47 protein-coding genes, 7 pseudogenes and 1 CRISPR repeat array (1 of these 55 running past the window's edge) are annotated in these 57,671 nt (G+C 68.6%); of the genes and pseudogenes, 29 read left to right on the forward strand and 25 right to left on the reverse strand.

The window, feature by feature from the left end; all coding sequences use genetic code 11:
• Positions 1-1,468: 1,468 nt before the first annotated feature.
• Entirely contained in the window at positions 1,469-2,698 is a 1,230-nt protein-coding gene (locus tag ACSNOH_RS04770) for an epoxide hydrolase family protein (protein WP_436719912.1), read from the forward strand.
• 504 nt (positions 2,699-3,202) lie between these two features.
• Here ACSNOH_RS04770 and ACSNOH_RS04775 read toward each other — a convergent pair.
• Positions 3,203-3,796 carry a DUF4291 domain-containing protein gene (locus ACSNOH_RS04775; protein ID WP_436719913.1) on the reverse strand — a complete coding sequence of 198 codons (594 nt, stop codon included), beginning with the start codon at positions 3,794-3,796 and terminating at the stop codon, positions 3,203-3,205.
• 376 nt (positions 3,797-4,172) lie between these two features.
• Positions 4,173-4,637: a hypothetical protein gene (locus ACSNOH_RS04780; protein WP_436719914.1), complete on the reverse strand. Its 465-nt coding sequence runs from the start codon at positions 4,635-4,637 to the stop codon at positions 4,173-4,175.
• A 323-nt stretch (positions 4,638-4,960) separates the two neighbouring features.
• Here ACSNOH_RS04780 and ACSNOH_RS04785 point away from each other — a divergent pair, with 323 nt between their 5' ends.
• Positions 4,961-5,371: an Imm10 family immunity protein gene (locus ACSNOH_RS04785; protein ID WP_436719915.1), complete on the forward strand. Its 411-nt coding sequence runs from the start codon at positions 4,961-4,963 to the stop codon at positions 5,369-5,371.
• A gap of 147 nt (positions 5,372-5,518) precedes the next feature.
• Here ACSNOH_RS04785 and ACSNOH_RS04790 read toward each other — a convergent pair.
• Positions 5,519-5,698, reverse strand: a pseudogene (locus ACSNOH_RS04790) (IS630 family transposase); the annotation flags it as partial.
• A 143-nt stretch (positions 5,699-5,841) separates the two neighbouring features.
• On the opposite strand from ACSNOH_RS04790, the gene ACSNOH_RS04795 reads away from it, so the two are divergent.
• On the forward strand, positions 5,842-6,123 hold the full coding sequence (locus ACSNOH_RS04795) for a hypothetical protein (RefSeq protein WP_436719916.1): 282 nt from the start codon (positions 5,842-5,844) through the stop codon (positions 6,121-6,123).
• Between the two features lie 208 nt (positions 6,124-6,331).
• Here the strand turns inward: ACSNOH_RS04795 and ACSNOH_RS04800 are convergent, their stop codons facing one another.
• Positions 6,332-6,739 (reverse strand): hypothetical protein, encoded by a 408-nt coding sequence (locus ACSNOH_RS04800; protein ID WP_436719917.1) that lies wholly within the window; start codon positions 6,737-6,739, stop codon positions 6,332-6,334.
• Positions 6,740-8,430: 1,691 nt separating this feature from the next.
• Between ACSNOH_RS04800 and ACSNOH_RS04805 the strand changes: the two genes are divergently transcribed.
• The 3 genes from ACSNOH_RS04805 (at position 8,431) to ACSNOH_RS04815 (ending at position 10,705) form a co-directional block, all read left to right on the forward strand.
• A complete protein-coding gene (locus tag ACSNOH_RS04805; RefSeq protein ID WP_436719918.1) occupies positions 8,431-8,709 on the forward strand; it encodes a hypothetical protein in 279 nt (92 codons plus the stop codon).
• A 545-nt stretch (positions 8,710-9,254) separates the two neighbouring features.
• Positions 9,255-9,776 (forward strand): hypothetical protein, encoded by a 522-nt coding sequence (locus ACSNOH_RS04810; RefSeq protein ID WP_436719919.1) that lies wholly within the window; start codon positions 9,255-9,257, stop codon positions 9,774-9,776.
• A 124-nt stretch (positions 9,777-9,900) separates the two neighbouring features.
• Positions 9,901-10,705 (forward strand): IS5 family transposase gene (locus tag ACSNOH_RS04815; RefSeq protein WP_436719920.1). Its coding sequence is split into 2 segments (ribosomal slippage): positions 9,901-10,623 and positions 10,625-10,705, totalling 804 coding nucleotides; the frame shifts between segments, so codons are not numbered across the junction.
• 8 nt (positions 10,706-10,713) lie between these two features.
• Here ACSNOH_RS04815 and ACSNOH_RS04820 read toward each other — a convergent pair.
• A complete protein-coding gene (locus ACSNOH_RS04820; RefSeq protein WP_436719921.1) occupies positions 10,714-11,175 on the reverse strand; it encodes a hypothetical protein in 462 nt (153 codons plus the stop codon).
• Between the two features lie 565 nt (positions 11,176-11,740).
• Here ACSNOH_RS04820 and ACSNOH_RS04825 point away from each other — a divergent pair.
• From ACSNOH_RS04825 to ACSNOH_RS04845, 5 genes and pseudogenes are all read left to right on the forward strand, one after another.
• Complete coding sequence (locus tag ACSNOH_RS04825) at positions 11,741-12,487, forward strand: class I SAM-dependent methyltransferase (protein ID WP_436719922.1); 747 nt, start codon at positions 11,741-11,743, stop codon at positions 12,485-12,487.
• Positions 12,484-13,059, forward strand: a complete 576-nt coding sequence (locus tag ACSNOH_RS04830) for an AAA family ATPase (protein WP_436719923.1) — start codon at positions 12,484-12,486, stop codon at positions 13,057-13,059. The genes ACSNOH_RS04825 and ACSNOH_RS04830 overlap by 4 nt, the downstream gene beginning before the upstream one ends.
• A gap of 59 nt (positions 13,060-13,118) precedes the next feature.
• Positions 13,119-13,666 (forward strand): annotated as a pseudogene (locus tag ACSNOH_RS04835) (peptide deformylase).
• Positions 13,667-13,684: 18 nt separating this feature from the next.
• Positions 13,685-13,966 carry a DUF6087 family protein gene (locus tag ACSNOH_RS04840; protein ID WP_436719924.1) on the forward strand — a complete coding sequence of 94 codons (282 nt, stop codon included), beginning with the start codon at positions 13,685-13,687 and terminating at the stop codon, positions 13,964-13,966.
• Positions 13,967-14,053: 87 nt separating this feature from the next.
• Positions 14,054-14,371: a hypothetical protein gene (locus ACSNOH_RS04845; protein WP_436719968.1), complete on the forward strand. Its 318-nt coding sequence runs from the start codon at positions 14,054-14,056 to the stop codon at positions 14,369-14,371.
• A gap of 1,548 nt (positions 14,372-15,919) precedes the next feature.
• On the opposite strand, the gene ACSNOH_RS04850 is transcribed toward ACSNOH_RS04845, so the two are convergent.
• Positions 15,920-17,152, reverse strand: a complete 1,233-nt coding sequence (locus tag ACSNOH_RS04850) for a glycosyltransferase (RefSeq protein ID WP_436719925.1) — start codon at positions 17,150-17,152, stop codon at positions 15,920-15,922.
• A gap of 155 nt (positions 17,153-17,307) precedes the next feature.
• Here ACSNOH_RS04850 and ACSNOH_RS04855 point away from each other — a divergent pair, with 155 nt between their 5' ends.
• Positions 17,308-18,201 (forward strand): alpha/beta fold hydrolase, encoded by an 894-nt coding sequence (locus tag ACSNOH_RS04855; protein WP_436719926.1) that lies wholly within the window; start codon positions 17,308-17,310, stop codon positions 18,199-18,201.
• A gap of 1,474 nt (positions 18,202-19,675) precedes the next feature.
• Here the strand turns inward: ACSNOH_RS04855 and ACSNOH_RS04860 are convergent.
• The 3 genes and pseudogenes from ACSNOH_RS04860 to ACSNOH_RS04870 all read right to left on the reverse strand — a co-directional run bounded on the left by ACSNOH_RS04860 (position 19,676) and on the right by ACSNOH_RS04870 (position 22,953).
• Positions 19,676-21,076 carry an MFS transporter gene (locus tag ACSNOH_RS04860; protein WP_436719927.1) on the reverse strand — a complete coding sequence of 467 codons (1,401 nt, stop codon included), beginning with the start codon at positions 21,074-21,076 and terminating at the stop codon, positions 19,676-19,678.
• Between the two features lie 912 nt (positions 21,077-21,988).
• Complete coding sequence (locus ACSNOH_RS04865) at positions 21,989-22,183, reverse strand: hypothetical protein (protein WP_436719928.1); 195 nt, start codon at positions 22,181-22,183, stop codon at positions 21,989-21,991.
• A 402-nt stretch (positions 22,184-22,585) separates the two neighbouring features.
• Positions 22,586-22,953 (reverse strand): annotated as a pseudogene (locus tag ACSNOH_RS04870) (VOC family protein).
• Positions 22,954-23,256: 303 nt separating this feature from the next.
• On the opposite strand from ACSNOH_RS04870, the gene ACSNOH_RS04875 reads away from it, so the two are divergent.
• Complete coding sequence (locus ACSNOH_RS04875; protein WP_436719929.1) at positions 23,257-23,559, forward strand: hypothetical protein; 303 nt, start codon at positions 23,257-23,259, stop codon at positions 23,557-23,559.
• A gap of 1,251 nt (positions 23,560-24,810) precedes the next feature.
• Here the strand turns inward: ACSNOH_RS04875 and ACSNOH_RS04880 are convergent.
• Positions 24,811-25,245 (reverse strand): NUDIX domain-containing protein, encoded by a 435-nt coding sequence (locus ACSNOH_RS04880; protein ID WP_436719930.1) that lies wholly within the window; start codon positions 25,243-25,245, stop codon positions 24,811-24,813.
• 113 nt (positions 25,246-25,358) lie between these two features.
• Positions 25,359-25,685, reverse strand: coding sequence for a MazG-like family protein (locus ACSNOH_RS04885; RefSeq protein WP_436719931.1), 327 nt, complete (start codon positions 25,683-25,685; stop codon positions 25,359-25,361).
• 228 nt (positions 25,686-25,913) lie between these two features.
• Here ACSNOH_RS04885 and ACSNOH_RS04890 point away from each other — a divergent pair, with 228 nt between their 5' ends.
• Positions 25,914-26,132, forward strand: a complete 219-nt coding sequence (locus ACSNOH_RS04890) for a hypothetical protein (RefSeq protein ID WP_436719932.1) — start codon at positions 25,914-25,916, stop codon at positions 26,130-26,132.
• A 229-nt stretch (positions 26,133-26,361) separates the two neighbouring features.
• Here the strand turns inward: ACSNOH_RS04890 and ACSNOH_RS04895 are convergent, their stop codons facing one another.
• Positions 26,362-27,051, reverse strand: a complete 690-nt coding sequence (locus ACSNOH_RS04895) for a transposase (protein ID WP_436719933.1) — start codon at positions 27,049-27,051, stop codon at positions 26,362-26,364.
• Here ACSNOH_RS04895 and ACSNOH_RS04900 point away from each other — a divergent pair.
• The 4 genes from ACSNOH_RS04900 (at position 26,974) to ACSNOH_RS04915 (ending at position 30,285) form a co-directional block, all read left to right on the forward strand.
• The gene (locus ACSNOH_RS04900; RefSeq protein WP_436719934.1) at positions 26,974-27,693 is read left to right on the forward strand and encodes a YqjF family protein; all 720 of its coding nucleotides are present in this window, start codon (positions 26,974-26,976) and stop codon (positions 27,691-27,693) included. The genes ACSNOH_RS04895 and ACSNOH_RS04900 overlap by 78 nt on opposite strands.
• Before the next feature lie 899 nt (positions 27,694-28,592).
• Positions 28,593-28,985, forward strand: a complete 393-nt coding sequence (locus ACSNOH_RS04905; protein ID WP_436719935.1) for an RNHCP domain-containing protein — start codon at positions 28,593-28,595, stop codon at positions 28,983-28,985.
• Positions 28,986-29,005: 20 nt separating this feature from the next.
• Positions 29,006-29,446, forward strand: coding sequence for an RNHCP domain-containing protein (locus ACSNOH_RS04910; RefSeq protein ID WP_436719936.1), 441 nt, complete (start codon positions 29,006-29,008; stop codon positions 29,444-29,446).
• A 497-nt stretch (positions 29,447-29,943) separates the two neighbouring features.
• A complete protein-coding gene (locus ACSNOH_RS04915) occupies positions 29,944-30,285 on the forward strand; it encodes a hypothetical protein (protein ID WP_436719937.1) in 342 nt (113 codons plus the stop codon).
• A 52-nt stretch (positions 30,286-30,337) separates the two neighbouring features.
• On the opposite strand, the gene ACSNOH_RS04920 is transcribed toward ACSNOH_RS04915, so the two are convergent.
• A complete protein-coding gene (locus ACSNOH_RS04920; protein ID WP_436719938.1) occupies positions 30,338-30,850 on the reverse strand; it encodes a DUF2199 domain-containing protein in 513 nt (170 codons plus the stop codon).
• A gap of 259 nt (positions 30,851-31,109) precedes the next feature.
• On the opposite strand from ACSNOH_RS04920, the pseudogene ACSNOH_RS04925 reads away from it, so the two are divergent.
• From ACSNOH_RS04925 to ACSNOH_RS04945, 5 genes and pseudogenes are all read left to right on the forward strand, one after another.
• Positions 31,110-31,728, forward strand: a pseudogene (locus ACSNOH_RS04925) (transposase); the annotation flags it as partial.
• A 1-nt stretch (position 31,729) separates the two neighbouring features.
• The gene (locus ACSNOH_RS04930; protein WP_436719939.1) at positions 31,730-32,134 is read left to right on the forward strand and encodes a TerD family protein; all 405 of its coding nucleotides are present in this window, start codon (positions 31,730-31,732) and stop codon (positions 32,132-32,134) included.
• Positions 32,135-32,287: 153 nt separating this feature from the next.
• Positions 32,288-33,466: a serine hydrolase domain-containing protein gene (locus ACSNOH_RS04935; RefSeq protein WP_436719940.1), complete on the forward strand. Its 1,179-nt coding sequence runs from the start codon at positions 32,288-32,290 to the stop codon at positions 33,464-33,466.
• A 960-nt stretch (positions 33,467-34,426) separates the two neighbouring features.
• Positions 34,427-34,801, forward strand: coding sequence for a hypothetical protein (locus ACSNOH_RS04940; protein ID WP_436719941.1), 375 nt, complete (start codon positions 34,427-34,429; stop codon positions 34,799-34,801).
• A gap of 111 nt (positions 34,802-34,912) precedes the next feature.
• Positions 34,913-35,230: a UDP binding domain-containing protein gene (locus ACSNOH_RS04945; RefSeq protein WP_436719942.1), complete on the forward strand. Its 318-nt coding sequence runs from the start codon at positions 34,913-34,915 to the stop codon at positions 35,228-35,230.
• A 307-nt stretch (positions 35,231-35,537) separates the two neighbouring features.
• Here ACSNOH_RS04945 and ACSNOH_RS04950 read toward each other — a convergent pair.
• Positions 35,538-36,174 (reverse strand): annotated as a pseudogene (locus ACSNOH_RS04950) (site-specific integrase); the annotation flags it as partial.
• A gap of 30 nt (positions 36,175-36,204) precedes the next feature.
• Between ACSNOH_RS04950 and ACSNOH_RS04955 the strand changes: the two are divergent.
• Positions 36,205-36,603 (forward strand): annotated as a pseudogene (locus ACSNOH_RS04955) (transposase); the annotation flags it as partial.
• Here the strand turns inward: ACSNOH_RS04955 and ACSNOH_RS04960 are convergent.
• From ACSNOH_RS04960 to ACSNOH_RS04975, 4 genes are all read right to left on the reverse strand, one after another.
• The gene (locus ACSNOH_RS04960; protein ID WP_436719943.1) at positions 36,593-36,949 is read right to left on the reverse strand and encodes a hypothetical protein; all 357 of its coding nucleotides are present in this window, start codon (positions 36,947-36,949) and stop codon (positions 36,593-36,595) included. The pseudogene ACSNOH_RS04955 and the gene ACSNOH_RS04960 sit on opposite strands and share 11 nt — an antisense overlap.
• 1,914 nt (positions 36,950-38,863) lie before the next feature.
• On the reverse strand, positions 38,864-39,331 hold the full coding sequence (locus tag ACSNOH_RS04965; RefSeq protein WP_436719944.1) for a hypothetical protein: 468 nt from the start codon (positions 39,329-39,331) through the stop codon (positions 38,864-38,866).
• 636 nt (positions 39,332-39,967) lie between these two features.
• On the reverse strand, positions 39,968-40,282 hold the full coding sequence (locus ACSNOH_RS04970) for a hypothetical protein (protein WP_436719945.1): 315 nt from the start codon (positions 40,280-40,282) through the stop codon (positions 39,968-39,970).
• A 271-nt stretch (positions 40,283-40,553) separates the two neighbouring features.
• On the reverse strand, positions 40,554-43,838 hold the full coding sequence (locus tag ACSNOH_RS04975; protein ID WP_436719946.1) for an AfsR/SARP family transcriptional regulator: 3,285 nt from the start codon (positions 43,836-43,838) through the stop codon (positions 40,554-40,556).
• Positions 43,839-44,053: 215 nt separating this feature from the next.
• On the opposite strand from ACSNOH_RS04975, the gene ACSNOH_RS04980 reads away from it, so the two are divergent.
• The 5 genes and pseudogenes from ACSNOH_RS04980 to ACSNOH_RS05000 form a co-directional block, all read left to right on the forward strand.
• The gene (locus ACSNOH_RS04980) at positions 44,054-44,380 is read left to right on the forward strand and encodes a hypothetical protein (RefSeq protein WP_436719947.1); all 327 of its coding nucleotides are present in this window, start codon (positions 44,054-44,056) and stop codon (positions 44,378-44,380) included.
• A gap of 807 nt (positions 44,381-45,187) precedes the next feature.
• Positions 45,188-45,316: a hypothetical protein gene (locus ACSNOH_RS04985; protein ID WP_436719948.1), complete on the forward strand. Its 129-nt coding sequence runs from the start codon at positions 45,188-45,190 to the stop codon at positions 45,314-45,316.
• Between the two features lie 100 nt (positions 45,317-45,416).
• Positions 45,417-48,560 carry a lantibiotic dehydratase gene (locus ACSNOH_RS04990; RefSeq protein WP_436719949.1) on the forward strand — a complete coding sequence of 1,048 codons (3,144 nt, stop codon included), beginning with the start codon at positions 45,417-45,419 and terminating at the stop codon, positions 48,558-48,560.
• Positions 48,557-49,945: a lanthionine synthetase C family protein gene (locus tag ACSNOH_RS04995; RefSeq protein WP_436719950.1), complete on the forward strand. Its 1,389-nt coding sequence runs from the start codon at positions 48,557-48,559 to the stop codon at positions 49,943-49,945. The genes ACSNOH_RS04990 and ACSNOH_RS04995 overlap by 4 nt, the downstream gene beginning before the upstream one ends.
• A 421-nt stretch (positions 49,946-50,366) precedes the next feature.
• Positions 50,367-50,746 (forward strand): annotated as a pseudogene (locus ACSNOH_RS05000) (IS5 family transposase); the annotation flags it as partial.
• Positions 50,747-51,141: direct repeats of the CRISPR family, unit length 29 nt; unit sequence GGGACCATCCCCGCGGGCGCGGGGAGCAC.
• 381 nt (positions 51,142-51,522) lie between these two features.
• On the opposite strand, the gene cas2e reads toward ACSNOH_RS05000, so the two are convergent.
• The 7 genes in view from cas2e to casA are tightly spaced (at most 6 nt apart) and all read right to left on the reverse strand, a layout consistent with a single transcriptional unit that may run on beyond the window.
• The gene (gene cas2e, locus ACSNOH_RS05005) at positions 51,523-51,870 is read right to left on the reverse strand and encodes a type I-E CRISPR-associated endoribonuclease Cas2e (protein ID WP_436719951.1); all 348 of its coding nucleotides are present in this window, start codon (positions 51,868-51,870) and stop codon (positions 51,523-51,525) included.
• Positions 51,867-52,823 (reverse strand): type I-E CRISPR-associated endonuclease Cas1e, encoded by a 957-nt coding sequence (gene cas1e / locus ACSNOH_RS05010; protein WP_436719952.1) that lies wholly within the window; start codon positions 52,821-52,823, stop codon positions 51,867-51,869. The genes cas2e and cas1e overlap by 4 nt, the downstream gene beginning before the upstream one ends.
• Before the next feature lie 6 nt (positions 52,824-52,829).
• A complete protein-coding gene (cas6e, locus tag ACSNOH_RS05015) occupies positions 52,830-53,534 on the reverse strand; it encodes a type I-E CRISPR-associated protein Cas6/Cse3/CasE (protein ID WP_436719953.1) in 705 nt (234 codons plus the stop codon).
• Entirely contained in the window at positions 53,525-54,310 is a 786-nt protein-coding gene (gene cas5e, locus ACSNOH_RS05020) for a type I-E CRISPR-associated protein Cas5/CasD (RefSeq protein WP_436719954.1), read from the reverse strand. Before cas5e ends, cas6e begins: the two co-directional genes overlap by 10 nt.
• A complete protein-coding gene (cas7e, locus tag ACSNOH_RS05025) occupies positions 54,310-55,515 on the reverse strand; it encodes a type I-E CRISPR-associated protein Cas7/Cse4/CasC (protein ID WP_436719955.1) in 1,206 nt (401 codons plus the stop codon). Before cas7e ends, cas5e begins: the two co-directional genes overlap by 1 nt.
• The gene (gene casB, locus ACSNOH_RS05030; protein ID WP_436719956.1) at positions 55,512-56,210 is read right to left on the reverse strand and encodes a type I-E CRISPR-associated protein Cse2/CasB; all 699 of its coding nucleotides are present in this window, start codon (positions 56,208-56,210) and stop codon (positions 55,512-55,514) included. Before casB ends, cas7e begins: the two co-directional genes overlap by 4 nt.
• On the reverse strand, positions 56,207-57,671 hold the 3' portion of the coding sequence (gene casA, locus ACSNOH_RS05035; RefSeq protein ID WP_436719957.1) for a type I-E CRISPR-associated protein Cse1/CasA. The gene runs 2,978 nt beyond the window's last position; the window shows 1,465 of its 4,443 coding nt (coding positions 2,979-4,443); its start codon lies off the right edge, out of view — the gene reads right to left on this strand; the stop codon is at positions 56,207-56,209. The genes casB and casA overlap by 4 nt, the downstream gene beginning before the upstream one ends.

Consider the following 57,671-nt stretch of genomic DNA (forward strand, 5'->3'; position numbering starts at 1 on the left):
GGGGCAGCTCGCGCGAGCTGCCCCGGCTCAGGGCTTGCCCAGCCGCCGGCTCCCACAAGGGGCTAGCAGGCGAGCCCGGCGCCGTCACAGGGAAAGCACCGGTCGCCGGCGCGTTGTGCACCACGGCCAGCACCGTGCGGGCCCAGGCAGCCCGCACCTGCACGTCGGTGCCGCCGCCGGGTGGGAACCGTATTCGGCGGCCGCACCCCACGGCGGGGGCGGTCGCACGGGAGTGCGTGCCGCAGGGGCCGGCAGCTGGATCGTCGTGCCCCGCCCTCGGGTTACTGCCCTCACGGTCACGGGTGCCGCGCAGGAGAGACACCGGGGCCGTGGTCATCTGCGTAGCCCCGCGTCACCCACACGGAACCCGCTGGGGCCCTCGCCGCACCCACCGGGCCGACACCCCTCGCGCAGCAGCGTGGTACCCGTCCCGGACGAGGCGCAGCACAGGCCCGGGACTGGCCTCCCCCCTGGGGCATGCCCGTACCCCGGGTACTCGGGTACTCCCAAGGGGAAGACCACCCGGCAACAACCCCACCCCCAGCGATGGCCTGTGACCACCCAGCCGCCGGAAGGACGAGGACCTGTTCGACTCTGCATCCGTGACGCTGAGCCGGGACAGGCGCGTCCTACGGGGGCCGCGCCGCCCGTCCCGTCCCCGCTCGCCGAGAGCCGGCCGGGGCAAAGCGTTCCCTCCTCCCGCGGCAGGGAAGAGGGAACCGGCTCCACCGAGGCAGCGGCCTCTCCGGGGGCCCATGACGTGCACCCGGCAGCGGCTCACGCGTATGCACGAGATGAGGGCCATCCCGCTCGCCTCGGAGGCCTGTGCAGGCGGCGTATGAAACGGTGGAGACACGGGCGCGCCAGGGACCGTTCGATGGGGCGTGTGACCGGATCGGTGATTACGCCGTTCTGCCCGGTGCGGGTCGGGGTGACCCTACGGACGCAGAATAGGGACGCCCGCGCCGCACCACACAGGACGAGGCGGCAATGATGGCATTCACCCCGCTCCCCCGCCGTACCCGCCGTAGGAGTTCGCATCGGAAGCTTCCTCGCTCTCTTCCGGCAGACCCAGGTCACCACAGTCGTTCGCAGGTCCGAGCACCCTCAGCGCAACCGTATTGCCGCTGCCCGGGCCGGCAGCGTCCACGCCCCTTGCGACACCGTGCCCGGCAAGGCTGGCGCACCTGTTGTCCGAGGTCTCGTTCCCGAAGCCGATGACGCTGGTCGCATGTGCGGTGCCTGCGCTGCCGAAGGCTGCTGCTGTGAGCAGGGCGGCGGCAGCTACGTGGTGTCGAGTCGTGCAGGGGGCAACGACGCCGTAGAACCCCTAGTGAAAGGATCTTCGGGCGGGTGCCTCCGGTCCGGTGAACCAGTCTGCGGCGTCGCCTCTAGGACGGAATCTGACCTTTTTGCCCTATAGCGTCGTCTTTGTTGGCTTCACTGCTGATTTTGGAAGGATGGCGCCATGACGGCTGACGAACTCACACGGTTCACGATTGAGGTCCCGCAGGCCGAGCTGGACGACCTGCAGACCCGGCTGCGAGCCACCCGGTTCGCCCCCGACCTGAACAACGAGGACGAGAAGTACGGTCTGTCCACGGCGTACCTGCGCCGGCTGGTGGAACTCTGGGCTGACGGCTTCGACTGGCGGGCTGCAGAGAAGCGGCTGAACACCGCATACACCCACCATCGCCTCGACATCGGCGGGACACCGGTCCACTTCGTGCGCGAGCTGGGCAAGGGCCCGGAACCGACGCCGCTGATCCTCACCCACGGCTGGCCCTGGACCTTCCTCGACTGGACCAGGGTGCTGGGGCCGCTCGCCGACCCGGCCGCGCACGGCGGCGACCCGACCGACGCCTTCGAAGTGATCATCCCGTCCCTGCCGGGCTTCGGCTTCTCCACCCCGCTCACCAACGGGCGCGAGAACTACGTCGACATGGCCGACCGCTTCCACACCCTCATGACCGAAACCCTCGGGCACGAGCGGTACGCGGTCTGCGGCTCCGACTACGGCGCCCTGGTCGCCGCCCAGCTCGCCCACCGCTACCCCCAGTCGGTCATCGGCCTCCACCTGGGCATGCCCGCGCCGCTCCCCGCGTTCCAGGGCTACCGCTACTGGGACATCACCGCCGGCCAGGACATCCCCCAGGACGCGAGCCCCCAGCTGGCCGCCGACCTGGAAGGCTTCCGGGACACCCTCGCCTCTCACCTGGCCGTGCACTGCCTGGACGGCCAGACCCTCACCCACGGTCTGAACGACTCACCCGCCGGGATGCTGGCCTGGATCCTCAAGCGGTGGAAGTCCTGGAGCGACCAGAACGCCGTCTTCGAGGACGTCTACCCCGACGAGCACATCCTGACCACGGCCACGATCTACTGGGTCACCCAGTCCATCGGCTCCTCGATCCGGGCCTACAAAAACGCCCACCTCTACCCGGAGCCGAAGAACCGCTGGACCACCCCTGCCATCACCGTCCCGACCAGCTTCACCTTCCACCTGGGCGACCACTCCTCCCCAGGCATCGACACCCCCGAGCAGTACGACGCAGCCATCCGCCACGGCATGGCCCCCCACGTCTACGGCGACCTGCGCGACGTCAACGTCCACCAGCACGGCGGCCACTTCGGGCCCTTCGAAAACCCCGACGCCTGGACCCACGACATCCGCCAGACCTTCCGCCCACTGCGCTGACTCCCCCAGCCGAGCCGACCGCAGCCTCTGCCGGCAGATCAGCACACATCTCAAGGCCAGGAACACTGCATGAATGCCGTCACGGATCTGCCAGCGGATCCGCAGCCAGCGAAACCCGTACAGAGGGGCGAAGACCCCTTCCACTACCCAGCATTGGGCGCCGGGGCCGGAGCCGTACTCGGCGCCCCGGCCGGCGATCAGCAGCTTCCCCCCAGGACCCCGCACGCCGCAACAGTACGCACCGGCCGTAGCCGTGGCCGGCGAACAGGATGTCCGGCCGGCCGGCGCCGGGAACCCCCGCACTGGCCCCGCACCGACGACACGGCTCGCAGCACAGGAACCAGCTGACTGACGCCGCTACGGTCGCCGCCGGTCAACGTGACGGCGACCGGGACACCAGTCGCACCAGTCACCCGGTGATGCCTGCTGCCCGCCCTGCCCCGCTCGACAGAGCTTCGACCCGTCCTGGCCCCCCTTTGAGCGCATCTCAATTGGCGGCTCCGCTCACAGGTGCAAGTGGTCCAAGCCCCCTTCGGGCACTGGGTAGGAACGCTCTGCGGGTAGGAGGCCTCGTGCTGCAGTCAGGTCCCCGCCCCGTACGTGGTCGTGAATCGTGTGCGCAAGTGTGGTGATATCGGTGATGGAGACCGTCCACTCGTCCGCGTAGCGGTGTGCGGCTTCTCCTGTGAGACCGAGCTGCAGCGATCGGTGAGGAAGCGGCCGCAGGTGGAGGTCACGTTCCGGGTCCCACTGGACCCGGGCCGGAGACCGCTTCAACTGGCGTTTCCAGGTCGTGCGGTCAGGCTGCAGCCCGTGCTCATAGTGAGCCAGGCAGGCATGTTCCAGTGCCCACTCAAAGCCTTCTCGGGTGATCTCGATGGCGAGGACAGTTTCTTGGCCGTCCTTGGAGCCCCATCCGCAGCGGTACATCATCCAGAGGAAGGACGGCTTGATCCATGTCATCCGGTCCCGACGCCAGGCCGCCGGGAAGCGACCGTCCCGCGCCGCGGGAAGGCCGATCTCCGGCCCGTAGGCCTGGTAGACGGTAACCGTGGAAGCCGTGTACAAGGCGCGGATCTGATGCTTGGGTTCTGCCATGGTGCCCAGCGTGGAGGCACCGTTTGATGCGCGCCATCGAATTAGCGGCGCACTTGACTGTAGAGCCTGCGGTAGCAGATGAAGGTGCCGGCGATGCTGCTGAAGGCCAGAAGGTGTTCCACGTTGCAGAGCGCACGCACGAGGCGGGGCACCGTTTCCGGTGCCGCACGCAGCGCCACCCAGCAGTGCGGACAGGTACCCGTCCACTGCCCAGGAGCGCCAAGACCCTCGCTCCTGGGCTGGGCAGAGCAGGGGCGTAGCTGCGAACGCCCGGGGCCACCGTACGGGCGTATCCGGGGTCAGTTGGAGGGTGACCTCGCCATGGCCTACTCGTTGTGGAGCACCTTGGCGATGGTGAGCTGGGTTCGTCTCGAACTCACGGTGAGGTATCCACATCTGCGGGCGTCATCGCCTCGTGAAGACGGGCCTCAACCGGGCCCAGGTGCTGGTCACAGGCCAGGACGATTTCGTCCGCGAGGTTGAGGACACGGATGCTCCCTCTCGCGAACAGCAGGACGATGCCGACAGCGAAGTCGAGGTTGTCGTGCCGGTAGCAGATCTCCCGGGTGGAGAGGATCTGCCGGCCGACGAACCGGGTCATGGGGAAAGCGGGGAGGTCGTCCTCGACCGTGGTGTAGCCGCATGCGCCCATGTCGTAGGGGCCATGAGGCTGGTCGACCTCCATGGACAATCCATCGCCCGGCGTGTGGAACCGGACAGGACCGAGGCCGTCCACATGCAGCCACATGTGCAGCAGAGAGGGCCCGGTCTCCTCGTAGTGGTGCCAGGATGTCGTCACCTTCCGCAGGCGTCTGCCCACCAGGTCCTCAGCATTGATCACCCACTGATGCTGCCACAGCGCTCAACGACCCGGCACTGGTTTCCAGGAGGCGCCGGGCCGAGTCCGCGCAGCATCCCCCGGGTGAGACCATCCATACGTCGTCCAGTTGCTCACCAATCCGAGGGCGAGCGCGGAGTCCGCAATGTGCGGGACCATCCCCGCGAGCGCGGGGAGCACAACATGCGCAAGGTGGCCGATTACCTCGCGCAGGGGCCATCCACGCGTTTCCCACGTGGCGTCGCGGTCGCCACCTGGGGTGACGGTGGAACATCGCGCTCGCACCGGCCTCAAGGCACAGCTGGGCACACTGATAGAACCCCGTCATGACATACCGGTTTACCGCCCGCGCCGCCAGGACCGAGATCGACCCTGACGGCTACTTTACAGAAGCCGCTCTTGCCGAGGGTGAGGATGGAAGCGGTTTCATCCTGATGTTCATGGCGGGAGAAGAGGAGCCCGATGACCAGGAGGTCGCCCTCGGGATGGACACACACTGCCTGGTCACGGCCGGGCAGGGCACCGCATACGGCTGTGTGCGGGAAGCTGTCCTGACAGGCAACGTTCTCCGCATCTCACTCGACCCTGAAACGCTGGAAGACCTGCGGCTGACCGACCGCGAGATCGAGGCCGTCATCGAAGCGCCGGCCGAAGACATCAGGCAGTTCCGCGAAGTTCTCGCTCAGGTGCTCGGATACGGGCGTGCGGACGCAGTGCCCACCCGTGTAGGCATCTGACCGGCCAGCCGGGCGTCTACACCAGCGCTACCGAGCGGCCCAACAGGGTGAAAACTGCCTGAAGCCGCAGCGCCATCTGTGCGGAAAATACGTAACCCCCGGCAGCCCGCTATGCGGACCGGTCGACCGTGTCACCGAGATGATCTCCGGCTGCGAGCGGTCCAGGGCCTGAACGTGGGACTTCTCGGCCACGCAGAAAACCAGGGCCCGCTCTGGCGGGCCTAGGAAGAGGCCGACGACGTCATGGACCTTGTCGACGAAGTACGGGTCCGTGGACAGCGTGAAGGTCTCCGAGCGGTGCGGCTGAAGGCCGAATGCCCGCCAGATCGGCAGAGACGGTCGACAGCGCCAGGTCAAGGGGGGGCAGGCCCCGATGCCGTCCGGCACACACCCGCACCGCAGGAGCGTTGCCCGCGCGGGGCGGTGCCAGGGAGGAGCGGGGCCTGGGCCTCACCAGAAGGGACCAGTGCATGGGCGACCAGGCCGTCGACGAGGAGCGCTGGGACCAGCCCGGTGACTGGCGCATACGCGAATACCTGCTGCACCGCCTCCGGGTGCCCGAGAGCCACGAGAGCACCGACCGGCTCCTGCTGCGGCACCGCGACGAGCAGATCGGCGCGTGCGAGCGCCAGCTCACCGAGCAGCCCGAGGCCCCATCACCGACGAAGAAGACCCGACCTGACGCGGCCGTGCGAGACCGGCCGGCCGCGCACCGCACCGCACCGCACCGCAGCGTAGGGGCAGAAGGGTGAGCGACGCCGTAGGCGACCTTGACGGGTCGGCGCGGTCCGAACACTCCACGACCGGGCGGCCTCAGCCCGTCTGTTCAAGACCGACCAAGTGGGGAACGCGAGCGACCCTGGGGATTCACGCAATCGTTACGGGGGTAGAGGCAGCCAGCTCCAGGGCGGTTTTGCGGCCGTGAATCCCACCGCCCGCGGACGGGAGCAGTGAAGGGGTCTACGCGACGCAGCCGGGAAGCTGAGCGCGTCCCGACTCTGCCACTTTCTGCCCATTGACATACATCTCGGTGTAGATGCCGCGGACGTGAGCAAATCCGTTGTAGCAAGCTCCCGCCGCACTCAGAAAGCCCTGAGAGAAGAACTGTTTGTTGTACGCGATGCGCTCATCGGGACGCAGGGACAGATCGACCCAGATCATGATCTCCACGGTGGCGTTGCCGCACCCCCCTCCCCTTCGCTGGACATCGGCCTTGGCTCTGGCCTGGCCGTCACTGGTGGGCAGGTGAGCGATGTTCTCGCAGGGCAAAGCAGATGCTGCCGCCTGTCCCACGGCGGGTCCCGCGGTCAATCCCGCCACCATGGCCAGTGCTGCGCCCAGCACGGCAACGGAAGTCCACCGTCTCATCGTTTCCTCCTCGCATGCGGGTGCCCCGGCCCCTCTCATGAGGAACACCACCGAAAGCCCCGCCCCGAGGCCTCACCGTGCCAGGGCCCTGCCGCGGCGACCAGGGCGCAGCGAGGGGCGCCCAACGCATACGGCGCACAAGGCTGGTGGACAAGGCGCCAGTGGTGGCCGTCGTGAAGATGGCACGGGGTTTCGTCAGGTATGCCAGTGCCGCTCGTCATCAATCACCCGTACGACACAAGAACAAATACGACACAAATGGCCTAGGCCAAGAATGAACTACGGTCGAGCGTGAGGAGCACGCTGTGCTCTCTCCCGGATCTCGCCGACCTGAAGGATGATGGCCCACACAAAGCTCCTCGTATCGCCCGCGCGTGGGCCGGACCAGCAGCAGCCCGAGCGAGAGCATCCCTCGTGAGGCTCCGGTTGAGGGCCGTCAACGCGGTGAACACTTCCGTGAGCGCAGCCAGGTGCTCAGGTACATCGCCGTCATCCAGGGCCGCCTGGACTGCCTCGAAGCGGCGCCCGCGGAGCAGCGCAGTGCCTTGGGAGTCCGGGAAGCGGATCGGCCAGTGACCCGCCATCTTGGGCGCGGACCGTGCAGCCGGGCGCTGGTCGCGCGTACTGCGGGCGGCCAGCACGTCTCGGCCTGCAGACGCCCCTCTGGCGACAGGAGGCAGAACACCCGAGCCGGCCGGGACGAATGCGTCCCCTCTTCCTCCCGAAGCACGATCCAGCCCTGCGCAGTAAGCCGGGACAGGATCTGCGACACCGTGCTCTTCTCCGGATCGGCCAGCTCGCCGATCTCCGCTCCCCACAGCGGATCGTCCTCTGGCGCTGCCAGCAGCACGCGTAGCACTTCAATCGCCGGTCAAGAATGAACAATGAACTACGCCTCGAAAGCGTCCCCGGATCCTGGCTGGCCCCCCTCCCGCAGCAGCGCCACCGGCAGCTCAGCCAGACAGCAGCTCTCTGGCCCACTCCCTCGAACAATGAAACGCCCTCGCTGCGGCCACGCCGACGTGGCCGCAGCGGGGTAAGACCGCGCAGGGTTCCAGCTCGGCAGTTCTTAGCCTTCGAGCAAGGCCTGCCCAGGAGTGCTTCGGTAGCCGCGCCAGCATGGCCAGCTTGTCAGGGGTGGGCATGGCGAGGGCGAACAGCCTCCCAGCTTCCCGCCAGCAGCCCCCAGGCAATCGAAAGCACGGCATGAGGGCTAGTTTGCTTTCGATTCCTAGACGCCACGTCGCAGCGAAGCCTTCGAATTTTCCAGCACCCTTGCTGTTGGTCCCGTGCCCCAGCCGGTACGGCCCGGCCCGACCCGCCCGAGGAACCCGGGCCGGACCCGGCCCCCGCCGTCTTCCCTGGCAGGCCGTGGTGGTGGCGGGCCCGACCCCCGGCGGGCCGGGCCCGCCGTGCTCACCGTCCCTTCGGCAACCCGGCCAGCGGCCGACGGTCCTCGCCGCGGCAGACAGCCCACCACACCGGCTGACCTGCCTCGTACCGGGTCAGCAGAGGCTGGGTCATGGCCGTCACAGATAGCCGGTAGTTGACGGGTAGCGGACGCGGTCGTGGAAGTGGCTTCGTTCGCTTGAAACGGTTCCGGGCCACTTTCCGCGGAGACTCACGGAAAGCGCTGTCAGCGGTGCGTGGTGGGATGACCGGACTGTGCCATTGACCGTTGGGAGCCCATCGTGACGTCCTCCTACCCCTCCTTGACTCATGCGTTGGCCGAGGCTTTGGTCGATGTCCTGTGGTTCATCGACGGCAGCGAAGACGAACAGATGGATCCGGACGACGCGGTCAAGGTCCTGGAGAGCGTTGCCCACATGATCAGCACGCTGCCGAATGATCAGCGGCAGGAACTGACCGAGCTGGTAGGGGAGATGGCAGCCGCCGAGACGAACCCGGCTCGCCGCGAGTTCCTGGAAGAATTCCCGGAAGAATTCGGGCTCATCGAGGATGCATCATGAGCAACCTCGTCAAGAGGAGAGCACAACACGCTTGCCCAGGGAGTTCGAGACCTGCGCGACCGGACACCCAGCGCTTGAGCATCGCGATCCGGCTGACCTGGCCTTCGACGACTCCAGAACTCCACAGCCCGCGAGAAACCGGCAGTCACGGCTCCAAGGCCGCCTCCCAGAGCCGTACAAATCACTGGAAGCCGGGCCAGTACCGGCCTAGGACAAGAGCCCGACACGGCACACCAGACAACAGTGACCTCACAGGCTCACAAACCAGCCTTACAGACCACCACCGCCAGGAGCTTCCCCCCGCCACCGGCTTATTTGCATCCCCACGAGCACGTTAGCGCTACGTCCGCCTCGAGCAGGCCGGCGCACCATGGGGCCATCCCCGCCCCGCGGGGAGCAAAGCCCCTGGCCGCACCGGCGATATCGGACGGTGAGGCTCGTCCCCGCGCGCAGGAAGCAGCGGAGAATGCTCCTTACCCTCCGACGGGATGGGCGGGTCCACCCCCGTCACCCGCCGATGATTCACCGGATCCTAAGCTGGCGTGATGGGCAACGTCTTCAGCAGCGGCAGCATGAGTGACGACCTGTACCTGTCCAATGGTGGGACTGCCGCTTTCCTCGACGTCCTGTGGCTGGCCATCTCCGACCTCGCCTGCCGACCATGGGACTTCCGGTTCGCCGCGCTCCTGGCCCTGCAGGACCAGACCGTCATGGGACGAGGAGTCGTCGGGTTCGACCTGGAAGACGTCGACTGGGGCGACACCTGGGCCGAGCGGGCGCGGGCCAAAGACTTCGTGCTGCGAGTGATCGACCGCGCGCTGGAACGGCACCGCTGGGACGAGCTGACCTACGAGCCGCCCTATGTACCCGGCTACCTCCACAGGTACCGGGCCATGATCAAGACCTTCACCCCGCCACCACACCCCACCCACGCGGACGCCTTCCCAGGCCCGGACATGGGCATCACAGCCTCCTGCACCCGCCACCGCGTCCTGGACTCCCTGCCCTACTGGGCCGGCTGCCTCTTCTGCACTGGAGGAACAATGCGGTCAACACCACAGAAATAATGCACTCACCCACCAGCCGGGCAGACAACAAGCCGACAGGCCCGACAAACGCAAGGCGCTAACGGGGCATTAGACCGTGTCCTATGTGGTGAGGCGGACGTTGTTTGTGTATGGGGTGGGGTGAGTGGATTGGATTGTTCCGGATGGGTTGTGGGAGATCGCGGAGCCGTTGATCCCGCCGGATTGGGCGCGGCCACAGGGTGGCGGGACAGCGAACACACCTGATCAGACGCTGTTTACCGCGATCGTGTATGTGCTGGTGAGTGGATGTGCCTGGCGGGCTCTGCCGCCGTGTTTCGGAGTAGCGAAGTCCACTGCGCACTGCAGGTTCTTGATGTGGTCCCGTGCAGGTGTGTGGGGCCGGTTGCACGAGGCGGTCCTGCACCGTCGCGGCGATGCCGGCCTGGTCGACATGACACGGGCTGTCTTGGATTCCGCTCACGTCAGGGCCAAAAAGGGTGGCGAACTCACAGGTCCGTCGCCCGTGGACCGGGGTAAACCGGGTTCCAGGATGCACATCCTGTCCGATGCAAACGGACTGCCCCTCCTCGTCGAGCTCTCCGCCGCCAACACCCACGACAGCCAGGCCCTGAAGCCGATAGCGGAGGGCCACCACACGAGACACGACCCTCACCGCGGTCGGCACTTCAAGCCCCGACGACTGCATGCGGACAAGGCCTATGACCAGCCTGGTCTGCGGAAATGGCTGCGGGGCAAGCACATCGGCGTCCGCATCACCCGCAAGGGCGTCGAGTCGAGTGAGCGACTGGGCCGCCGCAGGTGGGTGATCGAACGCACGATGTCCTGGCTGACCGGCTACCGCCGATTCACCATCCGCTATGTACGCCCCCCCCCGCAACTACCTGGCCTTTCTCGGACTCGCCGCCGCAATCTGCTGCTACAAGCGACTCGTCCGCCTCATCACATAGGACACGGTCTAAGTAGCCAAGCCGTTCCGGTTCTCCCCCTCTCTACTGCCCATGTCAAGGACGGGTGCAGAGTCATCAGGAAAGAAGACCTCGGAGATCCGTACGAGGTCAGCGTCGCTCAGCTCAGGCGGTGTCCAACCGCGGCGACGGGCGTTGTCAACGAACCGGGCGTCCACAGGTACGTGGTAGTGCTCGACGTAGTGCGCCAGGTCCGTGTACCAGAACCACTCACCGTCAGTGAGAAGGTGCAGCCCGCTGATCAGCTCCTTTCCAGGACTGAGGACGTCGTGGACCCGCGAAGTGGTCGCGGCCAGCACTGACCCCGCACGCAAGTAGCGAACGAGATCCGCTTCATGATCTTCGCCCTTGCTTCGCACGGACCCTCGCAGGGGTGGCCCATTGGTGCGACCGTGCTCAAGCTCCTGGAACTCCCCGACGAATCGGTCCGCGTGTACGTCTTCGCTGCTCACAGCTGCACCCTATGCGTCGATCACCCACTTGAGGCAGACCCAGGCAGCGGGGTGGGCGCCTGGGGAACGGCAACGGCCTCATCGAAGTTGACCCGGTTCAGGAGGCAGTGCTGGGCCGCAGTCCTTCGAAGATCAGCAGGTACGTACGACGGAGCCGCCACCAGGTGATGATGCGCTACCACCCGCATACTGCTGAATCTCGGCGAGACCACCTCCGTCTACCACCAGCTCCCGCGCCCCAGCGCCGTCTCCACGGCCTACCTGACCAGCCCCACCCCCTTCACCCGGGCCCGCACCCGCCTGTACGAGAAGTGGCCGGCCACCGATCCTCTCGTCACCCGCTACCGGGAATGGTTCCGGCACTTCGACGCCCGCCTCGACTCCCACATCGAGCACGGACACCCGATCCCGCCCCACGTCTACGAGCACGCCGTCCGCAGCCTCCACCCGCACTTCACCACCTCCGCCCAGCCGGCGGCGGTGCTGCTCGACACCCTCCTGCCCGTCGCGAGGCAGAAAGGGGCCCGGCCGCACACGTCCAGCGGCCACTTCCTGGGGACAGCCCGTGCACAGCGGTGACGCCCCGGCGCCCTACGACGGCTTCGCCGACACCTTCGCCGCCGAAGCGGACGTCAGCGCCTACAACACCCTCTACGACCGGCCCACCGTCCTCGCCCTCCTCGGTGACGTCCGCGGCCTGCGCGTCCTGGACGCCGGCTGCGGGCCCGGCCTGTACCTGGAGCAGCTGGCGGCGCGTGGTGCCGCAGTCATCGGGTTCGACCAGAGTGCGGACATGGTCCGCCACACCCGGCAGCGTCTCGGCCCCGGGATCGAGGTACGCCGGCACGACCTCGACGACCCGCTCGACTGGCTGGCCAACCACGCCGTCGACCTCGTCCTTGCCACCCTGGTCATCCACTACGTCCGCGACCGTGTCGCCGCCCTCCGCGAGCTTCACCGAGTCCTGGTCCCGCAAGGCCGGCTCATCCTCTCCACCAGCCACCCGACCGCCGACTGGCGCACTCACGGCGGCAGTTACTTCGATGCCGACCACGTCGAAGAGACCTGGTCGGAAGGGATGATCCACCGCTACTGGCGCCAGCCGCTCCAGAGGTGGGTCGAAGAGTTCACCGCCGCCGGCTTCGCCATCGAACAGCTGGTGGAGCATCGGCCAGACCCGCAGATGGCCCACGAGCACGCCGCCCAATACGCCAAACTGTGCCGCGAGCCCGGCTTCATCGCCTTCCGGCTCGCCAAGACCGCCACGCACGCCCCCCGACCACTGACCGAGGAACGCGAGAGAGCGCCATGACATCACCGACCCTGGCCGTCGTCAGCGGCGGGCCCGGCACCGGCAAGACCACCCTCGCCCACGAGCTCGCCCGGGAACTCGGATGCCCCGCGATCATCCGCGACGAGATCAAGCAGGGCATGGTCCTCTCCACTCCCGGATACGAAGGCGGAGGCGACGACCCGCTCAACTACCCGACCCTGGACGCGTTCTTCGGCGTGCTGAACGTGCTGCTCAAGGCAGGGGTGACGGTCGTCGCCGAGGCCGCCTTCCAGGACCGGCTGTGGCGGCCGAACCTGGAACCGCTCGCCAGCCTCGCGCAGATCCGCGTCATCCGGTGCACGACCCCGGCCACCATCGCCCACGACCGCATCGTCCAACGCGCGCAGGAGAGCATGCACCGGACCGCGCACGCCGACCGCGACCTCCTCGACGCCGTCGCCGCAGGCGAACACTCCCTGGAGTCCTTCGTCCCGATCTCCCTCGACGTCCCCACCCTCACCGTGGACACCTCCCACGACTACACCCCTCAACTGGGGGACATCGCCTCCTTCATCCGAGCGACCACCGCACCGGCCGGGCAGTCCGGATGACACGGCACCCGTCCCGTGAACAGAAGGCACGCGGCGGCAGGTTGCAACCCAGCGAGCAGATGCGCGACCTCGGCATCGTCCAGTACGGCGCCCCTATCCTGGCCGAGCCCGCCCGCCCCTTTCTGCTCCCTGACGAGCGGAAGACCCCGGACACCATCGTTGGCCAACTTCTGGACGCCATGGAACGTATCCGTCGCGCGCATGACTTCTCCGGCAAGGGCCTGGGGCTGGCCGCCCCGCAGATCGGCATCGGCCGGGCCGCAGCCGTCGTCCAGCCGCCCGCGGCCGACCCGATCGTGCTGCTCAACCCCCGCATCACCGCTGCTTCCGAGGAGATGGACGAGAAGTTCGAAGGATGCCTGTCGTTCTTCGACGTGCGCATACCGGTTCCCGGCCCCTACGGATCACCGTGGAGACGGTGACGCCGGACGGCAGCCCCGCGACCGCGTTCTACGAACGTGGCGAGGCCCGGCTCATCGCCCATGAGATCGACCACCTAGACGGTCTTGTGCTGCTCAACCGCATACGGCCCGGCGTGAAGCCGGTGCCCGTCGAGGAGTACCGCGCGATGGCCGAGGCCACCGGTCGCGCCTGGTCATACGAGTAGAAGGAGCAGGGCACGACCATGGGCAGGCACGCCCGTCCCGGACCGCCGGACCAGCCGTCCCGCGCGGTCCCGAGCATCGACCCCGACGACCCACTCGCCCCGTACCTGCGGCGCAGGCGCGCACCGATGGACGTCTACCGCCGGCACCGGCCCGTCAACGGCGGTGCCACCCACGTGCGACCCGAGGAACCCCGTGTCCTGGAGTCCTGGGACGGCTTCGCATACGTACCCGAGGGCACCGCGCCGGACCTCGCGGCCGCCCAAGCCTGGGCCGCCGGCGGACCGGCGCCGAGCAGGTAGACGACATCGGCTTGATCGGCCCATGGCACACGGTGGGATCTCAGCGAAAACGGCCCCACCACGGACATGAATCCGGATCATGGAGGCGTGGAGGACTGGCACGACTGCAACGATCCGGCCGAACTGCGCATCCGGCTTGATGTGGCGCTCAAGGAGAACGCCGAACTGCACGCGAAGCTCGCCGAGTTCCAAGCCGAGAACGAGCGCCTGCGCACCCAGCTGGGCATGCTCACCGCCGAGGTCCCGCAGGTGCTGCCCCAGGTCCCCGAGCCCTGGCGCCGACCGTCGTGGAGGGCGAAGGCGGGCTGCCGTACGCGGACGCGGCCTCCGGGACAGAGGCGAAGATCGCGCTGTTCAGGGCGTTGTTCGTCGGCCGCGAGGACGTCTACGCCATCCGCTGGGTGAGCGCGAAGTCGGGCCGGACGGGCTGGAGCCCCGCCGAGGACAACCCCTTCGCCAAGAACAAGATCGACGCCGAGCGGGTATTCTGGCCGCTGACTGACCGGGCCGTCTACAACCATCTCTCCCATCCCGAGCCCGGTACCCGGGAGACCCATCTGGGGCTGCACCCGCTGCTCGCGGACGACACCTGCCGGCCCCTGGCGGTCGGCTTCGATGGCAAGGACGGCAGCGACTGGCGCGGGCATGCCGCCGCCTACGCCGCCGCCTGCCACGACTCCGGCGTCCCTGCCCTGGTGGAGATCTCCCGCTCAGGGGCCGGCGCGCACGTGTGGACCTTCTTCACCGCCCCTCGTCGCCGCGGCCACAACCCGTTCCTTGGGCACGGCGCTGCTGCGGCGGGCGATCGACGCCCGCGGACAGATGACGCTGTCCAGCTACGACCACCCCTCCCCGCCCAGGACCTGCTACCGACGAACGCCAAGGGCAACACCCACTTCGACAACCTGATCGCGCTCCCGCTCCAGGGCGTCTCCCGGCTGAAGGGCACCACGGTCTTCGTCGACCCGCAGACCTGGGAGCCGCACCCGGACCAGTTCGCACGCCTGTCCCAGGCCGGGCGGCTCTCCCCAGCCGATGTCGAGGCGCTCACCGACAAGCTCGGCGAAATCAAAGCAGGCGCGGGGCCGACCAGGCCATCCAGGGCGCAGGCACCAGACGCTATATCGAGCGCGCAACACCTCGAGCGCGAGCACCGCGTCGGACGGGACATGGGAGCCCCACCCTCGATCACGAGGCACCACGCCAACCCAGGCAGAGGACCGGAAAGAAACCGCAGGACCAGGACCGGCCGAAGCGGCCAGGGCCGCACACACAGACCATGCCAGGAGCAACCACCGGCGTCCAGATCCCGCCCCTCGCAGGGGTCATCCCCGCGAGCGCGCGGAGCAGATGGTCGTCGTCGTGCTGCCCGTCGAGCGCAGGGGGTTCATCCCGCGGGCGCGGGGAGCAAGCGCTCCCGATCTTCACCGGTACCAGCGCGCCGGGTCCATCCCCGCAGGCACGGGGAGCACAGGCGCCGTGGAGCGTCCGTTCTGTGGCGGAGGGGACCATCCCCGCGTACGCGGGGAGCACAAGGTCCGTTGCGCAATGCTGTTCTCGTTGGGGGGACCATCCCCGCGTACGCGGGGAGCACACTCGACGACCAGGGCTTTCAGCAGAACCCAGACCGGTTTTTACCCACTTGCAAAGACTCAGACAAACCTCACCAATCACTCCCCAAAACGACCCGCCCGCAACTTCAACGCCCCGCTCACGCCAAATCATTGATCACGCCAGCATCCGGTGCAAGACACCGAGAGCAACAACCGCCGTACACACCACACTGCCCAGCAAAGATCCATCCCCGCATACGCGGGAAGAGCCAGGCGCCTTGCCGCCGTACCGGGTGCCGCAGGGACCATCTCCCGCAGAAATCAGGGAGCAGCCGGGTGGAGGAGTGGCGAAGTCCGTGCTCAGCCGGCGCCCCGACGATGGCATGGCCCGGAAACCCCTTCAGCATGCCGAAACGGTCTCGAGTTCGCTGAGTACTGCTGCCACTCCATCCTGGCTCTCGACGATCCTTGAGAACGTGGTGCAGCGGTCACGGTATTGCTTGTCGCGCAGCGTCGCGCGCAGAGCGTCAGTGAGTTCGTCTGCTGCCAGCCGACGGGCGTCGATGTACGTCGGAGACAGTCCCAGGACGGTCAGGCGGCGGGCCCAGAAGGGCTGGTCGTATGCGAGGGGTACGGGCACGGCGGGCGTCCCGGCCCTCAGGCCGGCGCCCACGGTGCCGGGGCCGGCGTGATGGACGAGGGCGGCCATGCGGGGGAACAGCCAGTCGTGGGGGCACTCGCCGATGGTGAGGATGTCCTCGCCGGAGACGTCGAGCCCCTGCCAGCCGGCCTGCACCACCGCGCGCATACCGAGCCCGCGGACGGCCTTCTTGATCGTGTTGCCGAGTTGCCCGGCGTTCCCGGGCGAAACACTCCCGAACCCGAAGTACACGGGGGCGGGTCCCGAGGCGAGGAAGCCGGTGAGCCGCTCGTCCGGGCGCCAAGTGCCCTCCGGAGCCGGCCACCAGTACCCCGCGCAGCTGTGGCCGTCCGGCAGGACGCGCTGGCGTGGCAGCAGAGCAGCGCTGTATCCGTGCAGAACGCGCTGACCGGGCAGGATGCTGCCGAGGGTGGGGGGCTTCCTCCCCCGCATCCCCAGTTCCCGCCCGAGCCAGGAAAGCGCGGGCCTGTACATGGGGTCCATCGCCGCCCACGCCAGCCGCTCGGCGGCCCGGTAACCGCGGGCGGGAGCCGCCCGGCCGGCACTCAGCCGGGGCAGGGCCATCCCGTGGGACGCCGTGTAGATCCCGATGCAGGGCAGCCCCGTACCTTTGGCGATCACCGCGCACAGCGGATGGAGCAACGGGTGGGCGAGGATCACGTCCACTCCGTCCGCAACGGCTTCGAGGACTCCCCGGGCAACCACCTGGGCCATGTCCTGGGCGTTGCGCAGTCTGCGCCTGAGCCGGGCGGGGCTCTGCCACCGGTCGAACCGCTCGGCAGCCAGCGCGGACTTCTCCTGCTGGGCCAGGGGAAGGACGTGGACGGGCATGCCATGAACGCGGAACCGTAACGCGTGGCGCTCCGAGGTGACGGCCGCCACCTCATGGCCCGCGGCACTCAGCCCCGAGCCCAGCCCGGCATACGGGAGCACGTCCCCGGTCGAGCCCCAGGTCACCAGCAGAATCCGCATGGGGCCGAGTATGAGCACACGAACCCGGGCCGTGGCGCTACGGAACGTCTTCCGCCACCCGCGGGGGCTGGTCCCGGCACAGGTGTTGACGCCCGTAAGAAGGAAGCGGGCAGGAAACCGCCGCGTGAGCGCTGAGGTACCAGTACACAGGCGGGATGACTCGTAACATCACCATTCAAGTGACGGACGAAGAGCTGGAGTACCGCGGATTCCGCTTCCTGGCTCGCGTGGCCACCATGGGATCCTCCGCAACCGAAGCCGTGGTCATTCTCGGCGGTTCCTCGCAGGACCGGTTCTCCTGGCTGCGCTACGAGCGGTGGCTCCTGCCGCACACCACCGTGCTGAGCCTCGAATTGCCCGGCTACGGGGACGCCGACCCCCTCCCCGTCGAGTACGGCACGGACTTCCTCGCCGACGCCGTCCGTCACGCTACCGAGGCCCTGGCTCTCGGGCGGGTGAACGTGTTCGGGGCCTGCTTCGGTGCCTCCATCGCCCTCCGATTCGCCCAACGGCACCCGGACCGCATCGCACGTCTGATGCTCGGAGGCACCGCAGTCGAGATCTCCCCCGAGTACGCCGCAGCAGCGAGGCGTTGGCGCCGCATGGTCGACGAGGGACGGTTCGAGGACATGGCCCGGGACATGGTCGAGCAGTTCATGGCCCCACCCGGCCACGGAGTCGTACGTCGGCGGGCCGCTGTGGCACGCCTGATGCAGCAGAGGTTCGCGAACCTCAGCGAACGCGAACTCGCGATGGACATCACCCACCATGAACGGCTCCTGGCTCACCCCTGGAGCCTGCCCGAGCCGGCTGTCACCGCCCCCGTGCTCGTTTTCACCGGCGAACACGACACCATCACCCCACCACTGGTGGGCCGGCGCGTCGCCGCAGGCCTCGGTGCCCGGTTCACCACCATCAAAGAGGCCGACCACCTGGTCCAGATCGAACGCGACGCCGACCTGGCCGACCTGATGGCCCGCTTCTTTACCGACCAGCCGCTGAACGACGCCACCTACCTGAATCCCGTCGAAGGGTTTGACAGCCCCTGACCTTGGATCTGTCGGCGATCTTAGAGTTTCCCGGTGCGGCAGTGTGATCAACGGGCATGCCCGGGCTGTTCCGAAAGCGCCTGTGATCATCGAGGTGCTCGTTGTCGCTCCGTCCCCCCGTTCCGGTGATCAAGTCCCGCCTGGTGACCGTACGGATCGCGCGCGAGCAACCCGGGCGGTACGACGGCGATGTGGGTAAGAGACCGGCTGGACGGGCCGTGGTGCGACGAGGACTTCGCCGACTGCTACCCCACGCCGGGTGCCCCGGCCTCTCGCCCGCCCAGCCGGCCGCCGTCTGCGTACTGCAGTTCCTAGTCCGGCCTGCCCCGGCCTGCCGGACCTCCAGGCCGCTGAAGTGGTGCGTTGTCGCATCGTCTTCACGTACTCCATGGCCCTGAAGCTGGACGATCCCGGTTTCCACCACAGCCTGCCGGCCGACTTCCGCGAGCCTCTCGCCCAGAGCGATCGCGCCGACCGTCTCCTCGACCTCACTCAAATCCGCCTCGTCACCGCATCGGGCCACGGCCAGCACCTGACCCAGGTACCCGCGCACATCCCCGCCCAGCTCGTCGGCGACACTCTCCCCCTCAGCCTGCTAATCCGCCATCCAGCAACACCGGCCTCAATAGCTGAAACGCCGCCAGCGACCGCCCTGAATCCAAAAACTGGCGAGCTGACAGGATCGTGCATATCTCAGAGAAGACCCCACCGACGCCGGCAGAACAGCCTGAACACCCTCACGCACAGCCAGGCCCGGCAGCTCCGCCCAGGAACGCCCAACCTCCTCAACTGCCCCACGGCAGACATTCGACTGACGACGCCCGCCTGTGGCGCTTCGACCTCGGCGGCGGCACTCGGTGCGATCGTTGCCGCCCAAGAGCCAGATGGGCGAAGCGAAGTTCCCCAGGGCCCCGCGCATCAGGCCACGCGAGAAGCAGCCACCGGCGGCCAGGGACCCGCCCCTTGGGTTCATTCATCCCCGCGAACGCGAAGAACAGCCTGCGCAGCCGCGGGCCCGGACAGGGGACCGAGAGGCCATCCCCACGAGTGCGGGAAGCATGGGAAGTGGCTCATGAACGGCGAGGCCATCAAGGAACCATCCCGGGGGTGCGGGGAGCACACGGGCACCTCCGCGATGGCCAAACCCTCCTTTGGACCATCCCCGCAGGCGCGGGGAGCGCACTCGACAACCAGGGCTTTCAGCGGAGCCCAGACCGGTTTTTACCCACTTGCGAAGACCCAGACAAACCCCACTCAGAGGACTCTCCAGGGCGACTCCCCCACAACTTCAGCGGCCTACCCACACCAGAATATTGATCGCACCCGCATGCAGAGCCTGGGCACCAAGCCCTCACCCTGACACACAGAAAAGGCAAAACACGACACGCACTCGACTTTATCGGCTGTCGTGGCTGTGTGAGGTGTACAGGAAAGGGCGGCGGCACTGGAAGGTGCCGCCGCTTTGGGAACCGGCTTAGCCGGCCCGGTTCTTCGTGTGCTTGGGCAGGAAGAACATCAGGGCCCACATCAGGGCGAGGAGGCTGCCGGCCCACCACAGCACGGTGGTGAACGCGTCGCGGTTGAGGCCGGCGTCGGGCGAGCCGCCGGTGGTGGCGAAGAACACCAGGGCGGTCAGCGCGGTGCCGAGGGCGATGCCCAGGTGGATGGCGGTGTTGAACAGACCGGAGGCTGCTCCGGCGTCCTCGTGCGGGATGCGGGCCAGCGACAGGTCGGCGAGCGGGCCGCTGACCATGCCGAGGCCGAAGCCGATCAGTACCACCGGAGCGGTCATCGCCAGCAGGGTCAGGTCTGCCCGGCCTCCGGCGGCCTGGAGTCCGTAGGCGGTCATCGAAGCGAACGCGATGAGGGCTCCGGCCTGGGGAAGGCGGCGGGCGAAGCGCCCGCCGCTCTTCGCCGCGAGCGTCGCACCGCCCAGCTCTCCGAGGGAGAGCAGCACGAAGGCCAGGGCCGCGTGGAAGGGGCTCATGCCCAGTCCGCGCTGAAGGTAGAGGGTCCAGGTCATGAAAAACAGCCCGCACAGCAGGCCGTGCATCAGCTGCGCGGCCATGCCGCCGGAGAACTGCCTGCCCCGGAAGAGAGACAGGGGCACCAGGGGTGCCTTGTCCTGCTTGCGCTGCTGGTGGCACAGGAGGACACCCAGCGCAAGGAGACCGGTGGTGAGCATGGCGAAGCACCACAGCGGCCAGTGATGGAGGTGTCCCTCGGTGAGCGGGAAGACGATCAGAACGATGGCCAGTGCGGACAGCAGCATGCCGGTCAAATCGAGGCGGTCGGCCTTCTGGGCGGTCGACTCAGGGATGAACCGGCGTCCCAGGAGGAGCACGGCGAGGCCGACGGGCACGTTCACCAGGAAGATCGGCCGCCAGGACAGCCCGAACAGGTCGGCCTCGGTGAGCAGGCCGCCCATCACCGGGCCCAGGACGTTGGCCAGGGAGAGGACCGCCCCGTAGAGAGCGAACGCCTTGCTGCGGTTCTGTCCCTCGAAGGTGACGTGGAGGGTGGCCAGGACCTGCGGGATCATCAGAGCCACCGCGACGCCCTGGAGCATGCGGGCACCGATCAGCACGCCCGGCCCGGTGGCCAGACCGCACAGCAGCGAGGCCGTGGTGAACACGATGGTGCCGATGAGGAGGATCTTTCGCCGACCGTAGAGATCGCCGAGGCGCCCGCCGGTGATCAGCCCGACAGCGACGGGCAGTGAATAGCCGGTGGTCAGCCACTGCACCGCGGCCGGTCCGGCGCCGGTCGACTCCTGGATCGCGGGCAGGGCGGTCAGGACGACCGACTGGTCGAGCATGTCCATCAGCTCGGCACCCAGCAGCACCAAGAGGGCGATCCAGGCAGCCAGGCCCATCTTCGACGGTCCAGGTGTTGGGCGGGTTGGGGGCTGGGTGGTGTGGTGCGGCTCGTTCTCGAGCGCGGGGGAAGGCACTGCGGGGCTCCTGATCCAAGGAGTCGGGGAGCCCTACCGACAGCCGCACCTGGGTCCGCACACACGAAATCCCGGGGCAGCCGACAGAGCTGCACCCGGAAAATGACAGGGAAACGCGGGGGTGGGTGACGCAACTCAGGCCAGCGCGACGTCCGCCCCCGGACACGTTCGAATCCTCAGAACGTGGGGAACTGCGGACGGCTACTTGGCCTGGGAGATAAGTCGTCACCTCGAAACACAGCGCCGGGCCCCGGAATGGGCACAGACGGAACTCAAACAGGGTAAAGGGCCCTGCGGCGTCCGTGCAACGCGATAACCCGTCCCCTACCCACCGCGGCCTGCCGGGGCCCGCAACGTAACCTTTCAGCTCGCAAGGCCTCCCGAAAGTACTCACCCGCGCAGTGTCCCGCCCCACCGCGCGCCCACCTGTGCCGACAGCCCATGGCCACATCCGAACGTCCTGAAGCAAGGCTGCTCGGCATCAGGCCGCCCAACCCTGACAGGACGGACGGCGGTCGGGCAACCACACCGAGCACAGCACACGTAACCACGCATATCGAGACACGACCCGGCGCCCAGCCGGCTCCCACGCGACGATGCAGCTGTGGCGTCGCTTCAAGCCGACGGCGACAGCCGGTGCCGACGGCGACGTTCCTGTGAGGCTGGCTATTCGGCTTCGGGGCGGTCGCAGAGACCACCAACACCATCCTCCCGGCCACGCCCGCCGGCCGATCGCCGGTCCGACTCGCCCCACCGAGCTGCAGCTGGTCACAGAAGCAGCCGATACCACCGCGGGCCTGCTGCCTGCCTCCTGGTCGTGAGCCGCGGCCGGTGTCAGTCGGCTGAGGGCCGGGCGCCTTCGCCGAAGCGCGGGACGTCCTCGGGGGTGACGTCAGTACGGACCCGCCCGAGCCGGAGTGGGTGCCGGTGGGTGCCGCTGTCGATGCTGGTGCCCGCCTGCACCTCGACGACCGGCTCGGGCACCACCAGGACGGGACCGAGGACTTCCCGGCTCCCCCATGTCGACAAGAACCGCATCCCGCTCACGGGTGGCCGGGGCCGGCGGGGCGTAGGTGTCCGGCCAGTTGCCGGACGGCTTACGGCTTGACTGGGGCCGTCCGGCCCACCGGGCGCAGGCGGCCGGTGTCGTCGTTGCGGCCCAGCAGCAGCTGCGGGCGGCGGCAGGTGCCGGTGATGCCGCCGACGATCACCTCGGTGGTGTGCCGGCGCCACTGGTGGAGTGTCGGTATTCGAGAGTTGCAGTATTCGCCCGCAGGGCGAGAGGCCGCACCCGGCCCTGTCTACGTCAGCGGTGACAGCGCACCACGAGGGCGGTGGGACGTTCGACAAGCTCGACGACCACGATGGCGACGATGCGATGACAGCGAAGCTCCGAGCCCGCTGCTCCTCATGGCCGGGACATGGTCCCGCTCACGAACGCATGAGGCAGAACTCGCTGCCATCGGGGTCCTGCATCGTGATCCAGTCCTCACGCCCGGCCTGAACCGTTGCCCCCCGCGCACACAGCCGCTTGCCTCGCGACCGCATCGGTCTCGACCAGGTTCGAGATGAATCCGGTTCTTGACCCGCTTGTCCTCCGGCACCCGTTGAAAGAAGATGCGGGGCAGCCTGCAGTCCGTGGCGACGAGCAGAACCGTGGGGCCGTCCTCCGGATTGTTGATTCCAATGGAACGCAGCCGAGCCAACTCTTCCTCGTCGTACGGCGCAACCTCGTATCCGTCCAGTGGCTGCGCCCAGAATCGTGCGGTCCGAAGCCGGATGGGGGCTGTCGAAGACAATGTCCCTGATGGAGGCCACAGGACTCCTTTCAGGAATGGATGAGCGTCAGAGACGGTGAGCCGAGCCGCTGGTGGAGTAACTACACGGAGGGCAGATCAATCGAGGACGCTCAGGCAGCGCTGCTCGCGATCCCGTGAAGGCCGAGGCGAGGTGTACTGAGGTGTCGTGCCAGGATGGAAGCCATGACCCTCTCTGATTCCGGCAGCACGTTGAGTTCAGCCCTTCGGGATGCCCGCTCAGCATCGTGGTCCATCAGGGCGGCAGCTGGCCGACGTCTGGCGAGAGCGGCAGAGGATGCCGAAGTGGCTGAGGTACTGCATCAGCTGCTGCTTGACGGTCATGACACTGCAGTCACTCAGGACACAGCGGAGGCCTTGCTCAAGCGGGGAGATGTCTGCGGATTGCGGATGGTCCTGGCCGCGCTCACGAGCGCGGACGATGACACTGGCGATCATCTCAACATGGCAATCTTCAATGTCTGCTGTCAGTCCAACGAGGGCCTCACACAGATTGAGGCGCTCGCCTCCGCATTGCTATTGGACACTGACGCCTCGATCAGCGAAGAGGCCAGCAGGGTCCTCAGCGGATGGCCTTTTCGCCGCTGACCGAGCCTTTTCGCAATCGCGGCCAACTCCATCAGCGAGCCACATCAGGTTCCCGCAGCCTGTGGGAAGGCGATCGACTCAAGGAAGGGAACACGGTTCTGGAGGCGGTGGTGGAGCTGGTCGAGGAAGACCCTGCACCAACTCGCTGTCGTTGCGGTGAGGTGGTAGCTGAGGGCAGCCTGATCCGGGTGATGACGGGGAGGGCGAGAGCGGCCCTGACAACGCCGGGACGTGACCAGTACTGCCAGATGGGGCGAGTCCGGCAAGCGTGCTGGAGAGGAGTGCGCGAGGAACCGGCGTTCTACGTCTCTCAAAGAGACACCAGCTCGAACCTGGCGGATCTGGGCCGGAAGCGGTGCGTATGCAGGTCATCCTATTCGGGTGGTCTGCCAACTCCTGGGTCGGTATACAAAAGCTGGTCGGGAGGCCACGAGGAAAGGCTGCGGCGTACTCGTGGCGATGCCGCAAGGACACAGACGGGCTCCTCGTGTGCACCGAATGCGCGGGATACGGGCCGGGTACCGGCTTCAGCTGGTGCGGTGTTCGCTGCCACCGCGCTGTCCGGCCGCACCGTGCCGCGCGTCATGACGGTGGTCACGCCCGCCAGGGGCGAGGCGGGATGAGACCGGGGTGGTGAGGGAGCCGGTCTCCGAGAAGAAGCGGGGACGGGAGCAGCACGCCGAGGCAGTGGTGCTCGCCGCGTGTGCCCTGGCCGGTGCGGCGGTCCGGACGGCTGGAGCCCGAGTTCGGTGGAGGACGTGGCGACGGCTCTGGAGGTCCTGGCCGGAGTATTTGGCCCAGCGCGACCCGGAGAGCGCCGAGGCCGTCGCCGTCGTTCCCAGCGCCGTCGCTGCGCTGCGCGAGTCCATCGAGCAGCAGGCTCAGGCGCCCGACGGGCACGAAGGGCGCAGCGTGTCGGGAGCCCTTACGGGGCTACGGCGGGCCTTGGGCACGCACCGCGTTGCCTGGCGGGGCTACCAGCTGGGGGCCGCGCTCATCACGCCAGGGCCTGGACGCCGCCGACGCCCAGACCTTGGCCGTCCTGCGGCCCAGCCCGACGAACAGCGCCCCCGGGTCGCGGCGCCAGAAGCGCAGTGCTTCGCCGAGCACGTACGCCCGCGCCCTGGGACGGGCATCCATCCAGCCGGTGCGGCTGGTCAACGCGCTGCACCGCCTCCGACCCGAGCCGTCCTTCGTCTCCTTACACGCAGCGCCTGCGCGACCTGCTCCAGGGGCAGCCGGCCAGCGGTCCTATGTGCCCTGGTGAAGGCGGATGGCTTCTCGGCACCACGGTGGGAGGCGGAGGCGGGACAGCACGGTGGCGGGGAAGAAGTGCAGCATGATGCCCTCAGTGAGCGGGAGGGCGTGGGCGTCGCCGTCCCAGCGGCCGGTGTAGATGGCGATGGGGCCTTTGCCGAGGTGTTCGGCGTTCTTCTGTTCCACGGTGGTGAAGGCCGTGAGCGGGATGGTCAGTCCGGTCTCTTCCTGGAGTTCGCGGGCGATGGCCGCGTCGAGTGACTCGTCGGGTTCGGGGCGGCCGCCGACCGGGGCCCAGTAGCCGGGCCAGCAGATGCCGGGGATGTCGTCGCGGAGGTGGAGCAGGTACTCGCCGTGGCGGTTGGTGATCAGTGCAGAGACCCCGGTACGGAGGGCGACGGCCTGTGCCGGGGGCTGGGTGTCGGTCATCTCTTCTCCTTTCCGGTGCCATCGTCCCGTCGACGTGGGGGTGACGGGAGCGGGGACACTGGACTGGTGGCCGTGTCCGTGGACGACACGACCGCTGGTTGGGGTGCTTGTGGTCAGACAGCAGCGGCGGCGCGGCCGCGGCGGGTGCGCCGGTGGAAGATCTCGTCGAAGGTCGTGCGGGCGCCGTCGGGGTCGATGTAGTGCATAGCGAGCAGGGCGGCGATGACCGCGCCGACGAGGTCGTTCTGGACCTCGGCCCAGCCGTGGTCGTCGCCGCAGGTGGTCAGGCCCTTCAGGCCGTGGAGGGCGTGCATGGCCTCGCCGGCTTCCTCGGCGACCTTGCCGATCTGGAGGCTGGTCAGCTCGGCTTCGGGCACGTGCTCACCGGCCTTGCGGCAGACGGCGGAGAGTTTGGTGATGTTTTCCCACAGGATGTCCATGACGATCTCTACCGATCATGTGGTCCGGCCCCCGTGGGGGGGCGACGCCCCTGAAGCCCTGCGCAGCGTCCGCCACGCCAGGAGATCTTCCACGAGCACTCCGTCGAAGACCGGCCCGAGTACATCGCCTACCTCGACCACGCGGAACTCAGCTCCACCCTCGGCGAAGTCCTGCTCTTCCTCTCCCGCACCAGCGACCGACCCCAGCACGCCACGAGCGCTCTGGAAATGCTGAGCACCGCCGCCGCAGAACGCGACTCCGCCCGCGCACGCTCCAGCGCCTTCGACGCCATCGCCGCCGCCCGCGCCCTCCTGGTCGTCGACGACCTCGAAGCCGCCTGCGCCACCGGCCTGCGCGCTATCCGCATCGGGTCCCACGCCGAATCCACCCGCGTCCGGCTCCGCTTCCTCGACCTCGCCCACGAAGCCCGACCCCACGAGTCGTAGCCGGCTGTACGGGAACTCCGCGAGCGCCTGCTCGCTGCCGTCCGGACTTGACTCCACGCTGCCCGACGAGAAGTCCGACACGGCCACCAGCGCCGGATCAGCAACCGCTCGCCTCAAGGGGGCGGCCACCGGCCTGGTCGTAGAGCACTGCGGCCGGCCCAGTGAGGCCACCAGGAGGAACAGGGCACCGCGTACCGGGTGGTTGATGATGCCGTCGTTCATCATGCCGTCAGCACCGCAGGCACGCCAGCGCTTTCGCGAGCGCATCAGCCTTGCTATTGCCGGCCCTCGGGCCGCACTCCCCATGGGGGAGTGGTTCTCGGCGACGCATCCTGCGGCTACGGCACCGCGGAGCCGGAGCCGAAGAACCGGCCGGGCTTCGCCGTTCTGCCCGTTCAGCCCGTTCAGCCCGGCTTACGTGTCCCTGGCCTTGGGCGCTGGGGGAGATCGCCCGCCAGGTGCCGTCCTGCTCCCAGGCGTAGTACCAGCCGCTGACGGCGAGGTACGAGCCGGTGCTGGTGGGTATGTCCTCCCAGCGGCTGCCGGTGGCGAGTTTCCAGAGCACCGCCTCGATCACGGCCCGGTGGTCGCTGGATTCCCACACCGCTCCCCCACGCGTCCCCGGCAGCGGTAGGGGGCGGAGCTGCTTCGGACGGGCCCTGACCGGCGTCCCCGCCCATCCGCCTATGGGGTCCACCGGCCGCTGCCTGAAGACCCGCACCTGGCCGAAGGCCCGCACTGCCCTCGAAACACCGGATATTGCGCGAAGAGCTATGACATCGGGCACCCTGATCCTGGGGGCCGGTGGACCGGCCGACCCACCAGCGAAAGGAGCTCCCCCGTGGTCTCGCGCACCGCCGAGGAGCGGGTCCGCCTGCCGATGCTCAAGGCCCGCTGGCTGACCCAGACCTTCATCCACTGGCCGTACGAGCCGGCGGCCGTGCAGAAGGTGCTGCCGCGCGGACTGACGGTCGATGTCCACGACGGCGTGGCCTGGGTCGGCCTCACACCGTTCGCCATGACGGCCGTACGGCCCGCCGGACTTCCGCCCACGCCGTTCTCCTTCCCGGAGACCAACCTGCGCACCTACGTGCGCCTGCCCGACGGCCGCGACGGCCTGTGGTTCCTGTCCCTGGAGGTCAGCGCGCCCCTGATGCTGGCCGCCCAGGCCATCGGCGTGCCCTACCACCTGGGCAGACTGCGCATCGAGGCACAGGACGGCGTCGTGCGCTACACGGGCGCACGCCGGGGCGGCCGGCCCGCGTACGCCCTCACGGTGCGGCCCGGCGCGCCCCTCCTGCCCGGCCCCCTCGACGTGTGGCTGACCGGCCGGTGGCGTGCCTTCAGCCCCCGCCGGGCACGCGGGCACCGGCGGCTGTGGGAGATCGCCGTCGAGCACGAGCCATGGCCCCTGCACCGCGCCGTCATCACCAGCCTCGACCAGACCCTGGCAGCAGCGGCCGGACTACCCCCACCCTCCGGCCCCGCACTCGCCCACTTCTCACCCGGCGTACGACACGTACGCCTCGCTGTGCCCCGCCCCATAACGACTGCGGCCTAACCGTCCTTCAACAACCGGCGGCCTAGCCGTTCTTACGCCGCAAACATGCGGAGGGCATGGGGAGCTATCCGGCAGGCAGTGCCCGGGCCGGGCGGGGGCGTACCGAGTACGTCGCCGTGCCGCCCCCGCACCGCTCCGCCGCCCGGGCGGCGTACTTGGCTGCTGCCGGCACCGGGGCGGCCCGGGGGGAGCACTGCCGGGCCGAGGTCCGGCGCGAGATTGCCGACGCTGGGGAGCGGATACCGACCCCAGATACCGGGCCGGTAAGCCGTTCCCGCCGCAACGAGAGCATGCCGACCTCTGCCCAGCAGATACGTCCACTGTCTGTTCTTCCCTTGCGGGCGGGCCGTGCGATGAGCGGGGAGACGAAGGGATGCTGTGGTCGGCTTCGGCTTCGGCTTGGTTCGGGCAATTCGATCCTGCTTGTCGAGGGCTATGCGTCCCGATCCCCCGACGGTCTGCGATGTCCCTGGCCAAGCACCCGCAGCCATCGCAGGTCACCGCCGAGATGCGCTGGCTCAGCAGCCTGACACCCATGGCCGATGGCGGGGCTGTCCTTCATCTCCGCCATCTCCGCGGAAAAATCACTGGCACCGAGGCGAGCAGGTGGTTATGCTGGATTCCGTACTTTTGATCGCATACCGGACGTACCCGCGTACGCCCGGTCTCTGGGCCTCGTGCCTTAGAAAGAGTGTTTTGATGACCCCGGCCCGCGCCGAGCGAGCCTCGCTGCACACCGCGTAAGCGTCCGTCTGCTTCCGCCGCGCTGTCTGCGCGCGCCTGCCGGACGCGATTTTCCGGTGTCCCAGTCCATACCCCGCGCCCCGCTTCCTCGGGAAGCTGCAGTGCGCCCGTGTGGGCTCTCCCTCGTCGAGGCCGCTCGGCCTGCCTTTGCTGTCATGCCTGACTTCTCAGCAAGGAGCACCCGGGTGTCCATCAACCACACCCTCGACACCCTCGCCGTCGAAACCTTCACCTGCGCGTGGTGCGGTCTGACCGTGTCCGCGACCGCCGACGGCTCTCGTCGCAACCACTGCCCGTCCTGTCTGCAGTCGCGTCACGTCACCGACCACGTCGAGGGCGGCCCCAGCGACTGCCACGGCCGGATGTCGCCGATCTCCATCGCCGTGCTGCGCACCGGCGACTGGATGCTCATCCACCGCTGCGTACGCTGCGACGAACTCACCTCCAACCCGGTCTGCACGGACGACAACCAGCTCGTCCTGATGCGCATGGCCGTCCGCCCGCTCGCCCAACCGCCGTTCCCGCTCGAAGCGCTCGGTGCCCTGTAACCAGGAAGGAGGAGATCGCCATGCCTCGGCGCAACACCAACCGAGCACAGGCTTCTGCGCGCCGTCGTCCGCGTCCGCAGCGGCACAAGGACGTGCTCCACGAGCACGGCGGGCACCGCGCGCACGACTTCAAATGCGCCGGATGCCGCCTGGACGTGTCCCTCGACGCGCCGGGCACCGGGCACCGCAACCACTGCCCCAACTGCCTGGTGAGCCTGCACGTCGACGCCCGCATTCCGGGCGACCGGGCCGCCTCCTGCCGGGGCCGCATGGAAGCGGTGAGCATGTCCGCACGCCCCGACGGCGAATGGATGCTCATCCATCAGTGCTTGCGCTGCGGTGAGCTGAGCGCCAACCGCATCGCGGGCGACGACAACCCGCTCGCCCTGGTACGTCTGGCCCTCAGACCGCTCCAGGGCATGGGCACCGACATCGCCCACCGCGCACTGCTCACCCTGTAACCGCACACCGCACACCCGGGCGGGCCACGGGAACCACCGGCACCACGCCGACCCCCGTGGCCCGCCCACCACCGGCCGGACACCCAACTCGGCTCCGGCTCCGGCAGCGGCGCGGTGCCGGCACAACGAAGCCCGGGCCGCCAACAAAACGGAGGCCGGCACCACAAACTCCGCCCGGTCGGCGACCGCAGCCGCCCCGCTATCCCGGCAAGCGCCACCACCTGGTGCTCATCGCCGTAGAAGGCCACCCAGCCGACGGGCGGCCTCCGGCCTTCGACCGCGAAGTCCACAAGGCCCGGCACGCGGCCTGGTGTGGAATCAACCGGCTGAAGCGCAACCGGGCAATGGCCACCCGGTTCGAACAGACTCGCGATCCGGTTCGAGGCCACCGCACTGATCGCCGCGATCGGCGCGCATGGCTATTACGGGCCTGAGTCCGCGGTTCCGCATGCCCTGCTGACCGTGACCGAAGTAAACAGGGCGAGGGAGAAGCAACGATGGGGGCTCAGTACTACGGCGCCGACAGCGAGAACGGTGATCGCCTCGAGAACCCCTCCGAGGACGCACTGTTCGTGATGATCAGCGACCTCAACGACTCCGACAACACCTTTGCGGTCGTCCAGCCCAACGAGGACGAGCCAGTCTGGTTCGCCTCCGTGGCCGTCCTGGACGGAGGCGGTTACGAGGTCGTCCGCCGTGACACCACCCGAAACGGACACGAGGTCACCACCGCGACCAGCATCAACGACATCGCCCGCAACCTCACCATCTGGTTGGCCGCCCGCCACTTCCCCGGGCGGCCAACCAGCCAGGTCACCGACTTCTCACACGCCCTCTGATCTTGATCTTTGTCTTCGGGCGTCACGTAGAGTCCAGGGTTCCGCTCGTCGGCTAATTTGCTGAGTGGAGGACGATTTCGGCGATCTGGCGTACGCGGTCCATGGTGATGCCGGTGCGCTGCTCGACGGCGAGGGGGTGGTCGGTGGGCTCCAGCTCGATGAACGGACGCCGACCGACCTGCCTGGTGTGGACGTGGGTCTTCAGGTTGATGGTGCTGGGCGAGTAGAGGCCGAGCTCGGTGCTCAGCCATCCGAAGTACGGCTCTTCGGCTTCGCGCTCCGGACTGTCCCAGAGGTCTGCGGTACGGGAGAAATTTTCCCGGCTCAGAGAGACCCAGACCGCCCACGAAAACACCTCATTGCTGCCGATGACCGGTATCTCGATCAGCCCCTTGACGAAGTAGTGCTGTGCCTGGATGACGCACTGATCGGAGGAGAGCAGGCTGTCCGGTGCGTCCGCGAACCTCTCGTCCCACACGTAGGGGGCCGAGGTCGCGTAGTTCATCGGCGTTTCCGCATGGTGCTCGCCGCAGTACGAGCAGGTGAATCCGTGATCACTGGTCATATGCGGGAGCCTAATGATCGACGCCGGAGCTGCTCGCGTCAGCATCCCGATTGAGGGGCGGCCCCGTCAGGGAAAATAGCCCGGGCAGGCCGGGGCAGGCCGTCCGAGAACCTCGGACGTGGTTCGTACTTGAGTCGGCCCGCGCTGTTCGCCGGTGATGCAGACGTTCTTCGCGCGCTCGTGCGCCCTGTCGAAAAGGCCATCTGATCAGCGCAAAGGATATGAACATGGTTCTGCCAGAGGGTCCGGTCGGGATGAGTTGGCCCACGTGTCCCGGTTCCGGGGTGACTTCTCTGCGTGTCTGACCGCCCGGCGGGATGAGCTGATCGACCTCGCGGACGCGGTGCTGGGTGTGTAGCGGACGACCCGGTGATACCCCCGGTGGATCTGACGCTCACGTCTGAGCACTGGCGTGGTCACGGCCTGGTTGTACGGGGCGCCTGAACAAGGGGCGCATCGACATCGAGCAGCTGCGGAGTGTACTGGCCGGCCTGCCGCTGCCGCGGCTCCCGGAGGGGCACCTGGTCCTGGCCGTTGACATCTCACCGTGGCTGCGTTCCTACGCGCCGTGCTCTGCAGAGCGGCTGTTCTGCCATGGCTACGGTCGTGCGAAGTCCGCGTCACAGTTCATCCCAGGCTGGCCCTACTCCTTCGTCGCCGTCCTGGAGCCTGGCCGCACCTCTTGAACCACGATCGTAGAGGTGGCCCGCCTGGGACCGACTGATGACGCCACGCCGTGACCGCCACCCAGCCCCGGTGCCGCGGTCGAGCAGTTGATCGCGGCTGGGCAGTGGGTGTCCGGCGATCGGGAGATCGTCATCGTAGGCAACGCCGGTTACGGCATCACCCGCCTCGCTTGGATCCTGCGCGGCCTGCCGGATGGGCACTTCATGTTCGTCAACTACCCGACCACGCCTGAGAACTCGGTCCTTCACACCGGCGAAAACAATACCGGCGAGGGCGAGGGTGTTGCGAGCAGATCGCCGTCGTCTTCAATCCCTGCCCGCGCCGACCGGGTCGGTTGCGTTCGTGGTGTCGATCCACAACGAAGGCGGAGCGGTCAGCACCTTTGTCCGGGTACGTGACGCGTTCATCCGGGTGGGGCACCAGGCTACGGGTATGGAGATGTGCCGCATCGAGTTGAGCGCGGACGCGCACGTCCAGACCGCGATGGTGTCCGGACAGCTCTACCGGCGCGAAGGGAAGTGGAAGTTCCGCGCGATCGGCCAGGGTTACGCATCCGGGCTCGCCGGAATCGCCAAGGACTACGGCGTCAACGTCTGAGCCCCGCACCTCCAGCTCGGCGGTCCCTCAGGGACGTGTCAGGGGGTTCTCCGGGTCGAATCAGGGATGGAAGCGGCGGCAGACCGTCAACCCACCACGCCAGCCAGAAGTCCTCTCGGGTATCACACGCAACCGAGAGATGGAGAGCCCCACATGGCCACGCACGTCTTATCCCGCACTCTGGTAACCCTGGCACTGACAGGAGCCCTCGCCGCGACCGCCGCCGTCCCGGCCACCGCCGCGCCGGGCGCGGCTTCACACCGCGCGGCTCACTCCACTCACACCGCGACGCAGGACGCCCTGGACGCAATCACTCGCGCCGGAACTCCCGGAGCCCTGGCCCGCGTCGACCGTTCGGACGAGGTCTGGCACGGCACGTCCGGCGTGGCGGACCTGCACACCGGCCGCCCGCGTATGCCGCAGGACCGGCTCCGCGCCGGCAGCCTGACCAAGCCCTTCGTCGCAACGGTCCTGCTGCAGCTCACCGCCGAACCCCAATACGGTCTGTCGATCGACGATACGGTGGACACGTGGCTGCCCGGCATGGTGCGCGGCAACGGCAACGACGGGCGCCGCATCACCCTGCGTCAACTGCTCCAGCACACCAGCGGGCTCTACGACTACATCAAGGACGACGCCTTCCGCGCCAAGTTCACCGGCAAGGCGTTCTTCGCCCACCGCTACGACGGCGCCACCCCACGCGAACTGCTACGGACCGGGCTGGCTCATCCACCGCTCTTCACCCCCGGCGCCGACTGGTCCTACTCCAACACCAACTACATCCTGGCCGGCATGGTCATCGAGAAAGCCACAGGCAACAGCTACGCCGCCGAAGCACAGCGGCGCATCATCAAACCCCTCGGGCTGCGCGGCACCTCGTTTCCCGGCACATCACCGTTAGTGCCCAGCCCGCACGGGCGGCACTACTCCCGGCTCTACGAGACCGGACCCACCGCCGAGGTCCATGACGTCACCGACTTCAACCCCTCGGTCTCCGGAGCCTCCGGCGAGATGATCTCCACCGTCCATGACCTGAACATCTTCATGCGCGCCCTCCTACGCGGCAGGCTGCTTCCTCCCGCCCAGCAGAAGGAGATGTTCACGGGCCGCGACATCGGCGACGGCAGGTCCTACGGACTCGGAGTCAGATCGCAGACGCTCAAGGCATGCGGTGTGAAAGTCTGGGGACACTCCAGCGAGATCCCCGGCTCCATGACCCGGACGGCCGCCACCGCCGACGGCCGGCACGTCATCACGCTCAACCGCAACAGCGACTGGGGCGATCCGGCGCTGGAGCAAGCGGCCGTCGAAGCAGAGTTCTGCGGCCCTTGACATCATTGATCACCAAGCGAGCGAGGCCGGGGGCCGGCGGCATCCCGGGCCCTGCGCGCCCGCTCACTTCTCCATTCCCTGCAGGCATCAGGATGCTGCAGACATCAGGCAGGATGGCCGGGCTCCCTCGACCAGGGACGCCCGGCACACCGCAACCGCCCGGCCGAACACCAGCCGGCCGCCCCCGATCAGGTACCGACGTTCACGACCACGCCGCCGACCGCCTCCAAATAAGGGGAAATGCAGCCCAAGTCAACAAGACGGGGCGGTCAGACCGGCAGCACCCCGGAAGCCCGATCCCCGCCCTCTCAGATGTCAACGTGCCCGAAGGGCCACTGCGCACGATGCCCGCATTGCTGACAGGCGCGGGGAGCACACGCCTCCGTTCTCACTCGTCCAGCGCAAGGAGGACCATCCCCACGCACACGGCAAGCAGCCACATCGTCCGCTGAGCTCATGAACTCCACCGGGACCATCCCCGCGTGCGCGGGGAGCACGGCTGGTTCTGGTGGACGAAGGACAAACCGCCGGGACCATCCCCGCGTGCGCGGGGAGCACACTCGACCACCAGGGCTTTCAGCAGAGCCCAGACCGGTTTTTACCCACTTGCAAAGACTCAGACAAACCTCACCTATCGGACTCCCGAAACAGCTCACCCATAAGCCCAACACGACACTCGCAGCAAGGTTCTAACCATACCGGCCACCTGTGCCACGGGTACCGAGATCCGCCCCTGGCTATGTATCCGGGGCGGGAGTCGTTTCGATGCGACTGTGGGAGTCGTGCTCTGACCGAGTTTGCGATGTCCGTTTGTTTTGACGTCACTCTGGGGCTTGCGGTGGGGACGGTAGAGGGTGTGCTTCTGCCGTAAGGAGCCTGATGGGGAAATCTCAGTCGGAGGTTGATCTGTACGCCGCGATACGCCGTGACCACCAGCACGAGGGGCTGCCCTAGCAGGCATTGCAGCAGAAGTACACCTGGCGGACGGTCCGCCGGGCCCCGGACAGCCAGTGGCCGGGGCTGCGGGAGACGCCGCGGCAGCGGGAGTCACGGCTGGATCCCTACAAGCCGCTGATCGACGGCATGCTGCAGGCGGACCTGGATGCGCCGGCCAAGCAGCGACACACTGCTCAGCGGGTCTTCGATCGGCTGGTCGACGAGCACGGCGCCGGCGACATCTCGTATCCGGTGGTCCGCCTCTACGTGAAGTCCAGACGTGCGGAGGTGCGGCGGGAGGCGGGCCTGGGGCCGCAGGCAATGTTTGTGCCGCAGACGCATCTTCCCCGAGCCGAAGCAGAGGTGGACTTCGGGGAGTTCCAGATGATTGGCAAATGATCAAGGTCTACCTGTTCTCGCTGCGCTGTCCTTCTCCGGCAAGGCGGTGGCCCGGGTATTCGCACCGGCCGGCCAGGAGGCGTTCTTCGAAGGACAGTGCATGCCTCCCGAATGCTGGGCGGCATCCCGCGCGGCCGGATCCGTTACGACCACCTGCAGGCCGCGATCGCCCGCGAACAGCTCGGCGGCACGTTCAAGGGCAAGCGCATAGCCGTCTGGGGGGCGGCCTTCAAACCTCACAGCGACGACAACCGCGACTCGCCCGCCCTCGCCGTCGCCGCCAAGCTGCACCGGCTCGGCGCCGAGGTCACGCTCTATGACCCCAAAGCCCTCGACAACGCCCGCAAGGACCACCCCGAGCTCGACTACGCGGACAACGCCTTCGACGCCGCCGAACGCGCCGACCTTCTGCTGCACCTGACCGAGTGACCCGAGTTCACAGGCATCAGTCCTGAACAGCTCGCGACCCGCGTGGCGCAAGCCAAGGTCATCGACGGATGCGGCACCCTCGACCCCGCCCGCTGGCGCCAAGCCGGATGGGCCCATCGTGCCCTCGGCCGCCCTTGATGCGTCCTACTGCACACCACCCGGCCCCGGTCACACTGACCGGGGCCGAGCCCCGTCTTCCGCAGGGCGAATCGATCCCATTCTGAATCAGGTTCGCCGTCGTCCTGACCCCGGTGAACCTGAGAATAAACGGCATCCCTGCCCGCAGAGGCCCCACCGGCCAGCCACTCGCCTCCGCCGAGAGGTGGAAGCAGCACCGCGCGTTCTCGGGCTTCCTGTGCCGTGACTTGGCCATAAGCAGCGGCAGGCTGGCCCCCCTCGCCGAGATGGGAGAGCCCGGAGTGGCGCCATTCATGCAGGCCCCAGCCCGTGCCCGGACCGCCGACAAGCGCGGTATAGGCGTCGAGCAGAGCAGGGGCCTGCCCGTACGACCATCGCGCGGGCTGACGACCTTGCCGGGGCCCGGCTTGCGGTGGGTGACGAACACCGGCCCGCGTGTACGCCCCCTGATCAGGCGGGGCAGCAGGCGAGCGGTGCCGGCGTCCCAGAAGGCGGGCTCCAGCACGAAGCCTCGCGCGGGGCGCCACCACCCGGGTACGAGGCCGCGCGGCCTGCCTTCACCGGTGCACGACGGCCGGCCAGGCCGGCTCCTAGATGGTGACACCGAAAATCACCTCCGCCCGCGCGCAGGTCTCGTAAAGCATCCGCCACAGCGTCTTCTCTCGCGGGTGGGCTACGCGGCGGGCGATCAGCTGGTCGATGGCCATTTTCGACCGGGCCGGAGTCTCCCAGTCCGGCAGAGTCAGCCGCTTCGCCCAGGCCGGGACCGCCGGTCCGTTGTATCCGCGCTCGGCACGCCAGCCCAGTCAGCACAGCACCCCCGGCCGGCGGGCGTCCGGAATGGACTGCCGCTGTCCTTGGGCATCTCCGGGGCGAACCTGCTCGACAGCCAGGCGTGGAGCCGCTCGTGCGTGGCATCCCGCCCCTCCGGTCCCGCCACGGCCCCCGACGTCGGCGGCCGGGAACTGCACGCGGACAAGGGCTACGACTACGACCACCTGCGCCGACGGCTCCATCGGCGGGGCATCCACCGCCGCATCGCGCGCAAGGGCGTCGAGTCCTGACAACGGCTGGGCCGGCACCGCTGGGTCGTCGAGAGAACCGTGACTTGGCTGGCCGACTGCGGACGGCTCCACCGACGCTACGAATGCAAGGCCGAAAACTTCCTCGGCTTCGTCGGCGTAGCCGCGGCCCTCATTGGCTACCGCCGTTTGGCCACCCTGCTCATGGCCTGAGCCGGTCCTGCTGCACATCGAAGCAGATCAACCCCATGGACTGTGCCATGGCTGCCGCGTAGTCCGATGCCTCCTCGGCCATGCTGAATCGCATGGGGAAGTAGATCAGTGGACCACTCGCCCCGCTGATCAGCGGGCTGGTCGACCAGGGTGAGGTGTCCTCCTCGTCCTCGGCGAGGTCGCACCATCGCTCAAGCAGTGCCGCGACGTAGGCCGTGATGCGTTCGAACGGAGGCTCCTTGACCTCGCCGTCGAGATAACGGTCGTACAGGTCGCTGAAGGTCCGGCGGGCGCTCTTGTCGTCCGCCGGTCGTGCGCCTTCCCAAACAGCCAGGTCGTAACTCATGTCAGGAGGCTCTCATGCCGCTCTGACAGCCGTAAGGAGTGGCCTGTTAGCCCTCGCAGCTTCTGACACCGCGAACGACGGCTCCGGCTTACCAGCCGCCAGCTGGCATGCCTGGCCCGCTCGCGGCCGAACAGTTCCAGCGCGGCGCCACTATGGGGAGACCTCCATCACGCCCTGACCGATAGGCTTCCCCCGACAGTTCACTCCGCGGCCAGCCCGATCCCTCACGCACTTCTCCGCAAGACCGACCTTTCGCTGAGCAACGCGCCGCAGAACTGCCGACTGGCAAGCGATCACGGCTATCCGGTACGCAGAAATTCAGGGCGAGCACCTCCAGGCGTAGTTGTTCCGCCCGGTATCCGACGAAGCACTATGCCCGCAATTCCGCAACTGAGTAGCCGCGGATAGCCAGAGTACGAAGTAGAGCCGGCTAGGACGGCGACCCTGCAGGGCTCGGTATCGCGAGAAGTGCAGTTAATGGTGTTACAGAGGTGCTTGCATGACCGCGCAGCGACGGGTGCCCAGCAGATGTTAGTTGTGCTTCTTGACGCACTTGCCGTTAGCGTCCCAAGTTCGACCTGCGGTGGCTTCCGAGTGGCTGAGCGTGGAGTGAGGCCGCGCGCGTTCCGGGCGACTACCGAAAAGTGCTCACGGACTGACAGGCGGCGATTCCCAGGGCACCCCCCTCAAGCCCTGTTGCCTTATCTCGAACAGTCAGATGGATCCTCTGCATTTGGTTCCCTAACCATCAGAACGGCCGCTCAGTGCGAGGGCTCTTCATTCACGATCAGCAGGGTTGCAAGGTAGCCCTAATGCCGCCACTCTGGGGGCCGGGCTCACCCGACCAGGACATCCCGGTGCTTGTCCTTTTGGGCCCATGCAAGTGATCATATCTACCCTCCCCCAGTTGTGATTCACAATCTGTGTCGCCGACGCCTGCATCGATCACTGGATATCCTCATAACCTGCATTACCCCATCGCTCGATGAGGGAGTCACCGCCCGTGCTTCTTGCGGACATGTCCGCTCTCTCAGCACCCTCCGGCCCCCTGATGATCCGGGTTCTAAGACCCCCGCGCATGCGCCTCATACCTCCGGCCCGGCCTGGCCCCCGCGGAGGGCCTCACCCACAGGTGCTGCCCTACCTGACCTGCCGTGGCCTGTCCCGGACGGACAGGCCAAGGTTGGCTGGTGTCGTTGCGATTGAGGCTTGCTCACAGCTGACAGGTCTCACAGTTCAGCCCGTCTACCTGGGGAAACAGCATGTGAGGCTCACAGCTGTGAGCTGTGAGCGTGTCAGAAGCTTCCAGTCCGGCGACTGCGTCCTCTGCGGGACCCCGCTCGTCCCGCGCCGACACGCATCCGGCTGCCCAGCTCAGACTCCTACCAGCCAAGCACTTCGTCTGACGCAAGAAGGAGCCGCTCGCTGCAACCGCCTGATCAATCCAGCTTCGACGACAGACGACGATGACGGGCAAGCAGTCGGTGGAGCAGATGACCCACCAGGAATGCGGCAGGAACTGGCTGGCATACTCGGCCAGCCCTGCAACCGTCCTTCTTCCGCACTTTCCGGGACAGGCAGACCCATCGTCAGTCCGGCCAGCCCATCCTTTACGTGCACTGCCATACAGCGGCGCGGGCCTGTTGCTGCCTCCCGGGGTTCTCAGGAATCAGCCCGGTTTCGTTCCAAGGCTGACCCGGCTGCCCGGGGGCGGCAGGCAGGCATGGTTCAGGGCGCCCCTGCGGGGGCGCCCTTCGGGCGTATCGCCTCCAGTGGCCTGGCCTTGTTTTGAGGGTGTTCACGAGTCTGCTGCGCAATTCCCGTTGGTTACGTGGTGATCACATCGCGAGGTTGTGTCACCCCGGGAGCGCTTGGTCACTCACACGGGTCCGAGGAGCCGTACTCGGGCATGTGTCATGCCGGGGGCTTCTGCAGCCAGTCTGCTTCCGTGGTCCAGAACAGGTGGCGGGCACCGAGGTAGTCGTGGGCGAAGTCGGTGAACCGTTCGCGGGTGTACGGCTTGCCGGTCTTGGGGTCCTTGGCGTTGATGTCGGGTTCCTGGACGGCCATCGCGACGAGGGGGAGGGCGTCCTTGTACTCGTGGAGGAACTTGTAGGAGTTCTCCATCTGGTACTTCCGGTCCGGCAGGGTGTCCGGTCCTCCGATGCCGATCTTCTTGTCCCTGGCGAGGTCGAACATCTCCTTCATGCGCTGGTGGTCGTCGTCCGGCAGGAAGTTGATGTACTGGATGAACTGCGTGTTGGTGAAGACCTTCTTGCCGTAGCGCATGTTGTCGATCTCGGCATCGATGTAGAACTTCGAGTTGTACTTGGTCTGATCCTGCTTGGTGTCCACCTCGACCGCGGTCTCAGGAAGGTTCACCCCGGCCAGCTTGCCGTCGAAATGAACGAGACGCTAAAGGGACGTTCTTAGTGAAGAATAAGAGCGGTCGCCGCCGCTCCCGGTACCGGCACTCACTTGCCAACGGATCTGACAACCCGTGACGACGTCGCGGGTTGGACGTGCCGCTGTGCGGCTGCGTCGCCGGACCTCAGCACCGAGCACCACTGGTCCGGGGACTTGTGCGCCCTTGTACGTCGCGGCGTGGCTGTATGCGGAGCCGGAGGGACGGACCGGGAGGTGGTGAAGGTGCTGGAGAAGTTCCTGGCCGCCGACTACCGCCTGCTCCCTGGGCATTTGGAAGCACCCCGCACAGCGACGGCCGGGAAGGCTGTACCCGGTGTTCCGGAACGCGGGACCCCTCACAGCGAGCGCGGGGAGGGGGTAGGCCGAGCCGGGAGCTGCCCGGCCAGGCGTCGTCGGGCGGCATGAACCGTGGGGAGCAAGGGTGCCGGGGATGAACGTCATCGTCGGGCCTCACGCCCGCCGGAGCTGGGGACGTCCGATGACGGAAGTCCCGTACGGCTCGCGCCGTGTCTGTTGTCTGTGCCGGCTGGTGGCGGCCGAAGTCGCCACCAGCCGGTTCCCCCTCCCCCGTATGGGCACCAGCGCCTTGCGCTACGAAGCGTTCTCCGTCTTGCTGGCGGAGCAGGTGCTGGTGATGACCTTCTTGGTGCTGTACTCGCCCAGGCAGACCTTGTAGCGGATCCAGCCGTTCTCGGGCAGGTTCAGGTTGTGGTCGACCTTCCCGTCGCCGTCGGAGCCGGAGTGGTTCCACAGCTTCAGCGGCAGCCCGTCGGAGCGGTCTCCGATGACGACGACGGAGTGCCCGTCAGCCTTGTTGTCCCAGATCAGCATGTGGTCCCCCTGCTTGATGAAGGAGGCCGACCCGGCACAGGTGGTGTAGTCGTCACTGGTGCACCGGTCGCCCACGTGCCGGGTTGCGGCCTGTGCGCTAACCGAGGGGATGCCCACCGCGGCAGCTGCGGTGAGTGCGGAAAGGGTTAAGGCCCATTTCCTAGCGTTCATCTGTTGCGTCCTCCTACGACGTTGTTGTCCCAGGGCGGGAGGCATGCGCCTGCGCTCCCTGGGGTTCCTGGGATTCCTGGAATCTCTTCATGTGAGATCGGACATCTCGCGACGTCTGCGCAGAGCGTGCCGCCCGTGGGCTTCACAGCGGCTTCAGCGCGGCTTCACTGTGGCTTCAGGCCACGTCGCGTTCCCGCAACGCCGTCAGCGCGGCGGCCCGTAGTGCGTCCCGGTCCAGGGCGGCATACGCCGAGACCGCCTCGGCGTATGCCGCCCCGTCGGCTTCTTCAGCTGCTTGCCGGGCCAGTTCACGGGACATGGTCGGCTGGAAGACGCGCAGGTAGCGCAAGCGCTCGGCCAAAGCGACCAGCCGCGTTCCCGACCTGGTGCGGTGCGCGTTGCCGGCGCGCAGGCCGTGGTCGAGGTCAGCCATGCCGAGGGCGAGCAGCAGCGCGCCGCACAGCGGCAGGTTCACCAGTTCCCTCCTGCCCGGCCGTAGCGGGGCGGCGGCGCGAGGCGTGCAGAGCGCCGGAAGCCGGTCCTGGAGAGTGGTGATGAGGTCCTCGACAAGGTCGATGCGACCGTGGCGCGCGTGGGCGGTCACGGCGGCGGCCTGGATTTCCAGAGCCCAGGGTTCCATGTCCGTTTCGAGGCCGAAGACCGGGCCGACGCTGCCTCCTACTGCCTCCGCCGCCTGGTGCCACAGGCGCAGGCCGGCTTCGGTGTCGCCGCGGGCCAGGGCGATTTCGGCCCGTATGCCAAGGCCGGGCGAGCGGATGTCCGGTGTCTCCTGCGGCTGGGTCAGCATCGCCTGTGCCACCCAGTGCTCGGCCTGGTCGAGGTCACCGGTGTGCAGGCCGGCAAGCGCCATGCCCCAGCGGATACCGGCCCGGTCAGCGCCTTGGACGCCGAGCTCCTGAAGGACCTGCAGTGCCGCTTGCAGGTGGTGCAGTGCTTCGTGGCCCTGCTCAACGCGCAGGCACAGCCGGGCCGCCCGGGCGGGGGCCAGGACCTGGATCCAGGGGATGCGCACTCCTTGGAAGGAGTCGAGCATCCGCTGGGCCGCTGCCAGAGCGCGGTCGGAATCGTAGGCGTTCTCCCACACGAGGCTGGCCGCGCAGTTGGCCGCGCCGACGAGCAGTGGCTCGTTGCGGTCGCACAGGGCGTCAAGCACCGCATGATCGGGGTCCAGGAGTTCGGGCAGGGCGCACAGTACGGTCGATATGGCGCCGACGAGGGTGTCGGGTGAGGCCGGCGGCAGCCGGCGCAGGGCGACGAGGTTGCGCGCTGCTCCGGGGGCGAATCCCAGGAACAGGTTGATGGCGCACATGGCCGCGGCGGTCCGGGTGACCTCGACGAAGTCGGGCGAGGGCCGGAAGTGGGAGAGGAGTGGCCCGGCGTCCTGGGCGAGCGGGAGGAGGCGGGCATAGTTGACCTCGGTGGTCCACAAGGTGGCCAGCACTGCGGTGGAGGCCGCGACGGTGGCGCCGTCCTCGCGGGCGAGACCGAGCCGCAGCGCCTTGAGGAGATTGTCCTGTTCAGCTCTGATCCGCTCCCAAGCCCCCAAGGCGTCGGCGGCGAAGAGCGTGTCGTGGTGCCGCCTGCCGAAATCTCGGGCCCATGCCAGGTACTGGCGGGTCACGCAGTCGTCCTCGCCTGACCGCGCCCGCTGGGCTGTGGCGAACTCCCGTACCGTCTCCAGCATGGAAAAGCGCGCGCCGGAGGCCGTGTCCACCACCCTGACCAGTGACTGGTCCACCAGGTCCGTGAGCACCTCCAGCACGTCGGCGCCGCGGAACAGGCCGCCGGAGAGCTCCTCGTCATCGAGCAGTGTCCGGGCTGCGTCCGCCGTGAAACCGCCCGGAAAGACCGACAGCGCGCGCAGCGCCGCCTGCCCCGCCGCATCCAGGAGATTCCAGCTCCAGTCGACGACGGCGTGCAGGGTACGGTGACGGGGCGGGGCGTCCCGCGCCCCGCCCCGTAGCAGAGCGAACCGGTCCGCCAGCCGGCTGCTGATCTCACCGACCGTCATGACGCGTACGCGGGCCGCCGCCAGCTCGGCGGCCAGAGGCAGTCCGTCCAGACGGCGGCAGAGCTCGACCACCGTCGCAGTGGGCAGGTCAGTGGTGGGACGGGCGGCCCGGGCCCGCTGCCGGAACAACTCGACAGTCGTCGGTAGATCCAGTTCCGGCAGCAGGTACACCGCTTCGGCAGAGATGCCGAGCGGCGCCCGGCTGGTGGTGAGCACCCGCAGGTCACCGACCACCGACACCAGAGCCTGCACCAGCTGCGCGACACCGACGATCACGTGCTCACAGTTGTCGAGGACCAGCAGCGCGGGTCCGGGCCCCAGCGCGCCGACGATGCCGGCCAGGACATCGGCGGGGACGGCCGGCGGGAGTGTGTGCAGGTGCAGTGACTCGCCGACTCCAAGAGCCGAGGCGACCTCACCGGCCACGTCCGCGTCGCTGGTGATACCGGCGAGTCCGACCAGGTGCACCACCCGCTGCTCCGCCTGACGGCTCACCACGTGCGCGAGGCGGGTCTTACCCAAACCTCCCGGCCCGACGATTGACGTGACCCGGGAGTTCCGCATCAACGCCGCCACCGCGGCCGTGTCGGCATCGCGACCCAGCAACGGGTTGGGATCGTGGCAGAGCCCGCGGCGTACGGGGGGCTCTGTTGCCCGCAGCAGTTCCTGATGTACGCCCTGCAGCGCCGGCCCCGGGTCAGCGCCGAGCTCCTCCCGCAGCCTGCAACGGTAACCGTCGTAGGTGGCCAGAGCGGTGGCGGGCCCTGACGTGGCCGCCTGGCAACGCACCAGTTCCAGCAGCACCTCCTCGTCCCGCGGCAGTTCCCCCACCAGGTGCGTGAGCGGGTCGACCGCCTCGGCCCGGCGGTCGAGCCGCGCGAGCGCCAGGGCGCGGATGCGCACCAGCGACCAGTACGCCGGGATGCGCTGCGCGCGTAGGGCGGACACCGGGTCGCCTACGACGGGTTCCTCGCACCGCACGCCACCGCCACCGCCAACGCCAACGCCAACGGCACTGACACCGGCACCGGCACCGGCACCGGCACCCCATAACGCCAGACCCTCCTCAGCCTCCCCAAGCGCCGCCGCGAGATCACCGGCCCGCAGCCGCTCGGCACCCGCCGCCGCACGGAGCAGGACAGCGGAGCTATCGACCTGCTCCTCACTTAGCGTGAGGCGATAGCCGGTCGCGGTACCGGCGATCACGCCGGCGCCAAGGAGGCTACGAGCACGCGCAATGAGAGTCTGCAACGCCTTCACCGGATTCCGCGGCTCGGAGTCCGTCCAGAGGCCGTCCACCAGGGAAGCCGTACTGCATCCCGTACGCAGATCCCCCGCCAGAAGAGCCAGCAGGCCCCGCAGCCCGGGCGCGGTGATCTCACGGTCACGGTAGGAAACCCGGCACAGTAACATCAGTTCAATAGCCACCGGAACAGTTAAACAACGGCCCACGATCGGCACAGCCAAGACGGCAGACACCGGCTGTGGGTTTGATCGGTCCGGAAGGGGTGAGCAGCCCGCCGGGCTTCGCATGAAAGCACCGGATCAGACGGCATGCCCGGACTGGACGCCAGGCCCGACGCTTCAGCACCCTGTTCACAGTGGTGGAATACAGAGAGACTGCCTGAAACCCTTGGCACGTTGTGAGTCCCGCACGCACATCCGCGGAGTGTGACGTCGCAGGGCACGACGTCTGGCTGCTCCTGCGCGGTGACACGCTCGTCGGCACGATCACGGTGGAGACCTCAGACCTCCCCTGGCTGGTGGGCCGCTTCGCCGCCGAACCCGTCTACGAGGAAGTGCGGCCGTGGTTCGACGAGGTCCTGGCCCTCCTCGAAGCGGACGACTTCGACCAGTTCGACGCCGCATACGACCTGATCGCGGAGAACTTGACCCTGCTGTCACCAGCCGGGCCCGTAAGTGAATTCCTCCTGTACATCGAAGGTGACGAGGCGCGTTTCCGCTACTGACCCGCCCCGCTGCCCCCAGCGCCCCCGCCGGAGGTCTGGCCCACCAGGAGCGCAGTGCATCCGTGGGGAGGGGGAGATCTCCGACGGCCCGCATGATCCGGAGTCCCTGAGCGGCCTGCTCGCCGGTACCTGCTACGGGGGTACGGTGACGACCTAGCCGGGAACCATGAAGCGGAACCATCGTTCCGTTCCCCTCCGGCTAGGATGAGATGGCCCAACGGACCGCCTCCTCGCAGGCCCTGTCGCCCGGCTCTCGTCACGGCGGACGGACGGCATCCCGGGCAGTCGTCCGCCACCGCAAGACCGATCCTGCTCCGCCAGCTCGTCCTCAGGCCGTTCGTAGGGTCAAGGCGACCGGCCCACAACACAGCGAAGGCCGGGCCGCGTGCAGAGCTCGTTCGTATGTCCGTCCTCGGCGTTGCCCTATCCGCTGCCGCCGGCCCCGTCGACTGCCGCTGTCGGGGCACTGTCCGTGGTGTCGCAGCGGATCGGACCTCCCGCACACCACTCCGCCGACGTTCGGCCACCGCGAGGTGTGTGCCCTGGGGCCTCCGCCGTAGCCCCGCGTCGCCGAGGGATGGCCCCTCCTGGGGCATCTACGACCCGCCCGGTCGCCGGCATCACCACCTCCCGCGCGTACGCGGCGGACAAGTACGGCTGCATGGACAGCGTCAACTCCGCGTACTCAACAGCACCACCCACCGTCCTTTGGCATTCGTTGACCGCCTGTTGAACGGCTCGGCCCAGCATGGTCTTCCACCGCTCCACCAGGGCGCGGTGCAAAGGAATGCGAGAGAGGAAATCGCCATGGACGACCTGTTCGACCTGGACGTGGAAGAGATCTCGGCGTCGGCCCTCGAGGGTGTGACCGGCGAGGCGGGGGCGGCTCTGGTCACCAGCAACGAGTGCCACACGGGCACGGGCTGCATCTGCTGACCCACCTCGGTGGACGCCGTACGGGCGGGGCAAGCCCCCGCCCGTACGGCACGCACGCACGTAAACGGTGACCAGCTGCAGCGGAGAAAAGGTATCGGTGATGAGGTCGGCGAACGAGACGAACGGCGGCTATGCCTGCGCCGACGTGGTGCTCCTGAGAGCGGCGATACGGCCGGTGGACGCGGCCCCGGACCCGGCGGGGACACCGTCCCCGCGGCGGGCCGCCGCGGACGGGCTGCTGCGCGAGGCCGTCGCCCTCGCCAGCCCGTCGCTGTCCGCCGTGCTGGACAAGGCGGCGGCCGGCGCGCCCCTGACGGCCAAGGAGGAGCGCCGCGCCGAGAGGGCCTTGGCGCGTTACGCGCTGCGGATGAGCGAGCGGGCCACCCCCTTCGGCCTCATGGCCGGCGTGGCGACCGCGGGCTTCGCGCGGCGCCCGGAATTCCGCTGGGGCGAGCGGCACACCAAGTCCGTGCGGGCCGATATGGGCTGGCTCACCGCGGTCGTCAGCCGCCTGGAGGAGGATCAGGGCGTCCTGGCGGCCCTGCGGGTGACGGCCAACGACCTGTGCACGGTGCGCGGCGACCGGCTGGTGCTGGGCTTCGTCCCCGTACCGGCGGGCGTCCCCCTGCGGCGGCCGGTGGTACGGGAGATCACCGTGCGCCGCACGGCGGCCGTACGGCGGGCGCTGGAGCTCGCCCGTACCCCCGTGCCCTGGCCCGAGCTCGTCCGGCGGATGATGCAGGACTTCCCGGCCGTGGCCGGGGAGACCGTCCAGGCGATGCTCACCGAACTGGTCCGGCGCGGGGTGCTGCTCACGGAGCTGCACCCGCCCATGGACGACAGCGACCCGCTGGCCCATGTCCTTCGCCTGGCGGCGCGCGCCGGGGAGGGCCTGTCCGTACGGAGCCGGGACGTCCTGCGGGACCTGGCGCTCGTCGAGCGGGAGCTGGCCGGTTACGCGACGCAGGCCCCGGGCCGGGGCCGGGCCGCCCTCGCCTTGGCCGAGGCGCGCATGCGCCGGGCGCACCCGGCCGAGCGGCTGGTGCAGGCCGATCTCCGGCTGGACGTCACGGCCCGGCTGCCCGAGGCCGTACGGGCCGAGGCGGAACGTACCGCCGGTGTCCTGGCGACCCTGGCCGCCGCGCGGCCCGGCCCACGGCATCTGCGCGCGTACCACATCCGGTTCCTGGAGCGTTACGGAACGGGGCGCGCCGTCCCGGTGACCGAGCTGCTCGACGCCGAGCGGGGCCTGGGTGTCCCCGAGGAGTACCACGCACCGGCGTCCCGGTTCCTGCCCGGCGCGGAGGGCCTCGATGACCGCGACCGGCTGCTGCTGGCCTGGGCACAGGAGGCGGCCGCGGCCGGGGAACGCGAGCTCGTCCTGGACGACGCGCGCGTGGCCCGCCTGACCGGGGCCGGCCGCCCGTCTCGGGACGACCGGGGCGCCGCCGAAGGGACGCGGTTCGCGCCGCCTTCCTCCTTCGACCTGGTGGCCGAGGTGCGCGCGGCGTCTCTCGAGGCCATGGCCGAGGGCCGGTTCCGGCTGCTGGTCGGCGCCGTCTCGGCCGTCGCGGGCGCCGTCGCCGGGCGTTTCGCGCCCGCCCTGGGCGAAGAGGCCCGGCGCTTCGGGGACGTGCTGCGCTCCGTCCCCGCGCGCGACCCGCGCGCCGTCCGCGCCCAGCTGACCTTCCGCACGCTCGCCGGCCGGGCCGCCAATGTGAGCCGCGTCCCCCGCTGGACGGACCACGTCATCACGGTGGCGGCCTTCGCCGACCGGGCGTCGCCGTACGCCCTGGGCCTGGACGACCTGGCCGTGGTGGCGACGACGGACCGGCTCGCCCTGGTCTCGGCCGCGCTGGCCGTCGAGGTCGTCCCCACCATGCCGAGCATGCTCAGCCTGCGCGGCAACGCTCCGGGGGTGGCCCGTTTCCTGGCCGAGCTGCCCCGCTCCGGGGAGTCGGCGCTGCCCGTCTGGGACTGGGGCGCGGCGGCCGCCCTGCCGTATCTGCCCCGCGTGCGCTCGGGCCGCTCCGTTCTGGCCCCGGCCCGCTGGTACCCGGCCGACCCGGACCTGCCCGCGGCCGTCGGCGACCCGGCCACCGGCCCGGCCGAGTGGCGGCGGCTGTTCACCGCCTGGCGCGAGCGCGCGGACGTGCCCGACCGGGTCACGGCGGTCCACCGCGACCAGCGCCTCACCCTCGACCTGACCTCCGACGCGCACCTGGAACTGCTCCGGCACGAGTGGCGGCGCCGGCCCACGGCGCACCTGCAAGAGGCGCCGTGGGACGAGGAGTACGGCAGCGGCTGGTCCGCCGGACACCGTACCGAGATCGCCTTCCCCATGGTCCGCACGGCCGCTCCCGAGGTGGCCCGGGAACCGCTCGCCATCCCGCCGCGCCGGCGGGCCGCTGCCGCCCACCACCCCGGCTCCCGCTGGCTGTACGCCAAGCTCTACTGCTCGCCGGAGCGCCAGGATGACATCCTGACCACCCATCTGCCCGGCCTGCTGGACGAGTCCGGCACCCGCTGGTTCTACCTGCGCTACGCCGACCCCGACCCCCATCTGCGCCTGCGCTTCCACGGAGAGCCCGCCGACCTCGGCGGGCGGCTGCTGCCGCACCTGGGGAAGTGGGCGGCGCGCCTCGCCGGCCAGGGGCTGTGCGGACGGCTCGCCCTGGACACCTACGACCCCGAGCTCGAACGCTACGGCGGCCCGTCGGCCATGGCGGCGGCCGAAGCGGCCTTCGACGCCGACAGCAGGGCCTGCCTGGAGCAGCTCGCCCTGCTGCGCGCGGGCACCCTCTCCCTCGACGCCCGGCTCCTGGCGGCCGCGAACTACATCGACCTCCACCACCGGTTCCTCGGCCGGCCCGACGGCGCGCTCCGTCTCCTGGGCGAGGCCGGCGCGCCCGGCCACGACGACGCGCCCACCACCCTGCGGGAGCCCGCCCGCCGCCTCCTCGACGCCGACGGCCGCTGGCAGGCCCTGGAGCACCACCCCGGCGGAGCCGAACTGCTGCGGATCTGGGACCGCCGTGCCGCCGCCGTGGCCTCGTACGGGCAGCTGCTGCGCGACCTGCCCCCGGCTGAGCGCTGGGGCGGGCAGGAACGCGCGCTGGCCTCTCTGTTGCACATGCACCACAACCGGCTCGCGGGCACCGGCCGCACCGCCGAACGGCAGTCACTGGCCCTGGCCCGCGCCGCCTTGCGGGCGCACCTCGGCCGGGTAAAGGCGGGCGTATGACGGCCCGCGGCGCAGCCGAGGCTCTGGCCGCCGGCATCGCGGAGCGGCTCGCCGACCCATGGCGGGTCGCGGCGCACCACCCCGCGTCCCGGCCTGCCTGGCAGGACCTGACCCTCAGCGAGGGCCTGCCCGGCATCGCCCTGCTGCACCTCGAACGCGGGCACAGCGAAGGCGGGCACACCGACCGCGGGCACACCGACCGCGGGCACACCGACCGCGGGCACACCGACAGCGGGCACACCGACAGCGAGGCGATGCGCACCGCGCACCGCTGGCTGGCCGAGGCGACGGCACGCGCCGCGACAGCACCCTCCGCCGCCCCCAGGCCCAGCCTCTACTACGGCGTGCCCGCGCTCTCCTTCGTCCTGTCCCGCGCGGCGGCGGCCGTCGGCCGTCCCCTACGGGCCGCCGAACAGCTCGGCGCCCAGCTGCGCCGCTACGCCCGTGAGGTGGCCGCCCGGGAACTGCGACGCCGGCCCGGGGACAGCGAGTGCGTGACCATGGCCGCCTACGACGTCGTATCCGGGCTCACCGGCCTCGGCGCCCAGCTGCTCGACGATGCCCCGGGCCGCGACGCGCTCGCCGACGTGCTCACCGCCCTGGTGGCGCTGACCGTGCCCGTACGCCTGAAAGGCGGCCGCACACTGCCGGGCTGGTGGACCGCCCAGGGCCCCGGATCCGGCTATCCCCGCACCACGCCCGAAGCCGGGCACGCCAACGCCGGGCTCGCGCACGGGGCACCAGGGCCGCTCGCCCTGCTCGCCCTGGCCTGGGAACAAGGCGTCGTGGTCCCCGGCCACGAAGCGGCCATGCACACGCTCGCCGGCTGGCTGACCGACATCCGTGTCCACGACGAGCGCGGCACCCGCTGGCCCAGGGCACTCGTCCTGCACCCGGCGAGCGGCACCACCGTGGCCACCGATGACGGCCCCGACCGCCCGGCCTGGTGCTACGGGGCGGTGGGCGTCTGCCGGGCGCTGTACCTCGCCGGCCGGGCCCTGGACGTACCGCAGTGGCGGAACACGGCCCTTGCCGGCTTCCACTCGGAACTCGCCCGGGCACAGCGGGAGGAGGAGTGCGAGGAGCAGGCGGATCCGGGGCTGTGCCACGGCTGGGGCGGCGTCCTGCAGATCACCTGGCGCATGGCCCACGACACGGGGGACCCCCGCCTGCACGACCTCTTGCCCTGGCTCGCCCGGCGCATCACCAGCCGGGCCGCTCCCGACGAACCGTTCGGACTGCGGCACCCGTCCCTGCCGCGCAGCCAGATAACCGACCGCACCGGATTCCTGACCGGCGCGGCCGGCACAGCCCTCGCCCTGCGCACCTTCGCAACGGGCACAGCACCGGCAACGGGCTGGGACCGAGCCCTGCTGATCGCGTGAGCCCTCGGCGCCCAGGGCCGCCGCCCCGGTCGCGGATGCGCGTCGGCCCGGCCCGTGCCCCAACCACATCCCCGCGCCTCGTGGCAGGAGGACCGGCATTCCATCCGCCCGGCGCCATGATGCATGAAAGACCGTCGTGAGGGCTGCCCGGCCGATGGAGCGTCATGGTGAACGGGATAGGGCTCGAGCAGCAGCCGGCCGCGCTGCACAGGTGAGCGAACGCCTCCCAGCAGGCGGTGGCGGATGGGAGCCGGGCCTGTCCCTGCGCACGGCCCAGCAGTGGACGGCTCTCAAGGCAGCGGCACGGGCCAAGCCCTCCCCCACACGCAGCACTGATCGACACACGACTACGGGCCCGGTGGCAGCCGCTGGCACGTGCGCGGGCGCTGGCCCTCCGCAAAGCAGCAAGGACGATAGAGCCCTGTTGCCGCGGTTGGATGGGCGTGGTCGTCCGTGGCGTGATCACCGGCAGGTGATCGACGGGGTGCTGTGGCGGCTACGGACCGGGGCTCCGTGGCGCGATCTGCCCGGGCGTTACGGGCCTTGGCAGACCGTCTACGAGCGGTTCGCCCGCTGGGAAGCGGACGGGACCTAGGCGAAGCTGCTGGAACACGTCCAAGTCCACGACGACGCGGTAGGCCGGGTGGAGTGGACCATCTCCGTCGACTCCACGGTCAACCGGGCCCACCAGCACGCGGCCGGTGCCCGCAAAAAGGGGCCGCAGACGGGGACGAACTGGAAGATCCGGGCCGCTCGCAAGCGCGCCAGGCCCTCGGCCGGTCCCGGGGTGGGCTGACAACGGGGACCATCCCCGCGGGCGCGGGGAGCACTCGGAAGGTGCGGGGGATGTACGGCTGAGCAAGGGACCATCCCTGCGGGCGCGGGGAGCACCGGACCTCCTTCTCCCACTGCTCCACCAACCCGGGACCATCCCCGCGGGCGCGGGGAGCACGGGGTGTCCACCGTGCGCAGGGCGCGCGTGGAGGGACCATCCCCGCGGGCGCGGGGAGCACAGGAACTGATCCCGGACCATCACCGGAATGGCGGGACCATCCCCGCGGGCGCGGGGAGCACGGGTGCTGGGGCCGACCCCCGCCAACTCCCGGAGGACCATCCCCGCGGGCGCGGGGAGCACGGTCTGCTGCTGCTCGTGCTCCTGATGCTGCCGGGACCATCCCCGCGGGCGCGGGGAGCACACTTCCCGACCTGGGCTTTTGTCTCGGGAAGACAGTCATTTTCTTCACTTGTCGAGAATCCGGCAAACCGCACCTTCTCGGCCAAGGCGCCACCATCCACACCTCCTCAGCCAGACTCAGGCCATCGGGGCAACACCCACTCCAGCGGGTATGCAGTGACGAAAGGTGCAGCAGCTCGCAGCCAGGCAACCTTGCAAGCATTGCCCCGCCCGCTCCAAGGAGCGGTTCTTGAAGCGGATCCTTCCACCACGCACGGGGGTGACCAAGTTACCCGCCCTGGCATATGCCGCCCGGGGACCGCTCCCGGATCGTGGGGCTCCAGCGCGGCGCAGCCCACGTCGCGTCCGCTTCCGTGGCTTCAGGCAATCGACCAGGTTCTCCTCAGCGGTTGCCGAAGCGGCGCCGCTTCGCCGCCTTGCTCCACCCCTTCGTCTGTGCTGTCGCCGCCCCCACGCGGTCGTTCGGACGATGGATCAAGGTGAGTCCCTCGTGGTCGACAGGACGCCATTTGTGGTCGTGTGTTGCGAAGGCGAAGCCTTGTTCGCTGTCCGTGGTGAAGGTGAGCAGGGCTCGACCCTGGCCTGCGTACTGTTTGACTTCCGACCAGAGCTCTTCGCGGATGCGTGCCGGCGGGTTGCCGACGAAGACGCCTGGTGAGATCTCGAACAACCAGCGGGTGAGGAAACCTCGCAGGCCCACCGGGCACTGGGTGAGCACGATGACCGTCACCAGGACACCTCGTCCCCGTAGTTACGGCCGGCCGGCACCTCAAGGGAGCGGTCCGACTGGAGGAGTACGCGGTCTAGGTCGGCACCCGGTGCAGCTTCGTCCACTGTCGCGTACGGCAGGAGTAGGTGTCTGATGTCGGCAACGCATCGGTCGAGGAGACGTCCTTTGTTAATTCTGTCCCGCAATGCCCGGCGCGTTCGCGCTCCCACGTCTTCCTCGCTCTCCGCGGCGACTTCGAAGGCCACGGGAATTCCGACCTCGGTTTTGTAGAGGTCGGCCACGTCCAGGACGAAGGACAGTTCGTGGCCGGAGTGGACGAAGCCGAGGCCGGGAGAGCAACCCAATGCGGTGACCACCGCATGGGTGACGCCGTACATGCACTGTGCGGCGGCCGTAATGGCCTGATTGACCGCATCGCCGGCGGCGAAGTCTCCCGGCACGTAGCGACGACCGTGCCAGGGGACTCCGGTCAGTTCTGCCTGTCGACGGTAGCAGTCCTTCAGGCGGCGTCCTTCCCGGCCGAGGAGTTCGTGCCGGGTGAGGCTGGAGGGGTCTTCGTCGGGGAATCTCATCCGGTACATGGCCCGCGCCACCTCCAGCCGTGTGCGGCGGTTGGCCCAGCAGGTGGCTTGGGCCTCCAGCAAGGCTGCGGAGCGGCTGAGGGACCGCCCGCCCGCGTAGTAGCGGACGCCGTGCTCCCCTACCCATGCCACTGCTGCCCCGCTGTCCCCGAGCACGCTCATCGCCTGGTGAGTGATGCGCGTGCCGGGACCGAGAAGCAGAGTCCCGATGGTGGCGGAGGGGATGTGGCTGGTACCGTCCGCATCTTCCGCTGTGATGGCATTGGCGTCGCGGTGGACAGTGCACCGTTCCAGGTAGATGAAGGAGACGCGGTCCGCCGCACGGGTCAGTTGACGTGGTGAGGAGCCGGGGCGCTGGGAAATCGTGGCCATGACGGCTCACCCGACCTTGGCGAGCGTCATCAAACCGCACCCGTACGCCTTCGCTTTTCCGAGCCCCAGCGTCAGTGTGCGGCGCATGGCCGCCGGGTCGGTCACCTCCAGGCGGCCGTCGAAGGTCACGGTCACCAGTGCGACGCGATTGGCGTGGCCGGTGCTCAGCTCCTTCTTGTCGAAACGGTGGCGTTGCTCGTCCCGCACCGTCAGCTGGTGTTCGTTCGATCCGTGAGGCAGCTGCCTGTCGGCCGGAGTCTCCAGTACTCGGAAGCCGGATCTCTCCTGCCGCTCGAGCAGCCAGCCGATCTGGTGGCGCGGGGTGAGGTGTGCTGTCCGCTTGCGGGGCTCCTCAGGTGTGCGCCGCACGTGGTGGACGGGGTTGGCTGTGAGCCGGAAGGCCCAGGTGCTGCCTTCGGTGAGACCGTCGAGGAAGGTCTTGTAGTCGTACGTCTGCCACCCGGCCGTCGTCGGCCAGCCGGCCTGCTCGACCAGGTGGGTAAGGTCCGGGCGGTCGGCACTCACAATGTAGAGCAGGACTTCTGCCCGGGAATTACGGTCGACCCGCCACAGGATCCGCGAGCTCTCTCCTTCGCTGGGCAGGATGCCGGCGAAGGAGGACATCACCGCCGCATGCATGCGTTGCGGAGAGGAGAGCAGGCCACGGGCGCCGAGACGCGCGGTGTTGATCCGGAATCGTGTCAGGTGCATGGATGACCGTCCGTCGAAGGCGAGAAGGAGGTCGGCCGCAATTCGCTGAGCAAGGACTCCGGAGCGTGCCCGGGGACGGGCGGTTCGTCTCCGCGCCGCAGTTTTCGCTCGGGGCGGTGGTGCGGGTTGGTGACCGCCACAGTGGTCGAATCGACGTTGCGGAGGGCATAACGTCGGTGGGCCGGGTCAAAGGACAGCGGCTGATCCCTGAGAGCGGTACCCAGAGTTCCTCCGGTGCTGGAATCCGCCAGCACCGTGAGATGGACCGTGCTTTCCCTCCAACGCGCCCGCTGGTGGAACTCGGCTGCGCGCCATGGCTCGCCCCGCAGGGCCCTGACCGGATCGTCCCCCTCACGTATGCCGAGCTCGACCGGTCCCTGCGGCGGGCAGGACCGGCGTCCGAGATAGGGCAGGTACGCAGGGGCTTGCACAGCGCGGTCCAGGGACCGGATCAGGTGGCTGTCGCCGGCCAGCGCTGCGACGAAGACGGCATCGGCCAGGTAGAAGCGCTCCGAGACCGGCATGGCCTTGCCGGTCTCCGCGTGGTGTGCGGTGTGGAAATCCCGCAGCCTTGTGCCGCGCTGGTCGATCCGCACAGCGAACCGCAGCTCGGCGAGGTCGTTCACGGCATCCGTCCTGCCCCTGCCGAGCGCTGCCGCCAGCAGGCCGATCACTCCGCTCTTGGTCGGTGCCGTCTCGGTGGTGCGACGGGCGAAGCGGGCGGATGAGCCCCACGACTGCAAGGGCCCCGCCAGCCGTAGTACCAAGACACTCATCAACGCTTCCTCAGCCGGGCCGCGACGGCCTCGCCCACCTCGGTGACGAGCCGTCGGAGGTTCACCTCCGCCCCGAGCGGGGCAAGGTCTTCGGTCTGCGCGCCGGCCCGTACGACCCAGGTGTGGTCCGCGGGCGCACCAAAGGCGTTTTCGACTGCGGGAATGTGCTCCGCCAGGGCGCGACAGGCGGCTCGGATATGACCATCGGCCGCCCCGTGGGTCACAGCCTCCTCAAACGCCCCGACGAAGCTGACCGGGCGGGACGAACGCAGTTTGACGATCACCGCATCCGGCAGGGTGTGGTTGCCGAACGTGTTGACCTTGCCGGTGGGCATGGACAGGGTGAATCCTTCGACGAAGGCCTCGACCGCCCGCCGGACCGGCTCTCCGGAACGCTCCCCTTCGGCGAGTCCGGCGTCCAGATTCTTCGTCAGCAGGTCGACGTCCACGGCCGCGTAGCGGTAGAGCGTGGCCGAGTTGAAGTCGACCGTGCCGATCATGCCGGCGCCCGGTTCGGCATCGCTTGTCCGGTCGTCGACCGCAGTGAAGTAGTCAGTTTCCATGTCCACGGCGTGCACGCTGATCGCGTGGGCGACCTGGGCCGCGGCATCGACGTTGATGTCGGCCATGTCGGCCACCATCCGGCCGAAGAGGGCGACATCGGCGGAGTGACGGGTAGCCGCGCACTGCTTCGCCCTCGCTTTCACTTCCCTGTCCTTGACGAACACTTTCGGGTCGGCCTTCTTGCCGAGGCCCTCGATGGCGATGTCCGCCAGTCCGTCGAGCTGGTGGGCGCTGAGGAAGAGAAGGTACGAGGACTGCGGTGCCTGCGGCTCGGCAGCGTCCTCGCTCCTGCCGTCCTTCCCGGAAGATTTCCGTGCCTTGACCTCGATCTTGGCTCCGGTGGCCGCTTGGACGACCTCTGCGGCCATCGGCCACACGTCCTCGGCGATCAGTGACTTTTCCCGCTCCGTGATCCGCTCCGTCAGGGCTTCGACCACCCTTTTCGTCCGCACGCCCAGATCGGACGGGTCGAGCAGCTCCCTGAAGGCCTGGCGGGTCGCCCGCTTCCACGCCTGGCTGGAGACCCGGGCCCGACGTACGCCTCCGTACACTGCACTTTTGGGAGATCCCGTGTCATCTCTGTTCAAGTTGCTCGGCGGCACCGTTTGCAGGATGTGAATATCGAGAATCGTACGGCTCACTCGTCTTCCTTCATCTCGTGCGTGGTGGTGTCGACTTGTCCGGCAGCGTCCTCGTTCTCCCCGGAGCTCTTGGCCGGGCGATACCCGTGAAAGCTCCGCCCCCATGCCCGGCGGACATCCGAAGGGCCGCCGGACCGCTGCCACTGGTCCAGTTGCTCCGCGAGCAGGCCGTAGTCGAGCGGGATCTCGGCCTTGCGCAGCAGTACGACGATCTCCCGCAGCCGCTGGGTCAGCACATCCAGGTTCGTCGCGGTCCCGGCCCGCACCAGCCGCTTACGGAACGGCTCGTCCCGGTCGGGATTTCCCGACATCAGGCGCCGTACCGCCGTGCCCACGGACGGCCCACCGTCGACATGCATGCGCTTGGACCGATTGGACTGCTGGTGCAGGGCCCAAAGGGTGACGGCAATGTGCGCGGCGCTCTCTGCCCGCAGCGCCTCCTCTATAGGGCGGCGTGCTCCGGGCCCTGACGCGTAGTACTGCTCCACGCCCACCAGCCCCCACAGGTCGGGGAGTTCCGTGGCCGGCCGACCGATTCCTCTGCGCAGGCGTGCAAGTGCCTGAACAGCGTGCGCATGGTCGAGGAAGTAGCCGTTCTGCAACTGCCGGATGTGCTGGTCGACCGCCACGCGGAGCGTGCATTGCCGGCCTTGCGACACGGCGGTCGAGGCCGCCTGCGGCACGATGTCGGTCATTGAGGTTTCTCCTCGCTGGTGTCGACGCTGCTGCCTGCCGAGCCCGACTCGTCGGACCGATCCGGACAGCGGAGAGGCAACGCCCGGGACAGTCGTACATGGAAGGCGTGCTCCGCCGCGGCACGTTCCAGCCACCCCGTCTCACCGGTACCGGTCAGCAGATCAGCGGCGGCGCGGCGAACGATGCGGTATGCCGTTCGCTGCCACTCCATCCGGGCCTCTGCCGGAGTCTGTGAACCGTCCAGCCCGATGAGCCACTGCCGGTAGGGCCCGTCGAGCAGACCAAAGCCCAGGTCACGGGCCGATTGCTGGGGCGCCTCCGTGTCCCTGCCCGCCGTCCTGGCCACATCGGCGGCCAGGAATCCCAGGGCCTTAACGGCAGCGTCGCTGTCCTCCACCGCTCCTACCGCGGCACGTGCGAGCCGCTGGTCGTGCTCATGGAGCAGGACCACCGACATGGTCACTCCGTCGTCGACCACCTCGTCGATGACGGACTGCTGGGTGCCGTACTTGGCTCCGATCAGGCGGGGTCGGATGAGCATGTCCCGGGACAGCAGCCGGTCACGCATGAGCTCCGCGATCCACTTCAACACTCCGGCGCGAAGGTAGTCCGCAGGTTCACGGTTCTGCGTGATCCACTCCTCTGGATTGGACGTCACCAGTGCAGCCAATGATCGCCAGGCAGAGCGGGCGGGGTCGTGTTCTTTCGGCATGTAGACCGGTGAGAGTCCCAGCTTCTTCTCCTGCGGTTTGCTGCGGCGCCATCCGCTCATCGGCTCCCGTGTGTGCGCTCCGGACGCGGGGAGCGGGTCACCGTAGGCGAGGACGACGCCGTACACGCCCTGGCTGTCGTGATGGAGAAGGATGCGGCGTGACTGCCAGGTGTAGAGGTCGCGAGGGCCGGTGGGCCTTGACTCCAGGTCGTCCTGCACGCCCGGACCGCAGGGCTCACGTCGCCAGGCGGGCCTGTCGTCCTTGTCAACAGTGACCGCATAGCTGTCGGATGCCACCAGATTGAGCAGAAGCGTCTGCTGAAGGGTATCCCCCTCCGCGAACACGCCGCCCAGGTTTCCGGCCCATCCCACTCCCTGCGGATAGCCCTTGCCCCCCTTGACCCGGGAGTCTCCGACCGCGCCGGACTTGATGCCCGACGTGTCAAAAGCGTGAGCGTGGACCAACCACCGGGCGGCCTCGGCGAAGGACAGCCGGTCGACGCCGGGCTGGCGCATCGTAAAGAACGGATCTCCGTTGGGCACGTCGGCAACGATTCGATTGAGGGACGCCACCTCGTCCTTCTGCGTGCGCAGTCCGGCCACCTGGAAGAACGGCTGTGTCGGGTGCAGCAGGTCGAACCTGTCGCGGTGCCGATCGAGGTAGGGGCCGACGGCAGCGAACGGTGCGTCACTCTCACTGAGCTCCTGCCACGCGTCGATGTCCTCGGGACCGTCCACAGCGTCGTGA

Source organism: Streptomyces sp. URMC 127 (assembly GCF_051386535.1).
Lineage (GTDB): Bacteria > Actinomycetota > Actinomycetes > Streptomycetales > Streptomycetaceae > Streptomyces.

Coding starts and splice junctions, on each gene's coding strand:
- ACSNOH_RS04785 (WP_436719915.1), top strand. CDS start 4,961: ATGACATACCGGTTTACCGCCCGCGCCGCCAGGACCGAGATCGACCCT.
- ACSNOH_RS04915 (WP_436719937.1), top strand. CDS start 29,944: ATGGGGGCTCAGTACTACGGCGCCGACAGCGAGAACGGTGATCGCCTC.
- ACSNOH_RS04995 (WP_436719950.1), top strand. CDS start 48,557: ATGACGGCCCGCGGCGCAGCCGAGGCTCTGGCCGCCGGCATCGCGGAG.
- ACSNOH_RS04990 (WP_436719949.1), top strand. CDS start 45,417: ATGAGGTCGGCGAACGAGACGAACGGCGGCTATGCCTGCGCCGACGTG.
- ACSNOH_RS04910 (WP_436719936.1), top strand. CDS start 29,006: ATGCCTCGGCGCAACACCAACCGAGCACAGGCTTCTGCGCGCCGTCGT.
- ACSNOH_RS04795 (WP_436719916.1), top strand. CDS start 5,842: ATGGGCGACCAGGCCGTCGACGAGGAGCGCTGGGACCAGCCCGGTGAC.
- casB (WP_436719956.1), bottom strand. CDS start 56,210: ATGACCGACATCGTGCCGCAGGCGGCCTCGACCGCCGTGTCGCAAGGC.
- ACSNOH_RS04880 (WP_436719930.1), bottom strand. CDS start 25,245: ATGACCGACACCCAGCCCCCGGCACAGGCCGTCGCCCTCCGTACCGGG.
- ACSNOH_RS04960 (WP_436719943.1), bottom strand. CDS start 36,949: ATGAGTTACGACCTGGCTGTTTGGGAAGGCGCACGACCGGCGGACGAC.
- ACSNOH_RS04770 (WP_436719912.1), top strand. CDS start 1,469: ATGACGGCTGACGAACTCACACGGTTCACGATTGAGGTCCCGCAGGCC.
- ACSNOH_RS04855 (WP_436719926.1), top strand. CDS start 17,308: ATGACTCGTAACATCACCATTCAAGTGACGGACGAAGAGCTGGAGTAC.
- ACSNOH_RS04930 (WP_436719939.1), top strand. CDS start 31,730: ATGGGCACTTCATGTTCGTCAACTACCCGACCACGCCTGAGAACTCGG.
- ACSNOH_RS04885 (WP_436719931.1), bottom strand. CDS start 25,685: ATGGACATCCTGTGGGAAAACATCACCAAACTCTCCGCCGTCTGCCGC.
- ACSNOH_RS04850 (WP_436719925.1), bottom strand. CDS start 17,152: ATGCGGATTCTGCTGGTGACCTGGGGCTCGACCGGGGACGTGCTCCCG.
- cas6e (WP_436719953.1), bottom strand. CDS start 53,534: ATGCACCTGACACGATTCCGGATCAACACCGCGCGTCTCGGCGCCCGT.
- ACSNOH_RS04920 (WP_436719938.1), bottom strand. CDS start 30,850: ATGACCAGTGATCACGGATTCACCTGCTCGTACTGCGGCGAGCACCAT.
- ACSNOH_RS04905 (WP_436719935.1), top strand. CDS start 28,593: ATGCCTGACTTCTCAGCAAGGAGCACCCGGGTGTCCATCAACCACACC.
- ACSNOH_RS04840 (WP_436719924.1), top strand. CDS start 13,685: ATGGGCAGGCACGCCCGTCCCGGACCGCCGGACCAGCCGTCCCGCGCG.
- cas1e (WP_436719952.1), bottom strand. CDS start 52,823: ATGGCCACGATTTCCCAGCGCCCCGGCTCCTCACCACGTCAACTGACC.
- ACSNOH_RS04775 (WP_436719913.1), bottom strand. CDS start 3,796: ATGGCAGAACCCAAGCATCAGATCCGCGCCTTGTACACGGCTTCCACG.
- ACSNOH_RS04860 (WP_436719927.1), bottom strand. CDS start 21,076: ATGGGCCTGGCTGCCTGGATCGCCCTCTTGGTGCTGCTGGGTGCCGAG.
- ACSNOH_RS04890 (WP_436719932.1), top strand. CDS start 25,914: ATGCTGAGCACCGCCGCCGCAGAACGCGACTCCGCCCGCGCACGCTCC.
- cas5e (WP_436719954.1), bottom strand. CDS start 54,310: ATGAGTGTCTTGGTACTACGGCTGGCGGGGCCCTTGCAGTCGTGGGGC.
- ACSNOH_RS04935 (WP_436719940.1), top strand. CDS start 32,288: ATGGCCACGCACGTCTTATCCCGCACTCTGGTAACCCTGGCACTGACA.
- ACSNOH_RS04830 (WP_436719923.1), top strand. CDS start 12,484: ATGACATCACCGACCCTGGCCGTCGTCAGCGGCGGGCCCGGCACCGGC.
- ACSNOH_RS04800 (WP_436719917.1), bottom strand. CDS start 6,739: ATGAGACGGTGGACTTCCGTTGCCGTGCTGGGCGCAGCACTGGCCATG.
- ACSNOH_RS04810 (WP_436719919.1), top strand. CDS start 9,255: ATGGGCAACGTCTTCAGCAGCGGCAGCATGAGTGACGACCTGTACCTG.
- ACSNOH_RS04985 (WP_436719948.1), top strand. CDS start 45,188: ATGGACGACCTGTTCGACCTGGACGTGGAAGAGATCTCGGCGTCGGCC.
- ACSNOH_RS04945 (WP_436719942.1), top strand. CDS start 34,913: ATGCTGGGCGGCATCCCGCGCGGCCGGATCCGTTACGACCACCTGCAG.